Source organism: Sphingomonas sp. (assembly GCF_035910975.1).
GTDB lineage: Bacteria > Pseudomonadota > Alphaproteobacteria > Sphingomonadales > Sphingomonadaceae > Sphingomonas.
Genome location: NZ_JAMHWM010000029.1, coordinates 1,072,789 through 1,129,926 on the forward strand (window position 1 = coordinate 1,072,789; position 57,138 = coordinate 1,129,926).

At 67.7% G+C, this 57,138-nt stretch carries 46 protein-coding genes, 4 pseudogenes and 1 CRISPR repeat array (1 of these 51 only partly in view); of the genes and pseudogenes, 27 read left to right on the forward strand and 23 right to left on the reverse strand.

Annotated elements, in window-relative coordinates; translation table 11 throughout:
• The first annotated feature begins 366 nt into the window (after positions 1 to 366).
• The 4 genes and pseudogenes from cas9 to VYI76_RS11625 form a co-directional block, all read left to right on the forward strand.
• Positions 367 to 3,534, forward strand: a complete 3,168-nt coding sequence (gene cas9 / locus VYI76_RS11610; RefSeq protein WP_326524896.1) for a type II CRISPR RNA-guided endonuclease Cas9 — start codon at positions 367 to 369, stop codon at positions 3,532 to 3,534.
• A 44-nt stretch (positions 3,535 to 3,578) separates the two neighbouring features.
• The gene (gene cas1 / locus VYI76_RS11615) at positions 3,579 to 4,517 is read left to right on the forward strand and encodes a type II CRISPR-associated endonuclease Cas1 (protein ID WP_326524897.1); all 939 of its coding nucleotides are present in this window, start codon (positions 3,579 to 3,581) and stop codon (positions 4,515 to 4,517) included.
• A complete protein-coding gene (gene cas2 / locus VYI76_RS11620) occupies positions 4,514 to 4,855 on the forward strand; it encodes a CRISPR-associated endonuclease Cas2 (protein ID WP_326524898.1) in 342 nt (113 codons plus the stop codon). Before cas1 ends, cas2 begins: the two co-directional genes overlap by 4 nt.
• A gap of 72 nt (positions 4,856 to 4,927) precedes the next feature.
• A CRISPR array of direct repeats spans positions 4,928 to 6,085; the repeat unit is 36 nt; unit sequence GGCCTAGCACTTCAGAAATCGCGGGCCAACAGCAAC.
• Positions 6,086 to 6,227: 142 nt separating this feature from the next.
• Positions 6,228 to 6,503, forward strand: a pseudogene (locus VYI76_RS11625) (IS481 family transposase); the annotation flags it as partial.
• Positions 6,504 to 6,585: 82 nt separating this feature from the next.
• Here VYI76_RS11625 and VYI76_RS11630 read toward each other — a convergent pair.
• Positions 6,586 to 6,819 (reverse strand): hypothetical protein, encoded by a 234-nt coding sequence (locus tag VYI76_RS11630; protein ID WP_326524899.1) that lies wholly within the window; start codon positions 6,817 to 6,819, stop codon positions 6,586 to 6,588.
• Positions 6,820 to 7,100: 281 nt separating this feature from the next.
• Here VYI76_RS11630 and VYI76_RS11635 point away from each other — a divergent pair, with 281 nt between their 5' ends.
• The 5 genes and pseudogenes from VYI76_RS11635 to VYI76_RS11655 form a co-directional block, all read left to right on the forward strand.
• Positions 7,101 to 7,898, forward strand: coding sequence for a Coq4 family protein (locus VYI76_RS11635; RefSeq protein WP_326524900.1), 798 nt, complete (start codon positions 7,101 to 7,103; stop codon positions 7,896 to 7,898).
• A gap of 23 nt (positions 7,899 to 7,921) precedes the next feature.
• Positions 7,922 to 8,980, forward strand: a complete 1,059-nt coding sequence (gene recF / locus VYI76_RS11640; RefSeq protein WP_326524901.1) for a DNA replication/repair protein RecF — start codon at positions 7,922 to 7,924, stop codon at positions 8,978 to 8,980.
• 66 nt (positions 8,981 to 9,046) lie between these two features.
• Complete coding sequence (locus VYI76_RS11645; RefSeq protein ID WP_326524902.1) at positions 9,047 to 10,414, forward strand: methyl-accepting chemotaxis protein; 1,368 nt, start codon at positions 9,047 to 9,049, stop codon at positions 10,412 to 10,414.
• A gap of 55 nt (positions 10,415 to 10,469) precedes the next feature.
• A complete protein-coding gene (locus tag VYI76_RS11650; RefSeq protein ID WP_326524903.1) occupies positions 10,470 to 11,168 on the forward strand; it encodes an SDR family NAD(P)-dependent oxidoreductase in 699 nt (232 codons plus the stop codon).
• Between the two features lie 52 nt (positions 11,169 to 11,220).
• Positions 11,221 to 12,111: pseudogene (locus VYI76_RS11655) on the forward strand (integrase core domain-containing protein); the annotation flags it as partial.
• Positions 12,112 to 12,311: 200 nt separating this feature from the next.
• Here VYI76_RS11655 and dnaN read toward each other — a convergent pair.
• A complete protein-coding gene (gene dnaN, locus VYI76_RS11660) occupies positions 12,312 to 13,427 on the reverse strand; it encodes a DNA polymerase III subunit beta (protein WP_326524904.1) in 1,116 nt (371 codons plus the stop codon).
• A gap of 230 nt (positions 13,428 to 13,657) precedes the next feature.
• Entirely contained in the window at positions 13,658 to 14,308 is a 651-nt protein-coding gene (locus VYI76_RS11665) for an outer membrane beta-barrel protein (RefSeq protein WP_326524905.1), read from the reverse strand.
• A gap of 134 nt (positions 14,309 to 14,442) precedes the next feature.
• Here VYI76_RS11665 and VYI76_RS11670 point away from each other — a divergent pair, with 134 nt between their 5' ends.
• The 3 genes from VYI76_RS11670 to rlmN are packed head-to-tail and all read left to right on the forward strand — an operon-like array spanning position 14,443 to position 16,816.
• Positions 14,443 to 15,096 carry a histidine phosphatase family protein gene (locus VYI76_RS11670; protein ID WP_326524906.1) on the forward strand — a complete coding sequence of 218 codons (654 nt, stop codon included), beginning with the start codon at positions 14,443 to 14,445 and terminating at the stop codon, positions 15,094 to 15,096.
• Positions 15,093 to 15,560 (forward strand): invasion associated locus B family protein, encoded by a 468-nt coding sequence (locus VYI76_RS11675; protein WP_326524907.1) that lies wholly within the window; start codon positions 15,093 to 15,095, stop codon positions 15,558 to 15,560. The genes VYI76_RS11670 and VYI76_RS11675 overlap by 4 nt, the downstream gene beginning before the upstream one ends.
• A 47-nt stretch (positions 15,561 to 15,607) precedes the next feature.
• Positions 15,608 to 16,816: a 23S rRNA (adenine(2503)-C(2))-methyltransferase RlmN gene (rlmN, locus tag VYI76_RS11680; RefSeq protein ID WP_326524908.1), complete on the forward strand. Its 1,209-nt coding sequence runs from the start codon at positions 15,608 to 15,610 to the stop codon at positions 16,814 to 16,816.
• Positions 16,817 to 17,082: 266 nt separating this feature from the next.
• Here rlmN and VYI76_RS11685 read toward each other — a convergent pair.
• Positions 17,083 to 17,826 (reverse strand): annotated as a pseudogene (locus VYI76_RS11685) (Abi family protein); the annotation flags it as partial.
• Between the two features lie 81 nt (positions 17,827 to 17,907).
• Between VYI76_RS11685 and VYI76_RS11690 the strand changes: the two are divergent.
• From VYI76_RS11690 to VYI76_RS11705, 4 genes are read left to right on the forward strand one after another with little or no spacing between them, the layout of a single operon-like run.
• Complete coding sequence (locus VYI76_RS11690; RefSeq protein ID WP_326524909.1) at positions 17,908 to 18,669, forward strand: sulfite exporter TauE/SafE family protein; 762 nt, start codon at positions 17,908 to 17,910, stop codon at positions 18,667 to 18,669.
• A 19-nt stretch (positions 18,670 to 18,688) separates the two neighbouring features.
• Entirely contained in the window at positions 18,689 to 19,402 is a 714-nt protein-coding gene (locus VYI76_RS11695; protein WP_326524910.1) for a cytochrome b/b6 domain-containing protein, read from the forward strand.
• Positions 19,399 to 20,145, forward strand: a complete 747-nt coding sequence (locus tag VYI76_RS11700) for a molybdopterin-dependent oxidoreductase (protein ID WP_326524911.1) — start codon at positions 19,399 to 19,401, stop codon at positions 20,143 to 20,145. Before VYI76_RS11695 ends, VYI76_RS11700 begins: the two co-directional genes overlap by 4 nt.
• Positions 20,146 to 20,157: 12 nt before the next feature.
• Positions 20,158 to 21,003: an HpcH/HpaI aldolase/citrate lyase family protein gene (locus VYI76_RS11705; protein WP_326525107.1), complete on the forward strand. Its 846-nt coding sequence runs from the start codon at positions 20,158 to 20,160 to the stop codon at positions 21,001 to 21,003.
• A 21-nt stretch (positions 21,004 to 21,024) separates the two neighbouring features.
• Here VYI76_RS11705 and VYI76_RS11710 read toward each other — a convergent pair whose 3' ends face one another.
• A complete protein-coding gene (locus VYI76_RS11710; protein ID WP_326524912.1) occupies positions 21,025 to 21,450 on the reverse strand; it encodes a DUF1801 domain-containing protein in 426 nt (141 codons plus the stop codon).
• Positions 21,451 to 21,462: 12 nt separating this feature from the next.
• Positions 21,463 to 21,837, reverse strand: coding sequence for a hypothetical protein (locus VYI76_RS11715; protein WP_326524913.1), 375 nt, complete (start codon positions 21,835 to 21,837; stop codon positions 21,463 to 21,465).
• A 90-nt stretch (positions 21,838 to 21,927) separates the two neighbouring features.
• Between VYI76_RS11715 and VYI76_RS11720 the strand changes: the two genes are divergently transcribed.
• Genes VYI76_RS11720 through VYI76_RS11735 form a run of 4 tightly spaced genes read left to right on the forward strand, consistent with a single transcriptional unit; the run spans position 21,928 to position 27,981 of the window.
• Complete coding sequence (locus VYI76_RS11720) at positions 21,928 to 23,148, forward strand: argininosuccinate synthase (protein ID WP_326524914.1); 1,221 nt, start codon at positions 21,928 to 21,930, stop codon at positions 23,146 to 23,148.
• Between the two features lie 31 nt (positions 23,149 to 23,179).
• Positions 23,180 to 24,622 (forward strand): hypothetical protein, encoded by a 1,443-nt coding sequence (locus VYI76_RS11725; protein WP_326524915.1) that lies wholly within the window; start codon positions 23,180 to 23,182, stop codon positions 24,620 to 24,622.
• Between the two features lie 35 nt (positions 24,623 to 24,657).
• Positions 24,658 to 26,322, forward strand: a complete 1,665-nt coding sequence (locus VYI76_RS11730) for a hypothetical protein (RefSeq protein WP_326524916.1) — start codon at positions 24,658 to 24,660, stop codon at positions 26,320 to 26,322.
• Between the two features lie 9 nt (positions 26,323 to 26,331).
• The gene (locus tag VYI76_RS11735; protein ID WP_326524917.1) at positions 26,332 to 27,981 is read left to right on the forward strand and encodes a hypothetical protein; all 1,650 of its coding nucleotides are present in this window, start codon (positions 26,332 to 26,334) and stop codon (positions 27,979 to 27,981) included.
• Here the strand turns inward: VYI76_RS11735 and VYI76_RS11740 are convergent.
• The 5 genes from VYI76_RS11740 to VYI76_RS11760 all read right to left on the reverse strand — a co-directional run bounded on the left by VYI76_RS11740 (position 27,941) and on the right by VYI76_RS11760 (position 34,637).
• Positions 27,941 to 29,104: a GNAT family N-acetyltransferase gene (locus VYI76_RS11740; protein WP_326524918.1), complete on the reverse strand. Its 1,164-nt coding sequence runs from the start codon at positions 29,102 to 29,104 to the stop codon at positions 27,941 to 27,943. The genes VYI76_RS11735 and VYI76_RS11740 overlap by 41 nt on opposite strands.
• A 760-nt stretch (positions 29,105 to 29,864) precedes the next feature.
• Positions 29,865 to 31,145 carry a mechanosensitive ion channel family protein gene (locus VYI76_RS11745; RefSeq protein ID WP_326524919.1) on the reverse strand — a complete coding sequence of 427 codons (1,281 nt, stop codon included), beginning with the start codon at positions 31,143 to 31,145 and terminating at the stop codon, positions 29,865 to 29,867.
• Positions 31,142 to 32,326 (reverse strand): cystathionine beta-lyase, encoded by a 1,185-nt coding sequence (metC, locus tag VYI76_RS11750; protein WP_326524920.1) that lies wholly within the window; start codon positions 32,324 to 32,326, stop codon positions 31,142 to 31,144. Before metC ends, VYI76_RS11745 begins: the two co-directional genes overlap by 4 nt.
• Positions 32,323 to 33,138, reverse strand: a complete 816-nt coding sequence (locus tag VYI76_RS11755) for a sulfurtransferase (protein ID WP_326524921.1) — start codon at positions 33,136 to 33,138, stop codon at positions 32,323 to 32,325. Before VYI76_RS11755 ends, metC begins: the two co-directional genes overlap by 4 nt.
• On the reverse strand, positions 33,138 to 34,637 hold the full coding sequence (locus tag VYI76_RS11760) for a S10 family peptidase (protein WP_326524922.1): 1,500 nt from the start codon (positions 34,635 to 34,637) through the stop codon (positions 33,138 to 33,140). The genes VYI76_RS11755 and VYI76_RS11760 overlap by 1 nt, the downstream gene beginning before the upstream one ends.
• Positions 34,638 to 34,814: 177 nt before the next feature.
• Here VYI76_RS11760 and queF point away from each other — a divergent pair, with 177 nt between their 5' ends.
• The 3 genes and pseudogenes from queF to VYI76_RS11775 form a co-directional block, all read left to right on the forward strand.
• Complete coding sequence (queF, locus tag VYI76_RS11765; protein WP_326524923.1) at positions 34,815 to 35,261, forward strand: preQ(1) synthase; 447 nt, start codon at positions 34,815 to 34,817, stop codon at positions 35,259 to 35,261.
• A gap of 118 nt (positions 35,262 to 35,379) precedes the next feature.
• Positions 35,380 to 37,644 carry a glycosyltransferase family 4 protein gene (locus VYI76_RS11770; RefSeq protein WP_326524924.1) on the forward strand — a complete coding sequence of 755 codons (2,265 nt, stop codon included), beginning with the start codon at positions 35,380 to 35,382 and terminating at the stop codon, positions 37,642 to 37,644.
• A 41-nt stretch (positions 37,645 to 37,685) separates the two neighbouring features.
• A pseudogene (locus VYI76_RS11775) lies at positions 37,686 to 38,972 on the forward strand (glycoside hydrolase family 130 protein); the annotation flags it as partial.
• Between the two features lie 130 nt (positions 38,973 to 39,102).
• On the opposite strand, the gene VYI76_RS11780 reads toward VYI76_RS11775, so the two are convergent.
• The 5 genes from VYI76_RS11780 to hflK all read right to left on the reverse strand — a co-directional run bounded on the left by VYI76_RS11780 (position 39,103) and on the right by hflK (position 45,752).
• On the reverse strand, positions 39,103 to 40,326 hold the full coding sequence (locus VYI76_RS11780; protein WP_326524925.1) for a M20 metallopeptidase family protein: 1,224 nt from the start codon (positions 40,324 to 40,326) through the stop codon (positions 39,103 to 39,105).
• Between the two features lie 34 nt (positions 40,327 to 40,360).
• Positions 40,361 to 42,019 (reverse strand): helicase HerA-like domain-containing protein, encoded by a 1,659-nt coding sequence (locus VYI76_RS11785; protein ID WP_326524926.1) that lies wholly within the window; start codon positions 42,017 to 42,019, stop codon positions 40,361 to 40,363.
• A gap of 68 nt (positions 42,020 to 42,087) precedes the next feature.
• A complete protein-coding gene (locus tag VYI76_RS11790; RefSeq protein WP_326524927.1) occupies positions 42,088 to 43,623 on the reverse strand; it encodes a Do family serine endopeptidase in 1,536 nt (511 codons plus the stop codon).
• Between the two features lie 102 nt (positions 43,624 to 43,725).
• On the reverse strand, positions 43,726 to 44,586 hold the full coding sequence (gene hflC, locus VYI76_RS11795) for a protease modulator HflC (protein ID WP_326524928.1): 861 nt from the start codon (positions 44,584 to 44,586) through the stop codon (positions 43,726 to 43,728).
• On the reverse strand, positions 44,583 to 45,752 hold the full coding sequence (hflK, locus tag VYI76_RS11800) for a protease modulator HflK (RefSeq protein WP_326524929.1): 1,170 nt from the start codon (positions 45,750 to 45,752) through the stop codon (positions 44,583 to 44,585). The genes hflC and hflK overlap by 4 nt, the downstream gene beginning before the upstream one ends.
• A 244-nt stretch (positions 45,753 to 45,996) precedes the next feature.
• Between hflK and VYI76_RS11805 the strand changes: the two genes are divergently transcribed.
• Together VYI76_RS11805 and VYI76_RS11810 are read left to right on the forward strand one after the other, a co-directional pair.
• Positions 45,997 to 46,785: an Mrp/NBP35 family ATP-binding protein gene (locus VYI76_RS11805; RefSeq protein ID WP_326525108.1), complete on the forward strand. Its 789-nt coding sequence runs from the start codon at positions 45,997 to 45,999 to the stop codon at positions 46,783 to 46,785.
• 1 nt (position 46,786) lies between these two features.
• Positions 46,787 to 47,227 (forward strand): CoA-binding protein, encoded by a 441-nt coding sequence (locus VYI76_RS11810; protein ID WP_326524930.1) that lies wholly within the window; start codon positions 46,787 to 46,789, stop codon positions 47,225 to 47,227.
• On the opposite strand, the gene VYI76_RS11815 is transcribed toward VYI76_RS11810, so the two are convergent.
• From VYI76_RS11815 to VYI76_RS11830, 4 genes are all read right to left on the reverse strand, one after another.
• Positions 47,218 to 47,508 (reverse strand): DUF1294 domain-containing protein, encoded by a 291-nt coding sequence (locus tag VYI76_RS11815; protein WP_326524931.1) that lies wholly within the window; start codon positions 47,506 to 47,508, stop codon positions 47,218 to 47,220. The genes VYI76_RS11810 and VYI76_RS11815 overlap by 10 nt on opposite strands.
• Before the next feature lie 76 nt (positions 47,509 to 47,584).
• Positions 47,585 to 49,465 carry a S9 family peptidase gene (locus tag VYI76_RS11820; protein WP_326524932.1) on the reverse strand — a complete coding sequence of 627 codons (1,881 nt, stop codon included), beginning with the start codon at positions 49,463 to 49,465 and terminating at the stop codon, positions 47,585 to 47,587.
• A 326-nt stretch (positions 49,466 to 49,791) separates the two neighbouring features.
• A complete protein-coding gene (gene dapD / locus VYI76_RS11825; protein WP_326524933.1) occupies positions 49,792 to 50,601 on the reverse strand; it encodes a 2,3,4,5-tetrahydropyridine-2,6-dicarboxylate N-succinyltransferase in 810 nt (269 codons plus the stop codon).
• Complete coding sequence (locus VYI76_RS11830; protein WP_326524934.1) at positions 50,598 to 51,269, reverse strand: pyrimidine 5'-nucleotidase; 672 nt, start codon at positions 51,267 to 51,269, stop codon at positions 50,598 to 50,600. The genes dapD and VYI76_RS11830 overlap by 4 nt, the downstream gene beginning before the upstream one ends.
• Before the next feature lie 241 nt (positions 51,270 to 51,510).
• On the opposite strand from VYI76_RS11830, the gene VYI76_RS11835 reads away from it, so the two are divergent.
• Entirely contained in the window at positions 51,511 to 52,500 is a 990-nt protein-coding gene (locus VYI76_RS11835; protein WP_326524935.1) for an LLM class flavin-dependent oxidoreductase, read from the forward strand.
• Positions 52,501 to 52,523: 23 nt separating this feature from the next.
• On the opposite strand, the gene VYI76_RS11840 is transcribed toward VYI76_RS11835, so the two are convergent.
• The 3 genes from VYI76_RS11840 to VYI76_RS11850 all read right to left on the reverse strand — a co-directional run bounded on the left by VYI76_RS11840 (position 52,524) and on the right by VYI76_RS11850 (position 55,072).
• The gene (locus tag VYI76_RS11840; protein WP_326524936.1) at positions 52,524 to 53,831 is read right to left on the reverse strand and encodes a sensor histidine kinase; all 1,308 of its coding nucleotides are present in this window, start codon (positions 53,829 to 53,831) and stop codon (positions 52,524 to 52,526) included.
• 196 nt (positions 53,832 to 54,027) lie between these two features.
• The gene (locus VYI76_RS11845) at positions 54,028 to 54,708 is read right to left on the reverse strand and encodes a response regulator transcription factor (RefSeq protein ID WP_326524937.1); all 681 of its coding nucleotides are present in this window, start codon (positions 54,706 to 54,708) and stop codon (positions 54,028 to 54,030) included.
• Positions 54,709 to 54,760: 52 nt separating this feature from the next.
• Positions 54,761 to 55,072 (reverse strand): hypothetical protein, encoded by a 312-nt coding sequence (locus VYI76_RS11850; RefSeq protein WP_326525109.1) that lies wholly within the window; start codon positions 55,070 to 55,072, stop codon positions 54,761 to 54,763.
• 305 nt (positions 55,073 to 55,377) lie between these two features.
• Between VYI76_RS11850 and VYI76_RS11855 the strand changes: the two genes are divergently transcribed.
• Positions 55,378 to 57,138, forward strand: the 5' portion of a protein-coding gene (locus VYI76_RS11855) for an ABC-F family ATP-binding cassette domain-containing protein (RefSeq protein ID WP_326524938.1). Its footprint extends 18 nt past the window's final position; only the first 1,761 of its 1,779 coding nucleotides appear in the window; it begins with the start codon at positions 55,378 to 55,380; the stop codon falls past the right edge of the window.

Consider the following 57,138-nt stretch of genomic DNA (forward strand, 5'->3'; position numbering starts at 1 on the left):
ATCGCGGCCGGCTGTTAACAAGCAGTTTGACTGCACCAAATAAGGGCGAGGCTACGGCCTCGCCTTTTTTGTTTGGGAGGGGCGGGCGTAAGACGCATCCCCTCCCTAGCAGCTCAGAAATCGCAAGCCGGCCGCAACACTCTTCCATTGAGGTGGGCGGAGTAGATGTGCAGCCGGTATGTGGAAGGAACTGCGGATGCAATGCCTGATCTCCGGAATGTAAAATTGCGGAAGAGTGGGGATTGATTTGCCCTTTGAGCTGTATATGCTGAACTGGCCGAACGAGACGAATATCGTCTGCGAGGCTGGTTGCGGGGCGACGGGGAGCGGAGCAATTCGCTCCCCAATTCCAGGGGGAGCGGGACGATGCGCAGGCTGGGATTGGATATCGGCACCAATTCGATCGGCTGGTGCCTGATCGAGGACGACCAACGCATCGTCGATATCGGCGCCCGCATCTTCGCAGACGGTCGCGATCCCAAGTCCGGCGCATCGCTGGCGGTCGATCGGCGCGCGGCACGAAGCGCGCGGCGGCGGCGGGATCGTTATATCGGGCGGCGCTCGGCGTTCCTCGACGCGCTGGTCGCGCACGGTCTGATGCCCGCGGATATCGACGAGGCGAAGCTGGTCGCCGCGCTCGATCCCTATGAGCTGCGGTCGCGTGCGCTCGACGAGAAGCTCGCCCCGCACGAGATCGGTCGCGCGCTGTTCCACCTCAACCAGCGCCGCGGCTTCAAGTCGAACCGCAAGGTCGAACGCAAGGCGACCGACAATGAGGACGGCAAGATCGCGCAGGCCGCCTATGCGCTCGACCGCGCGATGCTGGAGGAGAGCGCGGAGACGCTCGGCCGCTTCCTGTACGGTCGCGAGGCCAAGCGGGTGCGGATGGGCGCCGACAACCAGGAGTATGATTTCTACCCCCAGCGCCGCCATGTCGAATATGAGTTCGATCGGATCTGGCAGGAACAGGCGCGTCATCACCCCGCGCTGCTGACGGAGGCGGCGAAGGAGGCGCTCTGGCGCATCCTGTTCTTCCAGCGCCCGCTGAAGGAGCAGCCGATCGGGCTTTGCACCTTCGTCCATGACGAGCGGCGGCTGGCGAAGGCGCATCCGCTGTTTCAGCAGCGCCGGTTGTATGAGGAGGTCAACCAGCTGGAGGTGACCACGCCGGGCGAGGCGAACCGCAAGCTGACGCTCGACGAACGCGACCGGCTGGTCCGTGAACTGTCGCACAAGCGCGCGATCGCCTTCACCTCGCTGGCGAACAAGCTCAAGCTCGACCCCGGCCAGAGCTTCAACAAGGCGAGCGAGACGCGCACCCAGCTGGCCGGCGACGAAGTGCGCGCGGTGCTGGGTGACAAGAAGCGCTTCGGCGCCGCGTGGGAGCATTTCGATCGGGATCGCCAGTGGGAAATCGTCACCCGCCTGATCGACGAGGAGGACCCGGACGCGCTCCACGCCTGGCTGACGCAGGACCTGGGGCTCGACGAGGAGCATGCGGTGGCGGTGGCCCGCGCACCGCTGCCAGAAGGCCATGGCCGGCTGGGGCCGACCGCGACCGCCCGTATCCTGGAACAGCTCAAGGCCGAGGTCGTCACCTATGACGAAGCGGTCAGAAGATGCGGCTGGCACCATTCGGATCACCGCACCGGTGAATTCCTGTCGGAGCTGCCCTATTACGGCGAACTGCTGACGCGCGACATTCCGCCCGGCACCCAGGACCCCGCCGACCCGGAGGAGAAGCGCTGGGGACGGATCACCAATCCCACCGTCCACATCGGGCTGCGCCAGCTAGAAAAGCTGGTGAACGCGATCATCGCCGTCCACGGCCGCCCCGACGAGATCGTCGTCGAACTGGCGCGCGAACTGAAGCTCAACGAAAAGGACAAGGAGGAGCATAACCGCCGCATCCGGCGCGACACCGCGGCGGCGGTGAAGCGCGGCGAGAAGCTGCAGGCGGAAGGCGTGCCGGATACCGGCGCCAACCGCATGCTGCTGCGTCTGTGGGAGGATCTGAACCCCGCCAATCCGCTCGACCGGCGCTGCCCCTATTGCGGTGATCCGATCGGCATGCGGATGCTGTTCGATCGTGAGGGCGGGGCGGACATCGATCACATCATCCCCTACTCCCGCTCGCTGGACGACAGCGCAGGCAACAAGGTGATCGCGCACCGCGCGTGCAACCGCGCGAAGGGCAACCGCACCCCGCACGAGAAATGGGGCGGCGATCCCGATCGCTGGGACGTCATCTCCGCCCAGGCGGCGCGGCTGCACAAGTCGAAGCAATGGCGGTTCGGCCCCGATGCGATCGCGTGGGTCGAGAAGGACGGCGGCTTCCTCGCGCGCCAATTGACCGATACGCAATATCTGTCGCGGCTGGCGGGCAAGTATCTCGGCAGCCTCTATGCCGACAAGGACGAGGGCAGCGTGTACGTCATCCCCGGCCGCATGACGGCGATGCTGCGGCGGCTGTGGGGGCTGAACGACATCCTGCAAGATCACAACATCGTCGACAACAAGCACAGCAACGCGCCCAAGAACCGGCTCGACCACCGCCACCACGCGATCGACGCTGCCGTGGTCGCGGTGACCACGCGCAGCCTGATGCAGCGGATCGCCCGTACGGCGGGCCGAGCCGAAGACAAGCACCTCGACCGGCTGTTCGAAGGGCTCGACCACCCATGGGAGGGTTTCCGCGACCAGTTGCGCGATCGGCTGTTCAGCGTGACGGTCAGCCACAAGCCCGATCACGGCCGCAAGGGTCGTCCCGCGCCGGACCGCGATACGACCTCCGGCAAATTGCACGACGACACCGCCTATGGGCTGACTGGCGAAATGGGACCAGATGGCAAGACACCGGTAGTGGTGAAGCGTATCATGCTGACCAGCCTTGCCCCCAAGGATGTCGTCGATCCCGAGAGAATACGTGATGGCGCCTTGCGGCGCGCGCTTCAGGATTGGACCGCGGGACTGGCCGGAAAGGATTTTGAATCGGCGATCGCCCGGTTCACGGATCAGCATCCCGTTTTTGCAGGTATAAAGCGGGTCCGCGTGCTGGGCGAAAGAGCGGGAACAGTCACGCTGGACGTTATCCCCATTCGTGATGCCGCAGGTCGGGCGTACAAGGCCTACAAAGGCAACACCAATGCCCGGTTCCAAGTCTGGCGGATGCCGGACGGATCGTGGAAACACACCACGATCTCTACATTTCTGGCACATCAGGCAGGCAATCGCGATCTTCGCCCGCATCCGGCTGCCAAGAAGATACTGGATCTTCGGCAGAACGATACCGTGGCGATCGAGCGGGTTCCCGGAGCCATCGAGATCATGCGCGTGGTCAAGTTTTCGGCGAGCGGGCAGGTGACGCTGGCCGCGCCGCAGGAGGGCGGCAATCTGAAGGCGCGTGACACGATGTCGAACGACCTGGATCCGTTCAAATACATCGCGCCAACCTCCGGCGGTTTGAAGAAAATCAAGGCCCGTCAAGTCCGGATCGATCCATTGGGGCGCATTTTCGATCCCGGCCCCCGCTGACTTGCCAACCGCCCCCCGTTAGCCTCGGGCAAGGGGGAAGGCGGATGGAACGGATCGTCGATATCGCCACCGAAGGGTTGCACCTGTCGTCGCACCGCGGCTTTCTGGTAGTGGCGAAGGAGCGCGACGAAGTCGGCCGCATCGCGCTCGACGACGTCCACGCGGTCATCCTCCACGCGCACGGCTGCACCTGGACCGGCAGCCTCGCCGCCGCACTCGCCGAACGCGGCAGTCCGATCGTGTTCTGCAACGCGCACCACAGCCCGGTCGCGGTCACCCTGCCGATCGCCGGCTTCCATGCCCAGGGTGCCCGGATGCGCGCGCAATGGGATGCCGGCCGGCCGCTCGCCAAACAGCTGTGGCAACGGATCATCCGCGCCAAAATCACGATGCAGGGCGCGCTGCTCGCCTTCCAAGGCGCGGCCGAGGCATCGGCCTTCGACCTTATCGCGCGCCGCGTGCGATCGGGCGATCCCGACAATCTGGAAGCACAGGCCGCGCGTCGTTACTGGCCCGCGCTGATGGGCCCGGACTTCCGCCGCGATCGTGAGGCCGGTGGGGCGAACGCGCTGCTCAACTACGGCTATGCCGTGATGCGCGCCACGATCGCACGGGCGGTGATCGCAGCCGGGCTGCATCCGACGATCGGCATCTTCCACGCCAATCGCGGCAATGCCTTCGCGCTCGCCGACGACCTGGTCGAGCCGTTCCGTCCACTGGTCGATGCGCTGGTGGTCGCGCTGATCGGCCAGGGAGTCGAGGTGCTCGATCCCGCCGTCAAGCGCCGCTTCGCGCGGCTCATCGCCTTCGACGTGCGAATCGGCGACGAGATGTCGCCGGTATCCGTCGCCGCCCAGCGGCTGGCCCAGTCGCTCGGCCGCAGCTTTGAAAGAAACGCATCCGATCTGGCGCTGTTCGTTCCGCCGACCCATGCGGGATGGACCATGCTCACCCGACCACTCGACCCGTTCGAGGACGCGTGAGCGATGGAGCGCATCTCAGCGGCTATCGGCTGATGTGGATATTCGTCATGTTCGACCTGCCCGTCGGAACCAGGCAGCAATCGCGCGAAGCCACGAAATTTCGTGAGTTCCTGCTCGACCAGGGATTCGAAATGAGCCAGTTTTCGGTCTATGCTCGCTTTTGCAACGGGCGCGACAGCTACGATTCGCACCTGAAACGAATCGAGCGTAATCTGCCCGAAAAGGGCGACATCCACGTCCTGACGTTCACGGACAAGCAATATGAAAATATCGTCCGCTTCTCGAGCCAGCGCCGCAAGCGACCGCGCAAAAACCCTGATCAACTCGCGCTGTTCTGAGTCGTCAGCCGTTTTTAACCAGACCGGATGTGGCACTTTTTCGTTGTCCGACAACGATTTGACGCCGCATCCGGCCTAGCACTTCAGAAATCGCGGGCCAACAGCAACGAATATCAGAAGGGTTTGGTTGCATCCGTCGGCCTAGCACTTCAGAAATCGCGGGCCAACAGCAACTGACGGCATCGACCAGTTCGGGATTGTCGCGGCCTAGCACTTCAGAAATCGCGGGCCAACAGCAACAGGCCGCGATCATGCGCGTCAAGGCGGGCTGGCCTAGCACTTCAGAAATCGCGGGCCAACAGCAACGGCGATGCGGCGCGAAACGACGGCGGGGTCGGCCTAGCACTTCAGAAATCGCGGGCCAACAGCAACAGGGCGAGCCGAGTCGCGGTCAGGATCAACGGCCTAGCACTTCAGAAATCGCGGGCCAACAGCAACAGCGCCGCCGCCCACGTCGGATCAATCGGGGGCCTAGCACTTCAGAAATCGCGGGCCAACAGCAACGCGTCGACCAGCCGGTCCACCGCCGCCGTCGGCCTAGCACTTCAGAAATCGCGGGCCAACAGCAACGATCGGCGCTTTAACCTGCGCCCGCACAAGGGCCTAGCACTTCAGAAATCGCGGGCCAACAGCAACGCGGACAACCATTATTGGTGGTTCTCATTCGGCCTAGCACTTCAGAAATCGCGGGCCAACAGCAACCGGCCGGTTGTGTCGATTGGACGACGATGTGGCCTAGCACTTCAGAAATCGCGGGCCAACAGCAACGCCACAGACGCGGAAGTGGCTAACTCGATGGGCCTAGCACTTCAGAAATCGCGGGCCAACAGCAACACGAATGAGATCGCGGCGATTATGGACCTTGGCCTAGCACTTCAGAAATCGCGGGCCAACAGCAACACCCTGCTCCACGTAGCCGCGGGGCCTCGCGGCCTAGCACTTCAGAAATCGCGGGCCAACAGCAACAATGATCGCACCGACGATCAACTGGGTCGAGGCCTAGCACTTCAGAAATCGCGGGCCAACAGCAACTGATTGTCGATACGAATCCGATCCCCGAAGGGCCTAGCACTTCAGAAATCGCGGGCCAACAGCAACGCCCTATAGACCCGCATGTGTTGCCGGATAGGCCTAGCACTTCAGAAATCGCGGGCCAACAGCAACGGCGCCGCCGCCGCGTCGGCCGCCGATTTCGGCCTAGCACTTCAGAAATCGCGGGCCAACAGCAACCATCGATACCGAACAGCGACGGCTATGCGCGGCCTAGCACTTCAGAAATCGTGGCGCTCGGGGGCGGCGCGATCCCGCCACCTAGCTGTTTGATTCCATGGTTTGATGGTGCGATCCATTCGTTGGAATGGAAGGAAACCATATGGGGCAAGTACGTCACGGGAGCACCACGACCACGCACGCCGTCCGAGCGGCAATACAGCGATCGCAAGCTTCGCTCGCGACGCTGAGCCGGGAGCTCGGGATCAACCCCAAGACAGTGGCGAAGTGGCGTAAACGGGCAACGGTTGGGGATTTGAAGACCGGGCCGAAGGCCCCTCATTCAACCACCTTGTCCGAAGCCGAGGAGGCGATGGTTGTGGCATTCCGGCGGCACACCCTGCTGCCGCTGGATGACTGCCTCTATGCCTTGCACCCTATGAATACATCGCCAAAATCTGGACCTCAGAGCCAGACCGCTTCATCGCCAATCCGATCCACCAAATGCCAGGACTGAACAACTAGCCCCGTGACGCTGAACTCGTCGCCGGCCGCGGCGTCTCGCGCTCGCTGTCCGGTACAGGAGCGGTTGGCTCGGGCCTGAACGCTTCCGGCTCGCGGGCGTTGCCGCGGGATGTGCGCCGCATCAGCGCCCGCGCCAGATAGGCGCTGCCCGCTATCGCCGCCGCGCCCAGCGTCAGTAGGCCGAGCGTGTGTGCGCTGGGGATCGGCAGGTCGGCGGGCTGGCGGGCCATGGTCAATTCCTTCGTCGGGACCGGGCGATAACGGCGGCAGGACAGGCAACGTTCCCGCAGCCTGGGAACGATCGACATTCAGGCCGTTTCGGCTGCGCAAATGGCGGTTTCGCGTATTTTCCGGTGCTCACGTATCGGAAACTACGCTGCGCTCCGGGTCACGCAAAGCCACTATTTTCGGCTGCGTCTGACCTGAATGTCGATCGGTCCTGGCACAACCCCCCTTGATTCCGGGCATTGGATCAACGATACTGACATCGCTGTAAATAAGGATTCGCGTCATGGCCAGCCAGGCGATCGACATCGGCGTCGATCAGGAAGACCGCGTGACGGGCGCGTCGTTCAATCCCGGCGCGCCGCTGAAGCGCGACTGGGGCACTGCATGGCGCGCGCTGCGCAAGCTGATGGCGAACGGCGACGACACGGTGCAGGTCTTTCGCATCATGCGCGCGCTCAACGCCGATGCCAGCCAGAAGGGCTTTCGCAAGCTGATCGCGACGCGCGAGGGTGGGCGGCTGGCCTATCAGCGTGTCGAACTGGCCGAGCGCTTCAGCGACCGCACGTGGCTCGACGGGCTGCCCGAGGGCACGGTCGGCGCGGCGTATCGCGCCTTCCTCGACCGCACCGGCTTCTCGGCCGCGGGACTGGCCGACATCAGCATGAACGATTCCGATCCCGACGCGGTCGTCCACGACCATCCCTATAGCTGGTTCGGGCGGCGCGAGCGCGACATGCACGACATCTGGCACACACTGACCGGCTATACCGCCGAGGAACATCTGGGCGAGCTGTGCCTCGTCGCCTTTTCCTATGCGCAGACAGGCGGGCTGGGCTGGGCGGCGATCGGGGCGATGGGCGCGATGAAGAGCCTGTCGGTGACGAAGGATACCGCGGTGCTGAAGGCGGTGCTGGAGGGCTATCGCCACGGCAAGCGGGCCAAGTGGCTGTCGGGCGAGGATTATGAGGCGTTGCTGGCCGAGCCGCTCGACGCCGCGCGCCGCCGGTTGAACATCGCCGAGCCGGTGCTGTATCGCAAGGCGCAGGCCGTGCTGGCCGCGAAGGGCGTGCAGGCGATCTGAGGATCGCGTAAGGGCGTGCCGACATGCTCGCCCGCCTGGTCCTCACCGATGTCCGCAACCATGCCGCCGCGACGATCGACGCGGGGCCGGGCTTCGTCGTGCTCGCCGGCGACAATGGCGCGGGCAAGACCAACGTGCTGGAGGCCGTGTCTCTGCTCGCGCCGGGCCGTGGCCTGCGCCGGGCTGCATTGTCCGACGTCGCGCGGCAGGGTGGAGCGGGCGGCTTCGGCATCGCCGCGACGCTGGCCGACGGCGACACGGTCGGCACGGGCACGGTAGCGAGCGCGCCCGAACGGCGGATCGTGCGGATCAACGGTGCCACCGCGCCCGCCACCGCGCTCGCCGAGCGGCTGAGCATCCTATGGCTGACCCCGGCGATGGACCGGCTGTTCGTCGAACCGGCGTCGGAGCGGCGACGCTTCCTCGACCGGTTGACGCTGGCGCTCCACCCCGGCCATGCGCGCCAGACTGCGCGCTACGAGGCCGCGATGCGCGCGCGCAACCGCCTGCTGTCTGAAGACGGGGTGCCCGATGCCGAATGGCTGGCCGCGCTGGAGACGGCGATGGCGGAGCATGGCGAAGCGATCGTCGCCGCGCGCCGCGCGACCCTCGGCGCGCTGGGCGAACGGCTGGCCGAGGCGCCCGGCGGCTTCGCGCGCGCCGGTTTGGCGATCGAGGGGGGAGAGGAGGGGGATCTCGCCCGCCTGCTGGCGCAGGCGCGCGGGCGCGACGCCGCGGCCGGCAGGACGCTCGCCGGGCCGCATCGCAGCGACCTGATCGTCACCCACGTCGACAAGCGGCAGGCGGCCGCGCAATCCTCCACCGGCGAACAGAAGGCCCTGTTGTTCGGCATCGTGCTCGCCCATGCCGCGCTGGTCGCCGATCGCACCGGGCGGCCGCCGGTGCTGTTGCTCGACGAGGTCGCCGCGCACCTTGACCCCACGCGCCGCGCCGCGCTGTTCGCCGCGCTCGCCGGGGTGGGTCAGGTGTGGCTGACCGGGACCGAGCCGGGGCTGTTCGCCGACCTGCCCGAACCGGCGACGCGGCTGATCGTCGCGGACGCCAAAATCCGTCAAGGCTAACCGGCGTTTAACCTTCAGGCGCTACTCGAAACGGCGGATCGTGCGGGGGATTACCGGCCCCGCGCCATGGAGACCGCCTTGACCCATTCCACGCCGCCCGTCGGTTCGCTCGCCGCCCAGATCGATCTTGCCACGCGTCTTCGCGTGTTCGGCTTCGACGCTGCATTGTTCGACGCCGCGCGCGCGGTGTGGGAGGTGATCGAGCCCGAGGTGCAGTCGGTCGCCGCCGCCTATTGGGAGCAATGGCTGGCCGGATTCGCCGACGAGCGCGACTGGGCGCCACACGAGACGCGCAAGATGGTCGATCTGGGCGTCGAATTCCTGCGCAAGCGCTTCCTGGAAACACGCGAGATCGGCTGGGTCGAATCGATCGAACGCTCGGTGGGCGCGGCCTATGCGGCGGGCGTGCGCCAGATGGCGCTGCGATCGATGATCTGCGCCAGCGACCGCGTCGCGCTCGACGTGCTGTTGCGGCGCGTACCGCACGGCGACCCGAGACTGCCGTCGATGATCGACGTGCTGATGCGGCTGACCAGCCTGGAAAGCGACATCACCGGATCAATCTACTTGCTCTATCGCAAGCACGACGAGCGCGCGAGCCGCGAGCGGCTGGCCGTCGATTTTCGCCAGTCGATCGCGGGAACGATCGAGCAGGCGTCGCAGCAGGGTGTCGCGCTGCGCGACCAGGCGGGGGTGACGTCGCTGGCGGCGCGAGGGATGCTGGGCAAGACGAGCGAGGTTGCGGCGGCGGCGGAACAGTCGGCGGTGGCGATGCGCGAGGCGGCGCAGACGGCGGCCGGGCTGATCCGCGCGATCGAGGATGCACGCGCCGAGGTGGAGGCGGCGGCCGAGATCGCGACGCGGGCGTCCGGGCAGGCGAGCGAGGCGGTGGGAATGAGCGAGACGCTGTCCGACCATGCCAAGTCGATCGAATCGATCCTGGGGCTGATCCGCGACATCGCGGGGCAGACCAACCTGCTGGCGCTCAATGCGACGATCGAGGCGGCGCGCGCCGGGGATGCGGGACGCGGCTTCGCGGTGGTGGCGCAGGAAGTGAAGAGCCTGGCGAACCAGACGGCGCGGGCAACCGACGATATCGCGGCGAAGATCGCGGCGATCCAGTCGGCGACGCGCGTGACCGTCGATACCAACGCCAGCATCAAGACGACGGTCGCGGAAGTGCAGACGTCCGCCGACCGCATCCGCAGCGCGATGGAGGCGCAGGCGACCACGGTGACCGCGATCACCGCATCGGTCGATGAGACCGCGCTCGCCGCCGATTCCATGTCCGCCACCATCGCCGCCATCCGCGAGGATACGGAGAATGTGGCGACGGACATCGAGGCGCTGGGATATGAATTCCGCCGGATCGACGAGACGCTGGCGAGCCTGCGCCAGTCGGCGGAAGGCTTCGTCCAGTCCGACGCGGCGTAGGCGTCATCCGTCTTTACCGGTTTCGTCCAGGGCGGGCGGAGTGGTAGGCGGGCGCATGATAAACATCCTCGTCACCGGAGCGTCGCGCGGGATCGGCGCCGCCGTCGTCCAGTCCCTCGAAGCGAGCAGCGCGCGCGTCGCGTGGCAGGCGACCGCCAGCGGGCTTCCCGCCGACTTCGCCGATCCCGCGGCGCCGCGCGACCTGTGGGCACGCGCGCTCGATGCGCTCGACGGCCGCATCGACGTGCTCGTCAACAATGCCGGCGTGTTCGAGGCGAATCCGATAGACCTCGACGACGATGCCTGGGCCGCGGGCTGGGACCGGACGATGCGCATCAACCTGACCGCGTCGGCCGAGCTGTGCCGGCTTGCGGTGCGCCACTGGCAGGATCGCGGGGGCGGCGGGCGGATCGTCAACGTCGCCAGCCGCGCTGCCTATCGCGGCGATTCGCCCGCGCACTGGCATTATGCGGCGTCGAAGGCCGGGATGGTCGCGATGACGAAATCGATCGCGCGGGGCAATGCCGCCGCCGGCATATTGGCGTTCGCGATCTGCCCCGGCTTCACGATGACGGGGATGGCGGACGATTATCTGGCGAGCCGCGGCGGCGACAAATTGCTCGCCGACATCCCGCTCGGCCGCGTCGCGATGCCCGACGAGGTGGCGGAAATGGCGCGCTGGCTGGCGCTCGATGCGCCGGCGTCGATGACCGGCGCGGTGCTCGACGTGAACGGCGCGTCCTATGTGCGGTGACCCTGGGTGTTTGGTCCCGGCATGTGATGGTGTAGTTTTGGCGGAGGGAGCTATGGGCGAGGTACGTCAAGGGAGCGCCAAGACCACACACGCCATTTGAGGCGAGCTACAGCGATCGCAAACTTCGGTCGCGAGCCTCGCGAAGCGGTACGGGATCAACGAGGAGATCGTCCTGAAGTGGCGGCATCGGCAGTCGGTAGAAGAGACTTGCCGATGGACCCGAAGGAACGCCGCAGCGCAGTGCTCTCGCCGATGGAGGAGGCAGCCATTGTTGCGCTGTGCGTGCAAGCTCGGCCCCCCTGGATGACGTCTTCGTCGCACTGAGGGACGTGATCCCGCAGCTGACGCGCTCGTCCTTGCACCGCTGCCTGCAACGGCATGGCATCATGCCGCCTGCCCAAGGCCGACCGCGACAAGCCCAAGAAATTCAAAGCTTACGAGAGAGATCTGCTACTTCCACATCGACATCGCCAGGTTACGCTACGAGGGTGGCAAAGGCTTCCTGTCCGTCACCGTAGACCGGACCTCGAAGCTGGTCTGCGCCCGCATCTATCGCAGAGCGACCAGGCTGGCGGCAGCCGCGTTCCTCATGATGCTGATCAAGGCCGTGCCCTACCCGATCCACACCATCCTGACCGACAATGGCGTGCAGCGGGTCGATCGTTGCCAGGGCGTCTCGCATACCTGGATCGGCCGCATCTTCGGCCGCCGCTGCCAAGGCAACGGCATCGAGCATCACCTCACGAAACCCTACCACCCCTGGATCAACGGCCAGGCCGAACGAATGGTCAGGACGATCAAGGGCGCAACGACCAAGTCCTTGCATTGTGCTTCGATCCAGGAACTGCGACGGCACGTCGCTGACTGGCTGATAGCCTACAACTTCGCCAGGCAGTTCAGGGCCTTGAAGTCCATATCCCCATATGAGGCCATCGACGCGCTCTGAAAATAAAAACCAGACGCATTCATCGTCAAACCCAGCCATCACATGCCGGGACCAAACACCGAACGGTCGGGACTTCAGGAAATGCCCGACTCGGGTGACGCCAGAATCGTCGGTCGCCGCTGGCGTGGCGCCGGCCGGGCTTTCGCATGCGCTTGCGCGCACCGACCGGTATGCCCGCTTGCCGTTCTCGCCCGACCTCAGACCCGCATCGGCATCAGCACGTACAGGGCCGGCGCCTTGTCGTTCTCGCGGATCAGCGTCGGCGCGGCGGCGTCGGCCAGGTGGACCTCCACCGTGTCGCCCTCGATCTGGCCAAGGATATCGAGCAGATAGCGGCTGTTGAAGCCGATCTCGAGGCCCGGCGCGGCATATTCGCCAGGCACTTCCTCCACCGCGGCGCCGTTTTCCGGGCTGGTCACCGACAGGGTGATCTTGTCGCGATCGACCGCCATCTTGACCGCGCGGGTCTTTTCGCTGGCGATCGTCGAGACGCGGTCCACGCCTTCCTCGAAGGCGCGCGGATCGAGCTTGAGCAGCTTGTCGTTGCCCGTCGGGATGACGCGCGAATAATCGGGGAAGGTGCCGTCGATCAGCTTCGACGTCAGGATCGCCTGGCCCAGGTCGAACCGGATCTTGCTGCCCGACAGCGACACGCCGACCGACCCGTCCACCTCGTCGAGTAGCTTGCGCAGTTCGCCCACGCACTTCCGGGGCACGATCACGTCGGGCATCGCCTCCGCCCCGTCCGGGCGCGGCACGGTGACGCGGGCGAGGCGATGGCCATCGGTCGCCGCCGCCTTCAGCACGGGCTGTCCGCCGTCATCGGCGGTGTGCAGGAAAATGCCGTTCAGATAATAGCGCGTCTCCTCAGTGGAGATCGCGAAACGGGTCTTGTCGATGATCTGCTTCAGCGTTTCGGCCGGCAGTTCGAACGTGGTCGGCAACTCGCCTTCCGCGATCACCGGGAAATCGTCGCGCGGCAGCGTCGGCAGGGACGAATTATACCGTCCCGCGCGGATCGACAGCCGCCCCTCGGCCGCGGCCAGCTCGACCTGCGATCCTTCGGGCAGCTTGCGCGCGATATCGAACAGCGTGTGCGCGCTGACGGTCGTCGTCCCCGGCTGGTCGACCGCAGCCGCCACCGTCTCGTCGACCTGCAGGTCGAGGTCGGTCGCCATCAGGCGGATGCTGCCCTCTCCCGACGCCTCGATCAGCACGTTCGACAGGATGGGAATCGTGTTGCGCCGCTCGACCACGGACTGGACGTGGCTCAGCCCCTTGAGCAGGGTCGCGCGTTCGATCGTCGCCTTCATGCCTTCAAACCCCCGGACGCCCCAGCTGCAGACTCGCGACCGGTGGCAATTGTGCCGATTCTCACCCTAGCGGACGGAAAAGGGCCGGAGCAAGCGGCTCCGGCCCTTCGATCCACAGCAATTTTCGATGCCGCGAGGGGCGCCACGCCGTTCAGACAGGGCGGCTGCGCCGCCCTGCCGCCCGACGTGGCGTCTCCTGCGATTGCTCGCGCAATCGCAGGGCGCCCGCGTCAGAATCGTATGCCGTAGCTCGCCACCAGCTGATGACGGTCGGTATCGATGTCGAACCGGCCGCTGGTCGCGCCGCTGGGGTAGGTGATCCGCGCGTCGTTGTAGTTCGAATAGCGGTATTCGAGCTTGGCGAAGCTGTTGCCGCCCACCGCACGCTCGACACCCGCGCCCGCACGCCAGCCGTCCAGCTTGAAGCCGGTGTCGGTGGTGGTCGTCGTGTTACCCGCCAGCACGTTCAGCTTGGCGTTGGTGTAGCCGCCCTTCACATAGATCATCGTGTTCGGCGAGGCGAGGATGCCGGCGCGCGCGCCGGCATAGAGGTCGCGGCCGGCGGACACCCGGCCGAAGCCGAAGTCGGTCGTATACGGCTGGCGATCGCTCTTCGCGGTCGATCCGGTGATCTCGCCCTCGACGCCCAGCACGACGCCGCCCGCCGCGAAATCATAGCCGATGCCGCCGCCGTACAGTAGGCCGTCGATCTTCTGGTCGTCGCGGCCGTTGTTGTTGCTCACGCTGCTGCCGGCGCCGACATGGTCATAGCCCAGCGTCGCCTCGATACGCGGGCCGGTGAACGTCGGGTTCACGTCCTGCGCCAGCGCGGGGGTGGCCGCGGTTCCGGCGATCAGGGCGACGGCGATGAACTTACGCATAGAAAACTCCATTCAAACAACCCGGAAACTGCCGGGGTTGGCGCAACTAGGGAGTGGCCGCCGGGGTTGCATGAACCTCAGATAAACGCGGAAATCCGTTGCTTTTGCGCCACAGGGGGTTGAAACGGGGCGCGATGGAACCAGGGCGATCGAGGTTGGGGCGCGACTTCGTCGCCCGGCATGGCGAGACCGTCTACAACGTCGCCGGACGGATGCAGGGCGATCATCCGCACACCACCCTCACCCGCGCTGGCTTCGCCCAGGCCGACGCGATGGGCGCAACCCTGCGCGACCTGCTCGGACCGCGCCCGAAGCTGACAATGTGGGCATCGACCGCCGGCCGTGCGCTCCAGACGCTGGCGGTGATCGCCGAGCATCTCGAGCTCGACTGGCACGCCGCGCGCACCGATCCCCGCCTGGTCGAGATCGGCATGGGCGCGTGGAGCGGTCGCTATTACCGCGACGTCATCGCAGAGGCCGGCGACTTCGTCGATCGCGCCCACGGCCTCTACACCCGCGCGCCGCAGGACGGCGAATGGTATGACGCGATCGCCGCGCGGGTCGCGCTATGGCTCGCCGATACCGACGACGATCCCGGCGACCGGCTGGTCATCATGCACGGCATGTCCAGCCGCGTGCTGCGCGGGGTGATGACCGGCCAGGACGTACTCCCCGGCTTCGACGCCCCCGTCGCCGCGAACCTGCCGCAGGGATCGATCGCGATGATCGAGCACGGCCGGGAGACGATCGTCCATCGTGGCACCGGCGCGGGCGAGACGCCGACATGAGCCTGCTGCTCGCGCTCGCCCTTCAGGCGGCGGCGGAAGGTCGCCGCTCGCTCGGCACGTTCGAGGCGTGGGGCGCGTTCCGTGACGCGGCGCCGCAGCGCTGCTTCGCAATCGCCGAGCCGCTCGGGCGTACCCGCCCCACCCGCCCCTTCGCTAGCGTCGCGACCTGGCCCGGCACGGCGGCGCGCAACCAGTTCCACGCCCGCCTCAGCCGCCCGCGCGCGTCGGCGGCCAAGGTCACGCTGTCGATCGGCGAGCGCCGCTTCGAACTTCTCGCCGGCCCGGTCGATGCCTGGTCCCCCGATCCCGCCACCGACCGCGCGATCGTCACGGCGATGCGCGGCGGCCGCAGCATGAGCGTCGAAAGCGTCTCCGCCGCCGGCCAGCCCTTCGCCGACACCTATGCGCTGAAAGGCGCCGCCACCGCGATCGACGCCGCCGCGGTGGGGTGTGCCCGCGTCTGATGCGCGGCCGGTAGAAAAACCGCGCCCGATCGGCTATATCGGCGTCCATGCAGACAGGATCGGCCGCCCCCATGCCCATTCCCGGGCACATCGACCCCGTGCCCGTGCCGCGCGCGCTGCCGATGCGCAGCGACGGGCGGATCGACCTGCTCGGCCTGTCGAAGGGCGATCTGCGCATGGCGCTGGAGACGGCGCAGCTCGAACCGAAGCAGGCGAAGCTGCGCGCCAAGCAGCTGTGGCACTGGATGTACAATCGCGGCGTCACCGATTTCGCGCTGATGACCGACATCTCGAAGCAGCTGCGCCCGTGGCTGGAGCAGCGCTTCGTCATCTCGCGCCCCGAAGTCGTCACCGCGCAGGTCAGCAGCGACGGCACCCGCAAGTGGCTGCTGCGTTCCGACGACGGCCAGGATTACGAGGCGGTGTTCATCCCCGACGCCGATCGCGGCACCTTGTGTGTATCCAGCCAAGTCGGCTGCACGCTCAACTGCCGCTTCTGCCACACCGGCACGATGCGGCTGGTGCGCAACCTGACGCAGGCGGAAATCGTCGGCCAGGTGATGCTCGCGCGCGACGCGCTTGGTGAATGGCCCAGCCAGCCCGAGGGGCGGATGCTCACCAACATCGTGATGATGGGGATGGGCGAGCCGCTCTACAATTTCGACAATGTCCGCGACGCGCTCAGGATCGTGATGGACGGCGACGGCCTCGCGCTCAGCAAGCGCCGCATCACCCTCTCCACCTCGGGCGTGGTGCCGATGATGGCGCGCGCGGGCGAGGAGATCGGCGTGAACCTCGCCGTCTCGCTCCACGCGGTGACGAAGGAAATCCGCGACGAGATCGTGCCCTTGAACCGCAAATACGGCATCGAGCAGCTGTTGCAGGCGTGTGCCGACTATCCCGGCGCCAACAACGCGCGGCGCATCACCTTCGAATATGTCATGCTGAAGGACAAGAACGACAGCGACGCCGACGCGCGCGAACTCGTCCGCCTCATCAAGCAATACAAGCTGCCGGCGAAGGTCAACCTGATCCCGTTCAACCCCTGGCCCGGCGCGCCCTATGACACCTCGACGCCCGAGCGGGTGAAGGCGTTCAGCAACATCGTGTTCGAAGCCGGCATCTCCGCCCCCGTCCGCACGCCCCGTGGGCGCGACATCGACGCGGCGTGCGGCCAGCTCAAGACGAGCGCGGAACGCAAGTCGCGCGCGGACCTCGACCGGCTGGCGGAGGAGAAGCAGGCGGCGCTGGGGTAAACTGATGTCCAGAGGGGGCGATTGTCCCAGTCGGTCGGAAATCCCATCGCGGCAACATCGCCGGAGGGGTGTCCGCGGATCAGCGCGGCAATGTCCGACGCCCAACTTGAATCGGGTGCCACTGTCTCGATCACATGGGCAATCGTCGTCAACGTGTTGTACAAACGCGCCGGTGCCTGCGTAGCAGTTAAATCGAGTGACGCATTCAGCCGCACCGGTTTCTGGGCAAGTTTCGGCGGCTTGAGAAAGCCCCTGTTCCATAGCCTACCGTGATGGGCGCAGATATTCCTTACATCTGTCAGATGGCGCACCAGCGGGACCAGAACGACTTCCGGCAGGCCAAGCGCGAACGCTATGCGATTTCGCAGCGCCCGATCGGAAAGGTTCGTGTACCAGCGCGAAAGTTGTCCAAACGACATCATCTCCGCCACCATCCAGACCGGCGGCAGCGCGGGGCTGTCGTAAGTTGATCGATAATGTTTGATGTATGTTTCATTGGACGTGCCGACGTCGCCAGCTAGCTTGGCTAGGCACCGATGAAATTCGGCGCGATTTTCGTAGAGAGAAGCGTCGAGATATGAATGTCCGTCCTGAACTTGCGCCAATTGATAGGCCCAACTGCCGCGCAGCGCGACCTCGACATGCTCAGCGCCGCGCATCACGCAACGACGCAGGTTACGATCGAAGTCGTAAAGCGCCGTTACATCGGAGAAACGGGTGCCGGGTCGGAAGCGCGGGCCAGACCCCGCTTTTGATCGCTCGTAATACAACCAATAGGCGCTCAGACGATAGTAGCTGACGTGCTTGAGCCAATATTCGGCAATTGCTACGTCATCGATCTCCATGCCATTGGCTTGGAGATGCTTGATCTGCTGGGCGTAGGTGAGCGAGGCTTTATCAAACGGATGGGTCATCAGCCCGCCAGCGTAGAGCACAACGCACGACAAAAAAAAGACCCGCCCAGTGTGCATATCCCAGTGGGACATAGGCCGGGCGGGTGCGATTGCCATGGAGATAATGGGGAATTTCCAACAAATCAATAACGCCAGCAGACTGCTCGACAATCTCCGACCTACCCCTAAAGCACACGCGTGGCCGACCTCACCCCGCTCCTCGCCCTCGCCTTCGCTGCCGGCATCGTTGGCGGGGCGATGAACGCGCTGGCGGGCGGCGGCACCTTCGCGACGCTGCCCGCGCTGATCGCGCTCGGCCTGCCCGCCAACATCGCCAACGCGACCTCCAATGTCGCGCTGCTGCCGGGCGCCGGGGCGAGCGCGCTGGCCTATCGCGACGAACTCGGGTCCCTGGGCGGCGTCGGCTGGCGGACGCTCGCGGCGATCACCTTCGTCGGCGGCCTCGCCGGCAGCGTGCTGCTGGTGCTGACGCCCAGCCGTGCGTTCGATCTCATCATCCCGTGGCTGCTGTTGTTCGCCTTCCTCGTGATGCTGGCCGGCAAGCGCGCCGCGGCCTGGCTCCACGCCCGCGTGACGATCGGCGCCCGCACGCTGATCGTGTCGCAAGTCTTCCTCGGCATCTACGGCGGCTATTTCGGCGGCGGCGTCGGGCTCATCACCACCGCGGTCTACGGCCTGCTCGCCCACGTCACGCCGCGGGCGATGTTCGCGCCGCGCACGCTGATGCTGGCGGTCGCCAATTTCGCCGCCGCCTTCGTGTTCATCGGCTTCGGCATGGTGGCGTGGTGGGCGTGCCTGCCGATGCTGGCGGGCGGCATCCTCGGCGGTTGGCTGGGCGCGGCGGTGGGCAAGCGGCTTTCGCCGGTCGCGGTGCGGCTGTGGACGCTCGCTGTGACCGGCGCGACGACCGCGGTGTTCTTCTGGCGCGCCTACGGCTGAACGGCTAGGCTCGCCGCCGATGGACCGGCCGCGCATCCTCCACCGCCATGCCCTCGCGACGCGGCTGTGGCACTGGGTGACGGCGGTGAGCGTCATCATCCTGCTGGGCAGCGGGCTGATGATCCTCAACGCCCATCCGCAGCTCTACTGGGGTCAGTATGGCGCGAACTTCGATACGCCGTGGTTCCGCGTGGCCTGGGTGTTCGACGGCGGGCGAGTGCCCGGCTGGCTGACCATCCCGTCGACCTACAACCTGGCGCTCGCCCGGCGCTGGCACCTGCTCTTCGCACTGGTCCTCGCCTTCGCGCTGGCGGCATACATGGTCGCCAGCCTGCTCAACCGCCATTTCCAGCGCGACCTGCGCGTCCGGGCACGCGACCTGGCCCCCGCGACGCTGGCGCATGATCTGGCCGAACATGCCGCCCTGCACTTCCACGACCCGGCAAGCCCCGGCGCCTACAACGTCCTCCAGAAGCTCGCCTATGTCGCGGTGATCTTCGTCGCCCTGCCGCTGCTGATCTTCACCGGCCTCGCCATGTCGCCGGGGATGAACGCGGCGTGGCCCTGGCTGGTCGACCTGTTCGGTGGGCGTCAGTCGGCGCGGTCGATCCACTTCATCGTGGCGATCGCGCTGGCGGCGTTCCTGGTGGTCCACCTCGCGCTCGTCATCCTGGCGGGGCCGTGGAACGAGGTGCGGTCGATGCTGACCGGCAAGTGGCGGGTGCCCGAATGATCCTGACGCGGCGCAGCGCGCTGGTGGTCGGCGCGGGCGGGCTGCTCGCCGGCTGCGACGCAGTGGGCAACAGCGCGATCGGCCGCCGCGTGCTGCGCGCCGGGGAGGACGCGCACTTCGCACTCCAGCGCGGGCTGACCGATCGCACCGCACTGGCCCGCGAATTCCGCCCCGACCAGATGTCGCCGGTGTTCCGCTCGAACGGCACGCGCAACCCGGACACGGTCGGCTACAACGCCCACGCCGCCCGCGACTTCGCCGACTGGCGGATCAGGGTCGATGGCCTCGTCGCCCGGCCGCTCGCGCTGTCGATTACCGATCTCCGGGCGATGCCGGCGCGCACCCAGATCACCCGGCACGACTGCGTCGAGGGATGGAGCGCGATCGGCCAGTGGACCGGCCCGCGGCTGCAGCCGATCCTCGGGTTCGCCGGGCTGCTTCCTGCCGCGCGCTACATCGTCTTCCACTGCGCCGACCGGCTTGGCGGGCGGCCCTATTACGAGAGCATCGACCTGGTCGATGCCTTCCACCCCCAGACGATCCTCGCCTGGATGCTCAATGGCCAGCCGATCGGCGTGCCGCACGGCGCCCCCGTCCGCCTGCGTGTCGAACGGCAACTGGGCTACAAGCACGCCAAATATGTCGAGCGGATCGAGGCCGTCGCCTCACTCGACGCTGTCTTCGGCGGCAAGGGCGGCTATTGGGAGGATGTCGCCGATTATGAATGGTATGCGGGAATCTGAATGACCGACCCCTTGCGCCTCCGCTCGCTGCTCTTCGTTCCCGGCGACCGGCCCGACCGGATGGCAAAGGCGCTTTCCTCCGGCGCCGACGCGCTGATCCTCGATCTCGAGGACGCCGTCGCTCCCGATGCCAAGCCCGCCGCCCGGGGGATGATCGCCGAGTTCCTCGCCGCCCACGGCCGCGACGTCGCGCTGTTCGTGCGGGTCAATCCGCTCGACAGCGGCCTGGCCGACGCCGATCTCGACGCCGTCGCGCCGGCGCGACCCAGCGGCTGGGTGCTGCCCAAGGCCGAAGGCAGCGCATCGGTGCTCGATCTCGACGCGCGGCTTGCCGAACGCGGCGACCGCACCGCCCCGATCCTGCCGATCGCCAGTGAAACCGCCCGCGCCGTGTTCCAGCTCGGCAGCTATGCCGACGCCCCCGCCCGCCTCGCCGGCCTGACCTGGGGCGCGGAGGATCTGCCCGCGGCGATCGGCGCCGAGGCGAGCCGCGAGGACGATGGCCGCTATACCGCGCCCTACCAGATGGTCCGCGCGCTCACGCTGTTCGGCGCGGCGGCGGCGGGCGTCGCGCCGATCGAGACGGTCTATCCCGCGTTCCGCGACCTCGACGGCCTCGCCGCCTATGCCCGCGCCGGCGCCCGCGACGGCTTCACCGGCATGATGGCGATCCACCCCGCGCAGGTGAGCGTCATCAACGCCGCCTTCACCCCCTCGGACGAAGCCCTGGCTCATGCCCGCGCCATCGTCGCCGCTTTCGACGCCAATCCCGGCGCCGGCGCGCTCAGCCTGGACGGGCGTATGATCGACCGGCCGCACCTGGTGCAGGCACAGCGGCTGATCGCCCGCGCCGGATAGCGATCGCCCGCGCGGGAAACCTCAACACACCGCGCAGTGATCCACATCCCGCGCCGCCTCCCACGACCGGCGCACGATCTCCTCGAGAACGCCTAGGTCCACATCGGCAAGCTTGGTGATGTACAGGCACGCCTTCGACGTCTTGTGCTTGCCGAGCCGCGCGAGCAGCGCGTCATATTCGGGGAACCCGCCGACGTAGAGCACCTGATGCGCCGATCGCGGTGAGAAGCCGATTCGGCACATGTCGCCTTCGTGCCCGCTGGCGTAGCGATAATGGTAGCGGCCGAAGCCGATGATCGACGGCCCCCACATCACCGGCGGCTCGCCAGTCAACCGCTCCATCATCGCGCAGACCGCCGCACCGTCGGCGCGCCGTACCTGATGGGGTACGGCGGCGATGAAATCCGCCGGCGAGATCGCGGCCGCCCGGGTCTTGATTTCCGCCATGCGGCCCGCTCCCTACTTCGGTTCGCTCGCGCGTTCGTCGGCGGTGACCTTGCCGTCCTTGTTGGCATCCATCTTGTCGAAACGCGGCATCTCGAACGCGACCGCTTCGACCACCGTCACCGTGCCATCGCCGTTGGCGTCGCGGCGCGCGAGCCATTTCTGCGTCGCCTCCAGCGTCCAGGCCGAACCGTCGGCGCGGTTCGGGCGGGTCTTCATCAATTCGTCGGCGGTGACGGTGCCATCGCCGTTCGCATCATAGCGCTTGTACTTGCTGGTCTGCTGTTTCTCGAAATCGGCCTTCGTCATCGGCTTGCCCGACTGGGCGAGCGCCGGTGCGGCGAAAATGGCGATGGCTGAGGTGAGGGCGAGGAACGCGACCGGTTTCATACATGCTCTCCTGTCTTGTGGCCCGACAATAGCGCAGCGGGCGCCAGCGTAAAGTTGCTCGCCGCGCGCCCGCCGCCTAAAGGCCCGCGCATGACCGATTCCAGCATCAAGCGTGTCGTCCTCGCCTATTCCGGCGGCCTCGACACCTCCGTCATCCTCAAGTGGTTGCAGCAGACCTATAATTGCGAGGTCGTAACCTTCACCGCCGACCTGGGCCAGGGCGAGGAGCTGGAGCCCGCGCGCCGCAAGGCGGAGATGGCCGGCGTCAAGCCCGAGCACATCTTCATCGACGATCTGCGCGAGGAATTCGTCAAGGATTACGTCTTCCCGATGATGCGGGCGAACGCGCTGTATGAGGGGCTGTACCTGCTCGGCACGTCGATCGCGCGACCGCTGATCGCCAAGCGCCAGATCGAGATCGCCAAGCTCGTCAATGCCGACGCCGTCAGCCACGGCGCGACCGGCAAGGGCAACGATCAGGTCCGCTTCGAACTCGGCTATTACGCGCTCAACCCCGACATCAAGGTGATCGCGCCGTGGCGCGAATGGGACCTGACCAGCCGTACCAGGCTGATCGAATTCGCCGAGGCGCACCAGATTCCCGTCGCCAAGGACAAGCGCGGTGAGGCCCCCTTCTCGACCGACGCCAACCTGCTGCACACCTCCAGCGAGGGCAAGGTTCTGGAGGATCCGTGGGACGAGGTGCCCGATTACGTCTATTCGCGCACCGTCAACCCGGAAGATGCCCCCGATCAGCCGGAGACGATCACGATCGATTTCGAACGCGGCGACGGCATCGCGCTGAACGGCCAGGCGATGAGCCCGGCTACCCTGCTGGCGGCGCTCAACGACCTTGGCCGCAAGCACGGCATCGGGCGTCTCGATCTCGTGGAAAACCGCTTCGTCGGCATGAAATCGCGCGGCATGTACGAGACGCCGGGCGGTACGATCTACCATTTGGCGCACCGGGGCATCGAGCAGATCACGCTCGATCGCGGCGCCGCACACCTGAAGGACGAACTCGCGCCGCGCTATGCCGAACTGGTCTACAACGGTTTCTGGTTCTCGCCCGAGCGCGAGATGCTTCAGGCCGCCGTCGACCACAGCCAGGAAAAGGTCGCAGGCACCGTTCGCCTGAAGCTGTACAAGGGCAATGTCATCATCACCGGCCGCAAGTCGCCCAACACGCTCTACAGCGAGAAGGTGGTGACGTTCGAGGACGATCAGGGCGCCTATGACCAGCGCGACGCGGCCGGCTTCATCAAGCTCAACGCGCTGCGCCTGCGCCTGCTCGGCCGGCGCGATCGATAGGCGTTAACCATTTTGCGCTAGTCCGCTCGCCATGCGCGGGCAGGCTGGCGAATGGTGGCAGACGCGGTGGTTCGCCACCGTCGCGACACTCATCGCCTGCGCGCCGCTCGCCTGGCCGGACTTTCCACCACTGACCGATCTGCTCGGCCACGCCGGGCGGTATCGCGTGATGCTGGACGGCGGCGCCGGGCCGCTCGGGCAATGGTATGGCTTCCAGTGGCGACCGGTCGGGAATCTCGGCGCGGACATGCTGGTCGCGCTGCTTGGGCCCGCGATCGGTCTGGAAGCGGCGGTCAGGATTGCCGTTGCGCTGGCGGTCGCTCTCACAACTATCGGCCTGCTCACCCTGTCGCGCGCCGCGCATGGCCAGGTCAGCCCCTATGCGCTGGTCGCGCTGCCGCTGGTGTGGAACCACGCGCTGCACACCGGCTTCCTGAACTTCGCGCTGGCGATGGGGCTGGCGCTCAACGCGCTCGCATTGTGGCTGTTCATGGCTGGCAACCGCTGGCGCCCGGCCGTGTTCGTGCCGATCGCCCTGATCGTGTGGAGCGCGCATGCGTTCGGCTGGGCTGTGCTCGCGCTCGCTGGCTTCGCGGCCGATTGGGCGCGGACCCGCCGGCCGTTCGCGGCTGCACTCGCCTGCCTGCCGCTCGCTGCCCCCTTGCCGCTGATGCTGCTGTGGCGATCGGCAAGCGGGGGCGAGACCTTCGGCTTTCTCGATATCGAGGCCAAGCTGCTGGCTGTGCTGATGATCTTGCGTGATCGCTGGGCCGCGCTCGACATCGCCAGCCTGATCGTGACGCTCGCTGTCCTGGTCTATGGCATCCGCAAGGGGCGGCTGTCGGGGCCGATCGGCTGGGCGGCGGCGGCACTGTTCGCGGCCTTCCTCGCGCTGCCGACCTGGCTGATGGGATCTGCTTTCGCCGATATGCGCGCCGCGCCCTTCGTCCTCGCGCTCGCACTCGTCGCGCTGGCCCCGGCCGATCCCCGGCAGGCGCGCACCGTGGCGATGCTGGGCCTCGCCCTCCTGGTCAGCCGCACCGGCGCGACCGCCGCCAGCCTCGTACTGGCCGGCGAGCGGCAGGACCGCGAACTCGCCGCGCTGGCGCATGTGCCAGAAGGTGCGCGGATCGCGCTGTTCGTTTCGCCCGAATGTGCCGAGCCCTGGCGGATGGCGCGGCTGGATCACATCGGCGGCCTCGCTACCGCGCGCAGGCGGGCCTTCGTCAACGATCAATGGCCCGATATCGGCGCCTCGTTGCTGACCGTCCGTTACCCTGCCGCGCACCCGTTCGAGGCGGACCCGTCGCAGCTTCTGCCATGCGATGGCGGCGCGGCGCTGACGCGGCGCCTGGCAATGCTGCCGCGCGACGCGTTCGATTATCTGTGGCTCGTCAACCTGCCCGATCGCCCCGCCCCGCGTCCCGGCCAGGTCTGGGGGGCGGGGAACAGCGCGCTGTATCGGCTGGACTGACGGGGCATTAACCATCGCCCGCTAAGCCGGGTGCGATGACCGCCCGTTTCTTCCGTTCGCCGCACCTGTGGGCCGCGCTGCTCGCCTGCCTGCTGGGTGCGGCATGGACGGTCAGCGACTGGACGAACCTCAGCCGCCTGCGGCTGCCCGACACCGACGACGCGATGCGCCTGCAACAGGTGCGAGACTGGATCACGGGACAGGGTTTCGCCGATGTGTCGCAGCACCGGCTGGCCGGTGGCCTGGCGATGCACTGGTCGCGGATCGGCGACCTCGTGCCGGCCGCGCTGATCCTGATGCTGCGCCCGTTCACGGGACAGGCGGGGGCGGAGATCGCCGCCGTCGTCGCCTGGCCGATCGTCCAGTTCGCCGCGCTGCTGGCGCTGACGCACGGCATCACCCGCCGGATCGCACCCGCCGCCGCCGGGACGGCACTGGTGCTCGCCGCTCTCGCCTATCCCGCCTCCAGCCTGTTCCTTCCGGGGCGGATCGACCATCACGGCCTGCAATTGCTGCTGGTGCTGGTCCAGGTCCGCGCGCTGCTTTCGCCGCCGAGCCTCCGTTCCGGTGCGATTGCCGGTGTCGCCGTGGCGGCTGGCGCGGCGATCGGGCTGGAGACGCTGCCGTTCGCCGTCGTGACGGGGGCCATCGTCGTCATCGGCTGGCTGCGCGGCGAACGGGATCGCCAGACGGGCTTCGGCCTGGCGGTCGCTTTCGGCCTGCTCGCATTGCTGCCGCTCGCCGGGCACGGCGGCGCCTGCGACACCATCGCGCCGCTGGCTCCAGTAGCTATCGCGGGCGCGCTTGCGTTCGCCGCGCTTGGGCGGGTCGAGCGTCGCCGGTTTGCGCTTCTGGCGGCAACCGGCGGAGCGCTCGCGGTTTTGGCCTGGCCCGCCGCGCGACCTTGCCTGTCGGGCCCCTATGGCGACGTCGATCCGCTGCTCGTGCGGCTGTGGCTGGCGCAGGTGAGCGAGGCGCAGCCGCTGTTCGCCGCTCCGGCCGCACAGGCGATCGCCTATGCCGGGCTGCTGATCGCCGGGCTGGCCGCCAGCGGATGGCTGGCGTGGCGGCGCGGCGGCGACTGGTGGATGTTGCTCCCCTATCAGGCGACGGCGATGGCGATCACGCTGGCGCAGTTGCGCGGCGTGTATGTCGGCGCGGCGCTGGCGGTCGTGCCGCTGGCGATTCTGCTCGCCGAACAACGCGCGCGGGCACGGCTGCCCGCGGTGCTGGCGCTGTGGATCGCCGGCACCGGACTCAGCTATCCGCTGATCGCGGGGCAAATCGCGCCGAAATCGGCCGCTGCCACCGCAAGCGCCTGCGACCTTTCGGCCGTCATCGACCGCCTTGCCACGCTGCCCCCCGGTCAGGTCATGGCCGGCGTCGATATCGGTGCCTGGACGATCGCCGGGACGAAGCATCGGGCGATCGCGGCGCCGTACCACCGCAACAACGCCGGCAACGCGGCGATGTACCGCTTTTTTCTGGGGCCGCCCGATCAGGCCGCGCGGATCGCGGCGACGTGGCGGGTCGACTATGTCGTGGTCTGCCCCGGCATGCTGGGCAGCGTGCGCGCGCCGGCGGGATCGATCGCGGCCGGCGCAGTTCCGGCATGGCTGCATCGCCTTGACCCGCCGGGCGCGGTTCCCGCCGTCTTCACCACAGATCGCCGCTTGTCCGAAACCCCACCGGCGCGATAGACGCAGGCGATGGACGGGGGCCTTTCAACGCCGCGCTGGTGGCAGACGCGGATGTTCGTGATCGCGGTGGCGATCGTCACCGCCATCCCGCTGCTGATCCCCGACATCGCGCCGCTGGTCGACCTGCCGGGGCATATGGCGCGATACCGGGTCCAGCTGTCGCACGGATCGGTGCCATGGCTGAACGACTGGTATAATTTCGACTGGCAGCTGATCGGCAACCTTGGGCTCGATCTGCTGATCGTGCCGCTGGAACCGATCTTCGGCCTGGAACTCGCGGTCAAGCTGATCGTCCTGACGATCCCGTCGCTTACCGCGATCGGCTTCTTGTGGATCGCACGGGAGGTCCATGGGCGCATCCCGGCCACCGCGCTGTTCGCGCTGCCGCTCGCCTACAGCTACCCCTTCCACTTCGGCTTCGTGAACTTCGCGCTGGCGATGGCGCTGGCGCTCAACGCCTTTGCACTGTGGCTGCGGCTGGCGCGGACCGGGCATCTGCGGCTGCGCGCCGTCCTGTTCGTGCCGATCGGCCTGATATTGTGGCTGACCCACACCTTCGGCTGGGGCGTGCTGGGCGTGCTGGCCTTTTCCGCCGAGCTGATCCGCCAGCACGATCTGCGCCGGGAGGAACGGGGCTTCGTCGCCGGCTGGGTGGTGCCGTGGTTCTGGGCAGGCATCCACTGCGTGCCGCTCGCCCCGCCCGCCGCGCTGATGCTGGCCTGGCGCACCGGCGGCCATGTGACCGGGCAGACCGGCGACTGGTTCAACTGGCAGGCGAAGGTCAACTGGCTGACGATGGTGATCCGCGACCGCTGGATGCCGTTCGACATCGCTTCGGTCGCGGTGCTCTACCTGATCCTGTTCAAGGGCGTGCGCGACCCGAATATCCAATATTCCCGCAACCTGGGTCTGTCGGCGCTGTTCCTGCTCGCGGTGTTCATCCTGCTGCCCCGCATCGTGTTCGGATCGGCCTATGCCGACATGCGGCTGGCGCCGTTCATGATGGCGATCGCGATCCTGTCGCTGCGACCGCGCACCGGCATGTCGATGCGCGGCACCGCGACGCTGGCGCTGGCCGGGCTTGCCTTCTTCCTTGTCCGCACGGCGGGCACGACGATCAGTTTCTGGCTGTACGACCGCAGCTACGACCGCGAGCTGAAGGCGCTGGAGCATCTGCCCAAGGGCGCCCGCCTCGTCAGCTTCGTCGGCGAAACCTGCTACAACCAGTGGACGATGACCCGGTTGCAGCACATCCCCGGCATGGCGATGGTGCGGCGGCTGGCCTATACCAACGACCAGTGGTCGATGCCCGGCGCCCAGTTGCTGACCGTCCGCTACGCCGCCGCCAAACGCTATGCCCATGATCCGTCGCAGATCGTCACCTCCACCCAATGCCCGACCGAATGGTGGCGGCCGGTGTCGATCAGCCTGGTCCGCTTCCCGCGCGAGGCGTTCGATTATGTCTGGCTGATCAGCCCGCCCAACTACGACAAGAGGCTGGAGCAGGGGCTGATCCCCGTGTGGCGCGACGGGAACAGCGCGCTGTTCCGCATCGACCATTCGCTCGACCCCGGAACGCTCTCGATCGACGACTGGGGGCCATACCGCGAGATCATGCTCAAGCGCCGCGCCCGGCTGATGGGGCATCCGAAGCCCTGAACGGCGTCATCTCGCCGAGGAATTCGCGCTCGTGCGCTACGGCCAGCCGCTCACGTTCGAGGAAATCGGCGATGGCGCGGCGAAAGTTCGCATCGAGGATATAGTGCGCGGAAAAGGTCGGCACCGGCACATAGCCGCGCGCCAGCTTGTGCTCGCCCTGCGCCCCCGCCTCCACCGTCGTCAGTCCGCGCGCGATAGCGGCGGCGATGGCCTGGTAATAGCAGAGCTCGAAATGGAGGAAGGGCACGTCCTCGCTGCACCCCCAATAGCGGCCGTAGAGCGTGTCGGCGCCGATCAGGTTGAGCGCGCCCGCGATCGGGACCCCGCCACGTTCGGCGAGGATCAGCAGGCAGGCGTCGCCCATCGCCCACCCCAGCAGCGAGAAGAATTCGCGGGTGAGGTAGGGGCGCCCCCATTTCCGGCTGCCGGTATCCTGATAGAAGGTCCAGAAGGCGTCCCAATGGCCTTCGGTGATCTCGGTGCCTGCGAGATGGCGGATCGTCAGCCCCTCGACCGCCGCCGCCCGCTCGCGGCGGATCGCCTTGCGCTTGCGGCTCGCCAGCGCGGCCAGGAAATCGTCGAAGCTGGAGTAGCCCTGGTTCTTCCAGTGGAATTGCACGCCCTCGCGGACCAGCCAGCCCGCCGCCTCGAACAGCGGCAGTTGATCCGGCGCGATGAAGGTGGCGTGGGCGGAGGACAGCCGGTGCCGGTCGGTCACCGCCTCGATCGCCGCGACCAGCGCGGGGGCGGCGGCGGGATCGCGCAGCAGCAGGCGCGGCCCGGGCACCGGCGAAAAGGGCACCGCAATCTGGAGCTTGGGGTAATAGCGCCCGCCGGCCCGCTCCCACGCATCGGCCCAGCCATGATCGAACACATATTCGCCTTGGCTGTGGCTCTTGGCATAGGCCGGGGCGATCGCGGCGGGCGCGCCGTCGGCGCCGTCGAAGACGATCGGTACCGGCTGCCACCCGGCCTCCGCCGTCGCCGAGCCCGAGGCTTCGAGCGCGGACAGGAAGGCGTGGGAGACGAACGGGTTGCCGCTGCCGGCGCACGCATCCCACTGGTCGGCGGGGATGGCGGACACGCCGTCGGCGATGCGGGCGGTGACGGGGGGCAAGCTCACGCCCGCATATCTAGGGTCGCGGGATGCCAAGGGAAATGGGCGGTCCCGATCGGGCAAAGGTGACGCAAACACGATCAATTCGTCCACCTTTGTCACTTTTGCCGCGCGGGGGGGTGTTTGAGCTGTCAGGCGAGGTGGTGAACGATGGCCGCGACATGGCCTGACGCAAGCAAATCAATTCCAACATTTCAACGGGCTGGTGCGACGCCCGCAGGCCTTCTCCGGAGGGAGAAGGATACCGTAGCCTGCTCCGGCGCAGGCCGGAGTTAGCGAAGGTTGGATGAGGGGACTGGCGCCATCGAGAGGGTGACACCCTCACCCAGCTACGACTAGGCAGCAAGCTGCCAAGTCTGCGCAACCCTCTCCCACAGGGAGAGGGAAGGGGGTCGCCGCGGCGACGTCACAGCAACCTGTGGACAGAGCAGCCAGCTACAAGTCGAAAAACGGTCTCAAGCTGATCAAGGGTTGGTTTGAACCCAAACTGTTGAAACACCGTATTTCGACGCCCAACGCTTCGCGGCTGCCAAAGCGTTAGCGAGCGAGCCGTCATCATCCGGTAGCGAACAATATCCTAGCCATTCGCCACCAGTCGGCGTCCACGCTGAACCTGTTCCGAAAAAGCGCCCATCGTCAGACGCCTCCACAATCATCTACGGTTCTTCTTCACCACAGTCTGGCGCTTGCGCGCCTGGAGGAAGATAGATCACATCGACCATAGGCCGACATGGCAACGGGAGTGCCAACGTCCGCAAGTCGGGCGCTACCCGCCCTCCCCCACTCCCGCTTCCGCCAGCCGCACATCCCTTTGCGGCACCGGCACCTTCACCCCATTCTCCGCGAACAGCGTCCAGATGCGCTTCAGCACATCGGCCTTCACATTGCCGACGCCGCCTTCGGGATCGCTGATCCACACGCGGACCTCATATTCCAGCGCATAATCGCCGAAGCCGGTCATCCATACCGCCGCCGCCGGGGTGTCGAGCACGCGGGCGCTTTCCTTCGCGGCGCGCATCATCAGGCTTTCGGCGAGGTCAACGTCGCTGTCATAGGCGATCTTGACGGGGATGGGCACGCGGACGTTGCGGTCGGAGAAGGACCAGTTCTCCACCTCCTGCGTCATCAGGATCTCGTTGGGGATCAGGTGCTCCTTGCCCTCACGCGTGATGACGCTGACGGCGCGGACGCCGATCTTGTTCACCCAGCCGAAGCTCTGGCCCACCGCGATGACGTCGCCCGGCTTGATCGAGCGATCCATCAACAGGATGATGCCGGCGATCAGGTTGCCGACCGTCTTCTGCAACCCGAAGCCGATCGCCAGGCCGAACGCGCCGGAGAAGACGGCGAAGGTGGTGAGATCGATGCCCAGCGCGTCGATGCCGAAGAAGAAGGCGACGATCAGCAGCGCGATACCGGCGAGCTTTTGCCCCAGCAGCCGCTGGGTCGCATCGAGGCCGCGCGTCTGAGCGAGGGCGTGGCCGACCGCGCGGTTGGCGACGCGCACCACCGCGAGCAGTACGACGATGGTCAGCAGCAATGTGACCAGCGACAGCAGCGACACCCGACGGCGCCCGATATCGATGCCGATCGCGTCGAGCGTGTCGGTGATCGGCGCGAGGCCGCCGACCGACTGGCTGAGGATCGCGAGGAAGACCAGCGCGGCGACCGTCCAGCTCATCCAGCGCGCGAGGTGGACGCCGCGCAGCAGGTTGAGCACCAGCATCCCGGTCGCCACGCCGAGCGCGGTGCCGACAATCAGCGCCGCGAGCGGCGGCCAGGACCAGGCGCGCGCGACGATCGCCAGCAGCAGCGCGGCGAGCGCGTGGCGCACGATCGCGCCCAGCCGATCACCGACCCCCTCGGCATGATCGCCGACCCGTGCCTTCCACAGCTCGCCCAGCGCAGGACCACCGCGCCGCCCGGCGACCCAGCCGGCGACCAGCGCGAGGGCGACGAGGACGAGCGCGACGGCGGCTTCGACCAGATCCTCGCCGCCTGGCCGGATCAGTCCGATGCCTGTCAACCCGGCCTCGACCTGCCTCATCCCCGCGCGGCCCGCCACGCGGCGAAACCGCGATCGAGATCGGCGATCAGATCGTCGGGATGCTCGAGCCCGATGTTGAGCCGCACCAGCGGCCCGCGTGCCCAACGCGTCGCGGTACGATAGCGCGCGGGATCGACCGGCAGCGCCAGGCTTTCGAAGCCACCCCAGCTGTAGCCGATGCCGAACAGGTCCAGGCTGTCGATCAGCGCGGCGCGCTCCACCTCGCCGCCGTCGATCAGCTCGAAGGCGAACAGGCCGGCGGCGCCGCTGAAGTCACGGTGGAAATATTCGCTGCCGGGGCAATCGGCGAGTGCGGGGTGGAGCACCGCCGCCACTTCCGGCCGGCCCTTCAACCACTTCGCGATCGTCAATGCGCTGTCCGCATGGCGATCCATCCTGATCGCCATCGTGCGCAGGCCCCGGCTGCCGAGCCAGGCGTCGTCGGCCGACACCGTCTGGCCGAGCTGGAAGCTGGTGTCGCGCAGGCGCCCCCAATATTCGGCCGTGCTGGTCACCGATCCCAGCATCACGTCCGAATGGCCGGAGATGTACTTGGTGCAGGCAAGAATCGACAGGTCGATTCCGAGCGCGATCGCCGGCAGGCGCAGCGGCGTCGCCCAGGTGTTGTCGAGCAGGGTGACGAGGCCGCGTTCCCGGGCGACGGCAGTGATGGCGGGAATATCCTGCACCTCGAACGTCAGGCTGCCGGGGCTTTCGAGGAAGATCGCCTTCGTCTTGGGCCCGATCAGTTCGGCGATGCCCGCGCCGATCATCGGATCGTAATAGCGGGTGGCGATCCCCATCCGCCTGAGCAGCCCGTTCGCGAGATTCCGCGTGGGATCATAGGCGCTGTCGGTGAGCAGAAGTTCATCGCCGGGCGACAGGACGCTGAGCAGCGCGGCGGCGATCGCGGCGACGCCGGAGGGGTAGAGGAACGTCGCCTCCGCCCCTGGCTCGAGTTCGGTCAGCGCGTCGGCGAGGCTCCACTGGGTCGGGGTGCCGCGACGGCCGTAGAACAGCCGGTGGTGGGTATCGCGACCCGCTGCGGCGCGGAGTTCGGCGACCGAGCCGTAGAGGATCGTCGAGGCGCGCCACACCGGCGGGCTGACGATGCCCTGCGTCCACTCGCTCCGGCGGCCGGCGCGGACGATGCCGGTTTCGGGGCGGTACGGGTCGCTCATCGGCCGGTCTCCTTGGGCGCCTCGGGATCGGCGCCCCATTCGGCCCAGCTGCCGTCGTAGAGCGCGACGTTCCGCGCCCCGAGCAGGGTCGCGGCGAAGGCGAGCGCGGCGGCGGTCACGCCCGATCCGCAGGTGGTGACGATCGGCTGGTCGAGTTCGATATCGGCGGCGTCGAATTCGGCGGCGAGCGCGGCGCGCGGCTTCCAGCGGCCATCGGGCTCGAACAGGCGCGCATAGTGAAGGTTGATCGCGCCGGGGATGTGGCCGGGCTCGATGCCCTCTCGCGGTTCGGGCTCCTCGCCGGCGAAGCGCGCGGGGCTGCGCGCGTCGACGATCTGGTCACGGTGCGCGACCGCCGCCTTCATGGCCGCCATGTCGAGCGCGCGGGTGGCGTCGCCTAGCACCGAGAAGCGCGCGGGCGCAGGCTCGACCACGCCGGCCTCGACCGGCAGGCCCGCCGCCTGCCATGCCGCCAGCCCGCCATCGAGGATCGCGACGTCGCGCGCGCCCATCGTTTTAAGCGCCCACCACGCCCGCGCGGCGCTGTGCAGCGGAGAATTGTCGTAGACCACGATGCGATCGCGATCCGACACGCCGAGCGCGCCCATCCGCGCGGCGAAGGCTGGGCCGTCGGCGAGGTTGCCGTCGGCGCCGTTGAGGCTGGGCAGGTCGACGAATATCGCGCCGGGGATATGCGCGCTTTCGAACTCGGCGCGGGCATCGCGGCCGTGCTCGGGCAGGAACCAGCTCGCGTCGAGGATGCGGATGTCGTCCTGCGCGGAAAGCCATTCGGGCGTGACCAGCGGTTCCATCAGCGGCCCCGGATGAACGCGCGGACGTCGCGGGTCAGCTTCGCGCGATCCTCGTCGCGGACGTACATCATGTGGCCTGAGTCGTAATATTCGAAATGGATGCGGCTCTTGTCGTATCCGGTGCGCGACAGCGAATATTCGGCGGCGAAGAAGGGGGTTGCGAAATCATACCAGCCTTGCCCCACGAAGATGCGCAGGCCCGAATTCTCGCGCAGCGCCTTCCCGATGTAGGGGGCTACGTTCATGTAGACATTGTTGTCGCGTCCGCCGCCCAGCCGCCAGTCCCACTGCGCACCAAGACTGCCGATCGTCACATAGCTGCGATCGGTCCGGTAGTTCAGATCACCGCGCGTGAAGGCGTTGATCGCGGCGGTATAGCCGGCGTCGATCCCGTAGAAGCTGGGATCGTTGTCGGGCGTCTCACCGGCATTGTCGAAATCGCGCCCGGTATAGCGGCTGTCGAGCCGACCCACCGTCAGCCCGCGATCGCGCAGCAACTCCTTGTAGAAGCGCCCCGGCTCGACGCGCAGATCGGCCTGGTCGAGATAGCGTTCGGAGAGTCCGGTGAAGCGTGCCAGATCGCGGCGGACGCTCGCACGCTCCTCCTGCGACAGCGCGTTGCCCTTGAGCAGCGCGGCGGCATAGGGGCCGGTCGCCCAGCGCCGCGCTTCGTCCGCGAACGCCGCCGCTCCCGTGGCCTGCGCCTTGCCGTGATACAGCGCGGTCACGGCCATCGACGGCAGGTTGAGGATGTGCGTCATCTCGTTGCCGGGCGTGTCCGCACCCGCGCCGAAATCGAGCACGGTCGAGATCAGCAGCACGCCGTTGAACGCGACGTCGTTGTAGCTGCCCTCCAGCTGGTTGAGCACCGCAGCGGAGCGGGTGGTGCCGTAGCTTTCGCCGCCGAGGTACTTGGGCGCGTTCCAGCGGCCGTGCTCGTTCAGCCACAGACGGATGAAATCGGCGATCGACCTCGCATCCTGGGTGACGCCGTAATATTCCTTCGGATCGGTCTTGCCGAGTGCGTGGCTGTAGCCCGTGCCGACCGGATCGATGAACACGATGTCGGTCACGTCGAGCAGCGAATCAGGATTGTCGAGGATTGGATAGGGCGGCGCGCCGTCGTCGCGCGCGTCGCTGGGGATCGCGACGCGCTTCGGCCCGAAGGCGCCCATGTGCAGCCACACCGACCCCGAACCGGGGCCGCCGTTGAACAGGAAGGTGACCGGCCGCCTGGGATCGACGCCGTCCTTGATGTAGCTGACCGAGAAGATCGCCGCCTTCGGCGTGCCGTCGTCAGCCTTCAGATAGGTTTCGCCGGCGATCGCGGTGTAGGCGACCGCCTGTCCGCCGAACACGCCGCGATGGCGGGTGACCGAGCGGTTGGGCGGCGGAACGTCCTCGGCCTTGCTCGCGGCCGGCCTAAGCGGCGGCGCGTCCTGCGCGGCGAGCGGTACGGAGATCAGGGCGGCGGCGGCGAAGACGAGGATATGGCGCATGGCGGCGCACCGTAGCCCGTCATTCCTCCCCTGCAAGGGGAGGTCGCATCGCACAGCGATGACGGAGGGGTGTCTCCGTATCGATGGCGCGACACCACCTCGGCGCACGTCCCGCGCGCTACCTCCCCTTGCCGGGGAGGATTGGACTTCGCTGGCGGTGGCCCTACATCCCGGCCCATGACACCGATCCATCTCGGCCAGGCCAGCAGCCTGCCCGCGTCGCCGGACGCCGCGACGCTCGACTATGTGCCCAACCCGCGCGCCGGCACGACCTATCTGGTGCGGTTCGCGGTGCCGGAGTTCACGTCGCTGTGCCCCGTCACTGGCCAGCCCGATTTCGCGCATCTGGTGATCGACTATGCGCCGGACGCGACCATTGTCGAATCCAAGTCGCTGAAACTGTTCCTGGGCGCCTTTCGCAACCACGCCGCCTTTCACGAGGATTGCACCGTCGGCATCGGCCAGCGGCTGTTCGACGAGATGGCGCCGCAGTGGCTACGGATCGGCGGATACTGGTATCCGCGCGGCGGCATCCCGATCGATGTGTTCTGGCAGTCCGGCCCGCCGCCCGCCGGCCTGTGGCTGCCCGATCAGGGCGTCCCACCCTATCGCGGGCGCGGCTGACCGCAGATTCATGTTGCGACGCACAATCGTCGCAACCATAGTCTTGCCCTAGCGTTGTGAGTCGATCGGCCGTCCTCCGGCTTGATCCATGTTGCATTCGCGAAGGAGCGTATCGGAGATGTCGCAGGCCAGCCCGTCGATCGCCCGTATCGCCCTGGTCGGCAATTACCTGCCGCGCAGATGCGGCATCGCGACGTACACCACCGACATTTTCGCCGCGTTGCGCGACCGTTTCCCGGACCTGACCGTCGATGTCTGGGCGATGGACGACCACCCCGGCCGCTACGCCTACCCGCCCGAGGTGACCGGCACGATCGCCGAACGGGACCGCGCCGACTATCTGGCCGCCGCCCGCGCGATCGAGGCGTCGGGCGCGCAGGCGCTGTGGCTCCAGCACGAATATGGCATCTTCGGCGGTACGGCCGGCGACCATATCCTGGCACTGCTCGACCGGGTGACGATCCCGGTCATCGTCACGTTGCACACCGTGCTCGAAAGGCCCGATGCCGACCAGCGCCGGGTGCTGGAGGCGATCCTGCGCCGGGCCGGCTGCGTCATCGTGATGGCGGAGCGCGGCCGCGACCTGCTCGAACGCGTCTACGGCGCCGATCCGCGCATGATCGCGACGATCCCGCACGGCGTGCCCGACCGGCCGCTGATCGACCCCGTGAGGCTGAAGGGCGCGTTCGGCTGGACGGGGCGCGACGTCGTCCTGACCTTCGGCCTGCTCGCGCCGAACAAGGGGATCGAGACGATGATCGCGGCGATGCCGGCGGTCGTCGCGGAGCATCCGTCCGCACTCTACGTGGTGCTGGGCGCGACCCACCCCAACCTGGTCGCGCACGAGGGCGAGGCGTATCGCGAGCGGCTGATGGCGCAGGCCGAGGCGCTGGGCGTCGGCGACGCGGTGCGTTTCATCGACGGCTTCGTCGAGCATGACGAACTGCTCGACCACCTCCAGGCGGCCGACATCTACGCGACCCCCTATTCGAACCCCGACCAGATCACGAGCGGGACGCTGAGCTACGCGGTCGGCATGGGCAAGCCGGTGGTATCGACGCCCTATATCCACGCGACCGAAATCCTTGCCGATGGCCACGGCGTGCTGGTCGATTTCGGCGACAGCGCCGCCTTCGCGCGCGAGATCACGGCGCTTATCGGCAACCAGGGAAATCGCGACCGGCTGTCGGCGCGAGCCTATGCGCGGGGCCGGTCGATGCTGTGGCCGCGCCTGGCAGAGGCCGCGATCGACCGCATCGGGCGGATCGTCGCCGCGCGCCCGCGGCGGCTGTCCAAAAGCGCCACCGGCGTCGCCATCCTGCCCCCCGATCTCGCCGCGGTCGAGCGCATGAGCGATTCGACGGGGATGCTCCAGCATTCGATCCTGTCGGTGCCCGATCGCCGCCATGGATATTGCATCGACGACAATGCCCGCGCGCTGATCCTGGTGACGCAGATGCAAGGTGTCGACCCGGTCGCGCGCGATCGCTGGACCAGCGTCTACGCCGCCTTCGTCCAATATGCCTGGAACCCCGACGCACGGCGTTTCCGCAATTTCATGAACTATGATCGCACATGGTGCGAAGAAACCGGCTCTGAAGATTCGAACGGCCGCGCGATCTGGGCGCTGGGCGTCACAGCGCGCGATTCGGACATGCCCAAACACCGCGACTGGGCGGCGCGCCTGTTCGACGAGACCGCCAGCCTGTCGCTCGACCTGGGCAGCCCGCGCGCGCATGCTTTCGCGATGCTGGGCGCGGCGGCGATGCTGGAGGCGCATCGCGGCCACGCGCTGTCGCGCCGCATCCTGGCGCGATTCGCCGACGAGCTGATGGCGCTGCTCGATCACGCGCGCCGGCCCGAATGGAGCTGGTTCGAGATTGTGCTGGCCTATGACAACGCCCGCCTGCCGGAGGCGATGATCCGCGCCGGGCTGGCGCTCGACCGGACGGACCTGATCGCGACCGGGATCGAGACGCTGGAATGGATCGTCGAGCGCCAGACATCGCCCGACGGCCGGTTCCGCGCGATCGGCACCGAAAGCTTCGGGCGGGCCTATGCCGATCCGCTGCCGTTCGACCAGCAGCCGCTGGAGGCGCAGGCGACGATCGACGCCTGCGCCGCCGCGTTCGATGCCACGGGCGACCGCCGCTGGCTGGACGAGGCACGCCGCGCCTATGGCTGGTATCTCGGCCGCAACGATCTGGACCTGCCGCTCGCCAGCGTCGGCGATGGCGGCTGTTTCGACGGGCTGCATCCCGGCGGGGTCAACCGTAACCAGGGCGCCGAATCGATCCTGGCGCTGCAACTCGCCGGCTGCACGCTATCGGCCCTTTCACAACGGGCCGGTTCCGTGGCAGGGCAGATGCCCGCGGCGGCCTGACCCGTCGTCATCTTCACATGATCACGCCCCGGGGGGGACGGATGCTCGACCTCTATACGCACCCGCTTCGCCTCCACGCCGATCCGTCGCGCGTGGTGGTGCGGCCGTTCCATATCGGCTGGGCCAACGCGTCGGCCGCGAACGGCGCGGAAAGCCGGACCGAGCGGCTGGTCCGCGAAGTGCTGGAGATGAACCCCCGCGAGGCGCACGAGCAGCTGGAAGCGGTGCTCAAGGACTTCGAGGCACGCCACTGGCAGACGCGCCGGGTGTTCATGACCCGGTATGACGAGATCGAGCAGCAGCTTGGGCTCGACGGGAGCGCGATCGGCGACGAGAAGCGCCAGTTGATCGGCGCCTATTTCTGCCATGAATACAGCTATGCCGCCGCCGCGCTGATGAACCCCAGCGTCGTGCCGCATTTCGACCAGTCGGGCATGCCACGCGGATCGCTGCGCATCCTGATGTCGATGCGCGCGGTGGGCGAAGGACACATAAGTTCGGTGGCGTTCCGCGAGGGGATCATCACCGCGGAGAACCAGCTGAAGCTGGCGCCCGAGCCGCCGTTCGCCACGGCGGCCGACGCGGTCGGCGACGAAATGGAAATGCCTGAAGGGCCGGTGACCGTGTACCGCCACCGCGATTCGACGCTGTCGGGCACCGTCATCTTCCCGATCACCGGCCAGCAATCCAAGGGGCTGGAGGACCTTCGCCTCGTCCACTTCACCCATGACGACGGCGAGGCGGAGTGGATCGGCACCTACACCGCCTACAATGGCAGCTCGATCCAGTCGGAGCTGATGCGGACGAAGGATTTCCGCGCGTTCGACCTGATCCCGATGTCGGGCAGCGCCAGCCGCAACAAGGGCATGGCGCTGTTCCCGCGCAAGATCGACGGGCGCTACATGATGATCGGGCGACAGGACGGCGAGAACGTCTTCATCATCTCCAGCGACCGGATCGACCATTGGGACGAGGGCGAGCTGCTGCTCAAGCCCAAATACCCCTGGGAACTCGTCCAGATGGGCAATTGCGGCCCGCCGATCGAAACCGACGCGGGCTGGATCCTGCTGACCCACGGCGTTGGCGCGATGCGCAAATATTCGATCGGCGCCGCGCTGCTCGACAAGGATGATCCGTCGAAGGTGATCGGGCGAACGCGCGAGCCGATCCTGGCGGCGGCCGACCAGGACCGCGAAGGCTATGTGCCCAACGTCGTCTACACCTGCGGCGCGGTGCGGCACGGGGACAGCCTGTTCATCCCCTATGGCATCGCCGATTCGTCGATCGGCTTCGGCTTCGTCGAGATCGAGAAGCTGCTGGCGCTGATGTACCGCGGGCGGCGCACGATGTGCTTACGCAAATCGCCGACTCGCCACGTCGGGCAGCGGCGCGGCGCAGCCGCTCCGCTGCCCGACGTGGCGCCTGGCCCGAAATTCGCCATGCCGGAACGACGACAGGCTATTGCGGCAAGCCACCCTCCAGCACCGCCTCCGCGAACGCGCAGTGCAGGGCGATGCCCTTGGCCATCACCGCCTCGTCGATCGTCATCTTCGTATTGTGCAGCGGCGGATTGGTGTCGGGATCGCTACCCTCCGCCGCGACGCCGATGAACGCCATGCAGCCAGGCACCTCGCGCAGGACATAGCTGAAATCCTCGCCGCCCATCATCGGCGCGGGCATCGTGCGCCAGCCGTTCTCGGCGTCGATCTCCTCGGCGATGCCGCGCACCAGGTCGATCGCGCGCGCATCGTTCATCGTCACGGGATAGCCCTCGTCGATCCGCACCTCCGCCGTGCAGCCGTGCGCCAGCGCGACATGTTCGGCGACGCGGATCAGGCCGGCGCGCGCCTTCTCGCGCGTCTGCGGCGACAGGGTGCGCAGCGTGCCGAGCATCGTCACCTCGCCGGGGACGATATTGTAGGCCGAACCGCCGGTGATCTTCGTGATCGACAGCACGGCGGGATCGGTGACCGGGATCTGGCGCGCCACGAAGCTGTTGAGCGCGGTGACGATCTCGCACGCGACCGGCAGCGGATCGACGCAGTCGTGCGGCATCGCGGCATGCCCGCCCCTGCCCTTCACCGTGAAGTTGAGCGAATCGGTCGAGGCGAGCAGCGGCCCGGCGCGGCTGACGACCATGCCCGACGGCATGTTGGGGGAGATGTGCAGCGCGAAGGCGGCGTCGGGCCGGGCGATGTCGATCAGCCCGTCCTCGATCATGAAGCGCGCGCCGTGATACCCCTCTTCGCCCGGCTGGAACATGAAGACGACGGTGCCGGGCAGTTCGTCGCGGCGGGCGCACAAGGCGCGGGCGGCGCCGACCAGCATCGCCGAATGGCTGTCATGCCCACAGGCGTGCATCGCGTTCGGGATGGTCGAGGCGAAATCGAGCCCGGTTTCCTCCTGCATCGGCAGCGCGTCCATGTCGCCGCGCAGCAGGACGGTACGGCCGTTGTCGCCCTTCGCCCCCGATCCGCCGCGCAGGATCGCGACGAAGCCGGTGGTCGAGGTCGATTCGTGGATTTCCAGCGGCAGCCCGTCGAGCGCCGCGCGCAGCTTGGCGGTAGTCTTCGGGCAATGCAGCCCGACCTCGGGCTCGGCATGGATCGCGCGGCGCAGCGCGACCACATCGGCGAGTTCGGCGGCGCCGGCGGCGGTCCAGCGGGTGACGGGGGCGTTCATGGGAAATCCTTTCGCCGGTATCCTAGACCCAGGGTCAGCCCCGGAACAACCCGCCCAGCACGCCGCGCACCAGCCCGCCCAGGATGCCGCCCGCCGCGCCGCCCCTCTTGCCGCCGAACACCGCCTTGGTCACCTCGTTCGCCACCACGCGGCCGGCGGCGGTGCTGGCGGAACGGGTGGCGGAGGTGACGGCGCGGTTCCACGGGTTGTTCGCCTCCTCGCGCTCGGCCTTGCGTTGCGCCTGCGCGTCGAGCCGCGCCTGGCGATCGGCGTCCTTCTGCGCCTGGACGCGGGCGCGTTCGGCTTCCTTGGCGGCCTGAGCGTCAGCCTTCGCCTGGAGTGCGGCGGCTTTTTCCGCCTCGTTCTCGGCCTTGGCCGCGGCGGCGGCGGCGGCAGCCTCCCCGGCCTTGGCGGCCAGCAGTTCCTCGGCGCTCTCGCGGTCGATGACGGTGTCGTATTTGTCACCGACCCCGTCGAGCTTGATGAGCACGCCGCGCTCGACCGGCGTCACCGGGCCGACGCGGGCGGAGGGCGGGCGGATCAGCGTGCGCTCGACCGGCGAGGGCGCGCCATCGGGCTGGAGCAGCGAGACCAGCGCCTCGCCGACCTTGAGTTCGGTGATCGCGGTGGCGACATCGACGCCCGGATTGGCGCGGAACGTCGTCGCGGCCGATCGTACCGCCGCCTGATCGCGCGGGGTGAAGGCGTTCAACTTGTGCTGGACGCGGTTGTTGAGCTGGGCTGCGACCGTATCGGGGATGTCGATCGGGTTCTGGGTGATGAAATAGACGCCGACCCCCTTTGATCGGATGAGGCGGACGACCTGTTCGACCTTTTCCAGCAATGCCTTGGGCGTGTCGTTGAACAGCAGGTGCGCCTCGTCGAAGAAGAAGACGAGCTTCGGCTTGTCGGGATCGCCGATTTCGGGAAGCGTCTCGAACAGCTCGCTGAGCAGCCACAGCAGAAAGGTGGAATAGAGCTTCGGCGACGCCATCAGCTTGTCGGCGGCGAGGATGTTGACGATGCCGCGCCCTTTATCGTCGCAGGCGATCAGATCGTTGATGTCGAGCGCGGGTTCGCCGAAGAAATTCTCCGCGCCCTGGCTTCGCAGCTGGAGCAGCGAGCGCTGGATCGCGCCGACCGACTGCTTGCTGACATTGCCGTAGGTAACGGTGAGTTCATCGGCACGGTTGGCGCATTCGGCGAGCATCGCCTGGAGATCGTCGAGGTCGAGGAGCAGCAACCCTTCCTTGTCGGCGACGTGAAAGGCGATCGTCAGCACGCCCTCCTGCACCTCGTTCAGGTCCATCAGCCGGGCGAGAAGGACCGGCCCCATTTCGCTGATCGTGGTGCGGACGGGATGGCCCTGCTGCCCGAACAAATCCCAGAACTGCACCGGATTGTCGGCATAGGCCCAGTCGGTCAGGCCGATCTCCGCGGCGCGGGCGGCGAAGATCTCGTGCGTCTTCGATTGCGGCGATCCGGCCATGGCGAGGCCGGATAGGTCGCCCTTCACATCGGCGACGAAGCTGGGCACGCCGGCGGCGGAGAATCCCTCGACCAGACCCTGCAATGTCACCGTCTTGCCGGTGCCCGTCGCCCCGGCGATCAGGCCATGACGGTTGGCGCGCTTCAGGACCAGTTCCTGCCGCGCGCCGTCCTTGCTGGCACCGATGAAGATCGAGTCGGCCATTTCCGCTATCCCTAAGCTGTTCGCCGCAGGGATAGCGGATGCGGCCGATGGCTCAAGCCGTGCCGGCCCTAACGCAGCCGAATGGCGACGTAGCGCGTGCCCCGACGCGGGGTCGAAACTTCCACCAGGACCGTTTCGCGACCAGCCGACCGCGCGGCAGCCACCGCGGCAGCGAGTTCGGCGGCGGTCGTGACCGGCCGTCCGGCGACGTTACCGATGATGTCACCGCGCGAGATACCCTTCGCCGCGGCATCGCTTGACGGGTCAGCGCCCACCACCGCGACGCCGCGAACTGTCGTGTCCAGCCCGAGCGTTCGTGCAATCTGCGGCGTCACCGGCACGACATTGAGCCCCAGCGTATTGCCGGACGGGACACCCGGCTGGTCTTGCGGTGTCGTACCATCTTCGGGCAAGCCGCCGTCGGCCGCGTTGAGCTGATCTTCCGCGGGGCGCGTTCCGACGGTTGCGGTCAGCGTCATCCGGCGCCCTTCGCGGATCAGCTCGATGGGGATGCGCGCGCCCGGCGCCTGATTGCCGACGATGAAGCTCAACGTCTGGTCCGGCGTCACATCCTGGCCAGCGATTTTCACGACCACGTCGCGAGGCCGCAGGCCCGCGCGCTCCGCCGGCCCGCCCGGCCGAACCTCGCCGATCAGCTCGCCGATATTCCGTTGCACGCCGAGCGCGGATGCCATGTCCGCATCAATCTGCTGAACCCCGACGCCCAGATAACCACGCTCTACGGCACGCCCCTTCATCAACGTGTCGATCACCGGCTTCGCGGTTTCCGCCGGGATGGCGAAGCCGATGCCGACATTGCCGCCGGTCGGCGAAAAGATCTGCGAATTGATACCGATGACGTTGCCGTTCAGGTCGAACATCGGCCCGCCCGAATTGCCCTGGTTGATCGAGGCGTCGGTCTGGATGAAGCGGCCCGCGTTGCTGACCCCGCCCGGAGTATTGCGGTGCACGGCCGAGACGATGCCGGCGGTCACCGTGCCGCCGAGGCCGAACGGATTGCCGATCGCGACGACCCAGTCGCCGACGCGCGTCGCCGCCGAATCGCCGAAGCGGACGAACGGCAGCCCGGTCGCGTCGATCTTGAGCAGCGCGAGATCCGAGGTCGGATCGCGCCCGATCAGCCGCGCCTTGTATTCCTTTCGGTCGGTCAGCGTCACGGTGATCGATTCGACCACCGCGTTGGTGCCCGCCGAGATCACGTGGTTGTTGGTCACGACATAACCGTCGGCCGAGATGATGAAGCCCGAACCCAGCGACTGCGCCGGCCGGGTGATCGGCGGGCCACCCTGGCCCTGGCCCTGCCCGCGCTGGCCGAAGCCGAACAGGTCGCCGAACGGCGTGCCTTCGAACGGGTTCTGCTGGCGGTTGACGGTCACGCGCTGGGTCGTCGAAATGTTGACGACCGCGGGCTGGAGCCGCGCGACCATGTCGGCGAAACTCATCGGCGCACCGGAGCGCGGCGCGGCGGCGGAGATCGCGCCGGGTTCGTTCTGCGCGGTCTGCGCCAGCGACGGCGACAGGGTGAGGGTGGCGGCGGTGCCGCCCAGCAGCAGGGCGGCGGTCAGGGCGTAGGCGTAACGCACGTGGCTGGTATTCCTCTCAACGAAATCTGGATGATCCCTCTGGCGACAGTGTCGCCTCGGGATGCTGAACGCTGACTGAAGCCGATCGGTTCGCCGATTGCCCTATCGTCCCCGGAATTCCCGCAGATAATCATTCTGCGGGCTGAGGATGATCGACGTGCCGGCCCGGCCGTTATCCGGATTGCCATCGGCGCCGAAGGTGTAACGGTAAGACTGCATCGCGCGGTAGAAATCATAGAATTGCGCGTCCTTGCCGAAACTGTCGGCATAGATTTTCGAAGCCTGGGCGTCGGCGTCCGCGCGGACGATCTGGGCGTTCCGCTGGCCCTGCGCGCGGATCGTCAGCGCCTGTTGCTGGCGCGCGGTGCGCATGCGGTTGAGCGCCGAATCGAGCGGGCTGCCGCCGGGCAGTTCGGCCTGCTTGATGCGGACATCGACGATCTGGACGCCGTATTGCGTCGCCAGGCGCTGGAGGCGGCTCTGGATATTGTCCATCACCACGGTGCGTTCCGGGGACAGCAGCACCGCGAAATCGACCTTGCCGAGTTCGGCGCGCAGCGACGAGGAGAACAGCGGGCGCAGCGCGTTGACCACGCCTTCCTCGCTGCGCGCCGTCACCACCATGCGCAGCGGATCGACCACGCGGAAGCGCGCGAAGGCGTCGACCTGCAGGCGCAGCTGATCGGTCGACAGCACCGGCTGGTTGTCGAGATCGACGTCGAGCACGCGCTTGTCGACCCACACGATGCGATCGACGAACGGGATACGTGCGATCACGCCCGCGCCGGTGTTGCCGAAATCGAGGTTCGGCTGCCACGCGTTGACGGTGCGCTTGGGCACCTCGAAGCGCAGGATCACCGCCTGGCGCGTTTCCGGCACGATGGTGAAGGTGCTGAAGACGAGGATGATCGCGGCGAGCACCAGCACGCCCAGCGTCATCGGGTTGCGCAGGAAACGGCTCATCGGGCGCCTCCCTGCTGGGCGGCGGGCGGGGCCGCCGGCTCCGCCTGGGGCTGGGGCTGGGGCTGGCCGCGGCGCAGTTCGGGCAGCGGCAGGTACGGCGTCACGCCGGGCGCCTCGATGACCGTCTTGTTCGACTTCGCCAGCACGGCCTCCATCGTCTCGTAATAGAGGCGCCGCCGCGTCACTTCGGGGGCCTGGCGATATTGTTCGTAGATGCGGTCGAACTGCGCCGCCTCACCCTGCGCGCGGGCGATCACCTGCTGCGCATAGGCACGGGCCTGGTTCAGGTCGGTCTGCGCCTGCTGCTGCGACGCCGACACCGCCTTGAAATCGTCGTTCACCGCGGCCGGTGGATCGGCCTTGCTGATCGCGACGCCCTGGATACGGATGCCCGAATTATAGTCGTCGAGGATCTGCTGGATACGTTCCTGCACGCGCGCTTCGATCACGGTACGGCCGGCGCCCAGCGCCTGATCGAGCAGCACCGACGACACCACCTCGCGCATCGCGCTTTCCGCCGTCGCGCGGACGGTGTCCTGCGGGCGGGCGATCTGGAAGGCATAGTCCTGCGGATTGGCGATATCCCAGCGCACCGAATAGCCGAGATCGACGATATTCTGATCGCCGGTCAGCATCAGGTTCTCGCTGCCCTGCGATTCGGGGAAATTCTCCGTGCGGATGTTCTGGACGTCGATCTTGGTCACGCTGTTGATCGGCGCGGGCAGGGTCACGTGGATGCCCGGTTCCAGGATGCGCGAATATTTGCCGAAAAAGGTGACGACGCCGCGTTCCTGCGGGCTGATCGACTGGAAGCTGGTGAACACCAGCCACACCGCGACCAGGATGCCGATGCCGATCGTCCACAGCCGGCCGCCGCCGATCCCGCCGGGCAGGCCACCGCCAAAGCCGCCCCCCCCGCCGCCACCGCCCGGTCCGCCGCGCTTGGCGCGCTTCAGCAGTTCGTCGAGCGCGCTGGGGCCGGCGGGGCGCCCACGCTTGCCCTCTGGCGGGAACGACCAGGGATTGCGCGGACCACCGCCGTCGCCCTTCCCCGAATCGCCGTTACCGTCGCCATCACCATCGCCGGCCTTGCCGCCCCACGGGCTCTTCGGCGGTTGGTTGGTCATTATGCCGCCGATCCCGCGCAGCCCCGAAAAGATGTTCATGCTGGCCTTTATAGGCACGCGCCTCCAGAAAAACAGTGGCGAGCCGCGAACGGCCCCCTAAATCGCCCAAAACACCCGAAGGCGACCGATGACCGAACCGACCATCCCCGACCTGCCCCCCGGTGCCACGGCGCGCGTGCGCGACGGGCGCGCCGACATCATCCTGGACGTGACCGGGCTCGACGCGGCGGCGGCGCAGGCGCTGGAGGTCACGGCGATCGCGGCAGCGGCGGCGGCGGGCGTCATGGACACCCGCGTGCTGCATACCAGCAGCCGCGCGCAACGCCGGCTGATCGCGGTGGCCAGCGGCAAGGGCGGGGTCGGCAAGTCGACCGTATCGGCCAACCTGGCGGTGGCGCTGGCGCGGGGCGGGCGCAAGGTCGGGCTGGTCGACGCCGACATCTCCGGCCCGTCGCAGCCGCGCCTGTTCGGCGTCGAGGACCGGAAGCCCGGCGCGCGCGACAACAAGATGATCCCGGTGGAGACCCCGGCGGGCGTGCCGATCGCCTCGGTCGGCGTGCTGGTGCCGGCGGGCCAGGCGATCGCGTGGCGCGGGCCGATGCTGGCGAACGCGCTGAACCAGTTGATCGACGCCCATTGGGGCAATGCCGATCCGCTGATCCTCGATCTGCCGCCCGGCACCGGCGACGTCCAGCTGACGATGGTGCAGAAGCACCGCCCGAGCGGCGCGGTGATCGTGTCGACCCCGCAGGATCTGGCGCTGATCGACGCGCGCCGCGCGATCGACCTGTTCGCCAAGGCCGGCGTGCCGATCATCGGCCTGATCGAGAACATGGCCGGCTATGCCTGTCCGCATTGCGGCGAGACGAGCGACCCGTTCGGATCGGGCGGGGCGGAGGCCGATGCGGCGCGGCTAGGCATCCCCTTCCTCGGCCGCATCCCGCTCAGCCGCGAGTTGCGCGCCGCGTCCGATGCCGGCACTCCGCCTGCGGCCGGGAACGGCCCGGACGCGGCGGCGTTCGAGGAGATTGCGGGCCGGGTCGATGTCTGGCTGACCGCCAACGGAGGATAGGATGCCGCTGACCCGCGACGAGGACATCAAGGCGCTGCTCGAAGGCGCGCGGACGATCGCGCTGGTCGGCGCGTCGGATCGCCCGGACCGCCCGAGCTACGGCGTGATGAAGCGGTTGCAGGACCATGGATACCGCGTGATCCCGGTCAACCCGCAAATCACCGGCGAGCATATCCACGGCGAATTCGTGTTCCGCGAACTGGCACAGCTGGGCGACCCGATCGATATCGTCGACATCTTCCGCCGGCCTCAGGCGGCGGGAGAGGCGGTGGACGAGGCGATCGCGATCGGTGCGAAGGCGGTGTGGATGCAGCTGGGCGTCGTCAACGAGGAAGCCGCCGCCCGCGCCGAGGCAGCCGGCCTGAAGGTGGTGATGGACCGCTGCCCGGCGATCGAGATCCCGCGGCTGGGCGTGGCGCGGGTTACGCCCGATCAGGCCTGAAGCGCACGCTCCGCGAGCGACCAGCCGATGCCCGTTACCGCCCCGCCCTGGATGATCGCGATCAGCGCGAGCCAGGTGGAAAAGGGTTGCTTGCGCGTCTTGTGCCGGAAATGCCGCCTGGCGAGGAACGCCGCCGGCGAGCCGCCGATCAGGGCGAGACCGAGCAGGTCCGATTCGCGAACGCGCCGCAATCCGTTGATCGCTCGCGCCTTGTCGTCGCCGAACGTCATGAAGGTCACGACATTGATTCCGAGCAGGACGAAGGCGGCGATCAGGATCATCGCCCCGCACCCTGGCCGCGCAGCGTTAACGACGCGTTGACGCCATCGCCGAGCGACGACGGCGCGGGCGCTTCGCCTACCGCCCCGGCTTCAGATGCTCGACGAAGAAGCCGACGATCTCGGTCGTCGATCGCACGCGGTTAGGCGTCTTGCGCCAGCCGTGCCCTTCGTCCGGGAACAGGGTGTATTTCACCGGCACGCCGCGCGCCTTCAGCGAGGCGACGATCTGTTCGGCCTCGACCACGGGCACGTTGGTGTCGTTGGCGCCGTGGAGCACGAACAGCGGGGTGGTGATGCGGTCGAGTTTGTGGATCGGCGACAGCGCCCGGAGCATCGCGGCCTCGGTCTTCGGATCGCCATATTCGGTGGTGGAGATCGCCGCCATCCACGGCTCGGTCTCGCGGAAGAAGCTCTCGAAGTTGACGATGCCGAACAGGTTCACGCCGGCGGCGAACATGTCGGGATATTCGGTGACGCCGGCCATCACCATGTAGCCGCCGTAGCTGCCGCCGACGATCCCCAGACGCTTCGGGTCAGCGATGCCCATCTTCACCAGCGCGTCGGTCGACGCCTTGATGTCGGCGACCGATCCCACGCGTTTGGCGCCGTCGTCCATCGCCATGAACGCCTTGCCGAAACCCGACGAGCCGCGCACGTTCGGCACGAACACCGCGATGCCGCTGGCGACCAGCGCCTGCGCGTCGGGGCTCATCACCGGCCGCGCCTGCCCTTCCGGTCCGCCATGATAGCTGAAGACCAGCGGCAGCGGCCCCGTCACGCCCCGTGGCCGGTAGAGCCAGCCCGACAGCTTCACGCCGTCCGGCGCGGCGTAGTGGATCAGTTCCGGCCGGACGAGGCTCGCGAGATCGACCCCGTCGTGCCGGCTCTGCGTCAGGCGCGTCACCGCATTGGTCGCGGTGTCGATGCTGTAGATGTCGGTGGTGCGGTCCGCGCCCGATCCGGTGACGAGCAGCGACCGGCCGTCGGCGCTGAATTCGCCAAGCGACACGATATCGACCGGCAGCTTCGGCCCGCCGCGCACCTTGCGCGTCGCGGTGTCGAGCCAGGCGATCTCGCTGCGCCCGCCGGCGTTCCACAACAGCGCGGCGAGCCGGCCGTTGTCGCTCAGCCGCCCGTCGTCGGCCACCGCATCCTCGCGGGTCGAAACCCAGCGGATCGGCCCCGCCTTGCCGTCCGCGCCGATCGCGACCGTGCCAAACGCCTGCCTGTCGCGCCCGACGTTGCTGGCGAGGTAGAGCATGCGGCCGTCGGGGGACAGCTCGCCCCAGTAACTTTCCGCCTTGCCGGTATGCGGCGTCGCCAGCGTTTCCTTGCCGGTCAGCAGATCGGTCACATAAACGTTGCTGTCGCCACGCCCGACGAGCCGCTCCATCGCCGCGCGCGGGCCCCGTACGGCGGTCAGCTGGTTGAGGCCCTGACCGGCGGTAATCATCTGCCACCGCCCGGTCGCGACCTCGATCAGCGCTGCGTCGATCGCGGCCGGATTGTCCTTGTTCGTGCCGACCATCAGCCGCGCGCCGTCGGGCGTCCAGCCGATCAGCTGGTTGTTGTCCTTGCCGCCCGGCGTCAGTTGCTTCGCGCCGGTGCCGTTCGGCTTCACCACCCAGATCTGGGTGTTGAGCCCACCACCCGGCGCGACCGAATAGGCGATCCAGTCACCCTTGGGCGACCAATAGGGGCTACCGACCGGGTCGGGCAGCCTGGTCAGCTGCATCGGGGCGCGGCGATCGCGCAGGGATCGCACCCACAGCTGGGGGCTGCCGCTCTCGTTGCTCAGATAGGCGACGCGCGTCCCGTCGGGCGAGAAGCTGGGCGCGGTCGCACTGTTGATCCGTCCCAGCGCGGCAACCCGCGCCGCCACGGCATCGCCCTTCGGGGCCTGCGCCTGCGCCGGTAGCGCGACCAAAGCCGCCGCCGCGAGAATCAGTGCCCGCATGATATGTCCCCTGTCCTGTCGCGGATCAGGCTACACGGCAGGCGTCCAGTTTCAACTAGGGTCAGGACCCATTATTCGTGGCGGTCGTGATTGCCCGAACGTGTTCGTCCGGCAAGGAGCGGGGCGCAGCAGGTAGCGGCGCTACCTGCAAGACTCGCGACGCAGCCGGCGGGCGCGTCCGGGCAACCGCACAAGCGGCGGGCGGATTTCGGCCCAGGGCGTCGTCGCTCCTCGGTCACGATGCACAAGCATCGCTCCGCTCCTCGCTTCTAGCCCTGAACCTAAATCCGCTCCGTCACGTCCATCGCAATTAATGGGTCCTGACCCTAGTCGCGCAGCAACTCGTTGATTCCGGTCTTGGATCGTGTCTGCGCATCGACCGTCTTGACGATCACGGCGCAGTAGAGGGCCGGACCGTTCGGGTTGCTCGCCGAGGGTGCGGAGCCCGATACGACGACCGAATAGGGTGGCACTTCGCCGCGATATTCCTTGCCGGTCGCGCGATCGATGATGCGGGTCGACGCGCCCAGATAGACACCCATCGACAGCACCGCGCCCTCGCCGACGCGCACGCCTTCCGCAACTTCCGCACGCGCGCCGATGAAGGCACCGTCGCCGATGATGACCGGATCGGCCTGCAAAGGTTCAAGCACGCCGCCGATGCCGGCGCCGCCCGAGAGGTGGACGTTGCGCCCGATCTGCGCGCAACTGCCCACAGTCGCCCAGGTATCGACCATCGTCCCCTCGCCCACATAGGCGCCGATGTTGACGAAGCTGGGCATCAGCACGCAACCCTTGCCGACGAAGGCGCCGCGCCGCACGACGCTGCCCGGCACGGCGCGGAAGCCCGCCTCGCGGAACTGGTCCGCGCCCCAATCGGCGAACTTCAGCGGCACCTTGTCGAACCAGCCGTCCATGGTCACGTTGTCGTTCAGGCGGAACGACAGCAGCACCGCCTTCTTGAGCCACTGGTTGACGCGCCAGCCTTCGCCGTCCGGCTCCGCCACGCGCGCCGTGCCGGCATCGAGCATCGCCATCGCCTGTTCCACCGCATCGCGCACCGCGCCGGTGGTCGCCGGAGACAGGCTCGCGCGATCTTCCCAGGCGGCATCGATCGTCGTCGGCAGGTCGGTCACAATGTTTCTCCCAAAAGCTCGGCAAGCCAGCCGGTCAGGTCGGCGGTCGCATAGTCGATATAGTCGGCGCCGTGCGCATGCGGCTGATGCTCGGACCCGTTGTCGATCCACAGAGTCGCCATGCCGATCGCCTTGGCGGGCGCCAGATTGCGCGCCATGTCGTCCGCGAAAAAGCTGCGCGCCGGATCGATCGCATAGGTCGCGCACAGGCCGTCATAGGCCGATGCCGCAGGCTTGGGGCTCAGCGCCATCGCGTGGATGTCGTGCACCGCCTCGAAGCTGGCGCCAAGCCCGAGCTTGTCCAGCACCCTCTCCGCGTACGGCAGGTCGCCGTTGGTGAAGACCAGCTTGCGACCCGGCAGTTTGGCGATCAGCGCCGCGAGCGGGGCGTTCTCCTCCAACACGTCCATCTCGACGTCGTGGACATAGGCCATGAACTCGTGCGGATCGACGCCGTGATCGGCCATCAGCCCGGCAAGCGTCGTGCCGTGGCTGAGGAACCACCCGCGCCGGAGCGCCGACGCCTGGTCAAACGGCAGGTCGAGCAAGCGCGCGATATAATCGGTCATCCGTGCCTCGACCGGCGCGAACAGGTTCGCCGACGCGGGATAGAGCGTGTTGTCCATGTCGAAGACCCAGGCGTCGATATGGGCAAGCTCGGAGCGCATGGGCGGGGCGCTTAGGGGATGTGGCGGGGAAGAAGAAGGAAGAAATTGTTCGCGCGGAGGCGCAGAGGCGCGGAGAAGCGTGCGGCAACGCCCGCCGCGCCAGCAGCCTTGAAATTCGCCGCACCCGATGGTGAGAAGTTTCGCCGACGCGAGACAATGCCACGGGCGAAACACCTCCGCGCCTCCGCGCGAACAGATTTTCTTTTCTGGCAGCCGCCGCGCCACTTCCTACATCCGACAGATGACCCCCTATTCCCTGCTCGATCTCGTCCCCATCATCGAAGGCGGCTCGGCGGGCCGGGCGCTGGCCAATGCCGCCGACCTTGCCCGCCATGCCGAGGCGCTGGGCTTCACCCGATACTGGGTGGCCGAGCATCATGGCATGCCCGGCATCGCCAGCGCCGCGACATCGGTGGTGATCGGCCATCTCGCCGCCGCGACCACGACGATCCGCGTCGGCGCGGGCGGGATCATGCTGCCCAACCACGCGCCGATGGTGATCGCCGAACAGTTCGGGACGCTGGACGCGCTGTTCCCCGGCCGCATCGACCTGGGGCTGGGGCGCGCGCCGGGCAGCGACGGCCGTGTCGCCCATGCACTGCGCCGCGCGCTCGAGACCGATCCCAACGCCTTCCCGCAGGATGTGGTCGAGTTGCAGAGTCTGTTCGCCGACGATGGCCGCACCGGCATCCATGCGGTGCCGGGCGGCGGCGCCGACGTGGCGTTGTGGATCCTCGGGTCGAGCACCTTCGGCGCCCAGCTCGCCGCGATGCTCGGCCTGCCGTACAGCTTCGCCTCGCACTTCGCGCCCGGTGCACTCGATGCGGCGGCGGCGATCTACCGCCGCGATTTCCGTCCGTCGGAGACGCTGGCCAAGCCGCATTTCATGCCCGCCTTCAACGTCATCGCAGCCGATACCGATGCGGAGGCGCAACTGCTCGCCACCTCGCAGGCACAGGCGTTTGTCGCGATCCGCACGACGGGCACCGGCATCCGCCTGCCCCCGCCCGTCGCCGGTTACCGCGAGAGCCTGCCGCCCGCCGCCGCCGCGATGCTCGATCAGGTGCTGGAATGCACCGCGATCGGATCGCCCGAGACGATCGCGCGCGGGCTGGCGGCGTTCATCGCGCGGACCGGCGCGGACGAAGTGATGCTGACCAGCTCGATCTTCGACCACGACGCGCGGAAACGCAGCCTGAGGATCGCAGCGGAGGTGATGCGGACCCTGTAAGCCCTCCCGGCGCGGGAAGATTTTCAGGTCGCCGCGGGCAGGCGCAGCCGCACCAGCAGCCCGCCCAGGTCCTCGCTCTCCTCCAGGCTCGCGGTGCCTTCGTAGATTTCCGCCACGTCGCGCACGATCGCGAGGCCGAGGCCGGTCCCCGGCTTGCCCGAATCGAGCCGTACGCCGCGATCGAAGATACGGATGCGGTCGGCCTCCGGGATACCCATGCCGTCGTCCTCGACGAGGATTTCGACGAAGCCGGCATCCGCGCGCGCGGTTACGAACACGCTGCCGCCGCCATATTTCGCGGCGTTCTCGACGAGGTTGCCGAGGATTTCGTCCAGATCCTGCCGCTCGATATGCGCCTGCAGATCCTTCTGGCCGTCGATGTCGATGCGGACGTTGGGATAAAGCCGCGCGACCGCCCTCTCGACCGCCTCGACCGAGGGCCAGATATCGGCCCGGCTGTGCGCGGAGCCGCGCCGACCGACCGCGCGGGCGCGGGCAAGATGGTGATCGACCTGCCGCCGCATCGTCCGCGCCTCGCGGATCACCGTCTCGGCCAGGTCGCTCTGCCCGGCCGCGGCGGCGTTCATGATGACGGTCAGCGGCGTCTTGAGCGCGTGGGCGAGGTTGCCGGCGTGGCGCCGAGCCTCTTCCGCCTGGCGATCATTGTGGGCGACCAGGCCGTTCAGTTCCTCGACCAGCGGCGCGATCTCCATGGGCATGTCGCCCTCGATCCGCGTCGTCTCGCCGGCGCGCAGCTGCTGGATGCCGAGCCGCAGCCGCCGCAGCGGGAACAGCCCGTACAGGGTCTGCAACGCCACCATCACGATCAGGCCGATACCCAGCAGCACGAAGCTGCGCACCAGAACGCGGCGCAGCGCGGCAATCTGTTCGTCGAGCACCTCGCGATTCTGGGCGACCTGGAATTTCCAGCGGACGTCCGATCCCGGCAGCGTCAGATCGCGTTCGGTAATGCGCAGCACTTCGCCGGGAAACTGCCTGCTGTCGTAGATGTGGCTGGCGTTGTCGTTCCACGGCGCGCCGACGCGCAGCGCGCGGTCCCACAGGGATCGCGAGCGGAACGCCTCGAACCCCGTGCCGCTGACCTGCCAGTAGATGCCCGATCCGGGCTCGAAGAAGCGCTGGTCGGCGGGCTCGCGGATGAACCGCACCTCGCCGTCCGGGCCGATCTCCGCCGAAACCAGCATGGTGTTGAGCACGAATTCGAGCTGCTCGTCGAAATTCGCCCCGACCGCCGACACGATCACCCGGTCGAGCGCGAAGCCGCCGCCCGCGAGCAGCACCATGATCCACGCCGCCGCGATCGCGATCATCCGGCGGGAAAGCGACCCGGTGACGCGGACGTAAGGGCGCGGGGCGGGGTCGGAGATTCCTACCCCCGTTCGCCCTGGGCTTGTCGAAGGGCTGTCCTTGTCTTCGTGCCGCATCGCCTGTCGCCTGAAGAAAGGGCGGGGCTTCGACAAGCTCAGCCCGAACGGATTTGAGATGCGCCTTTCCCCTCCCCCGAGACTATTCGCTGGGCCGGCGCTCGTCCGGCTCGTCCAGGCTGTAGCCGAGACCCCGGATCGTCGTGATGACGTCCTGCCCCAGCTTCTTGCGGATGCGCGTCACGAACACCTCGATCGTGTTCGAATCGCGATCGAAATCCTGGTCGTAGATATGTTCGATCAGCTCGGTGCGGCTGACCACCTTGCCCTTGTGATGGAGCAGGTAGCTGAGGAGCTTATATTCCTGCGCGGTCAGCTTCACCGGCTCGCCGGCGCGGGTGACCTTGCCCGAACGCGTGTCGAGCCGGATGTCGCCGGCGGTCAGCTCTGCGGACGCGTTGCCCGACGCGCGGCGGATCAGCGCGCGCAGGCGGGCGATCAGTTCCTCGGTCTGGAACGGCTTGGCGACATAATCGTCGGCGCCCGCATCGAGCCCGGCCACCTTGTCGGACCAGCTGTCACGCGCGGTGAGCACCAGCACCGGCGTCACCTTGCCTTCCTTGCGCCAGCGATCGAGCACGGTCAGGCCGTCGACCTCCGGCAGGCCGAGGTCGAGGATGATCGCGTCATATTCCTCGGTCGAGCCCAGGAAATGCCCTTCCTCGCCATCGGTGGCGAGATCGACGGCATAGCCGGCCCCTTCCAGCGTGTTGCGCAATTGCTGGCCCAGATTGGGTTCGTCCTCGACGATCAGAACGCGCATGTCTTGCTCCCGTGGAGTGGCAGCGCCGGGACCGGCGCCGCTGTCAAAATCCCTAACGCCCGGTACGCCCGAGGATGTTCCCGGTCCGCCCGTCGACCATCACCCAGATCATCGATCCATCGCGCAGGAACTTCAGCGTGTAAACCGCCGTCGCCGGATCGAAGTCGAAGCCCAGATAGCGGGCGCCGGGCATCTGCGGGATCACGCGGCGCTCGATTTCCTGGAACGGCAGCACCCCGCGCCTGCGCGCGGCCAGCGCCTCGTCCTGGTCACCACGCGCCTGCGCGACCGGCACCAGCGGCGGCGACGCGGCGGCGGGAGGCGTGGGCACGAGCACGGTCAACAGGGGAATCAGCATGTTCATCACGGGCGATTGCATAGGCACGCCGGGTTGAACAGCCTGTGAATGCACCGAAGCGCGAGCCGCCGTACCGGCGGACTAGCGCAAGGCCGGCCGGCAGGTCGAAGACCTGTCCGACGACACGGGATTTACTCCCGTGTCGGCCCGCTCACAACAATCACCCCTGCCCCGCCGCCGCGAAGCATGTCCTGAGCGCCCGCCTTGCAGGCAGTCGACAAGCCGCTTCGTCGGTCCTCGCTGGCGCGAGGCCGGCCGGGCGCGCGTCGGGCCTCGATTTAGCTGCGCTAAACCGTTAGGCACGCGCGCCTATGGCTGCTCCCATCCTCGCCCTTGAAGGTCTCGGTCTCGTCCAGGGGTCCGGCTGGCTGTTCCGCGGACTCGACATCTTCATCGGCCAGCGCGACCGGCTGGCGCTGATCGGCCGCAACGGCGCGGGCAAGACGACGTTGATGAAGCTGATCGCGGGCACGATCGACATGGACGAGGGACGCCGCACGATCGTGCCGGGGACGAAGGTGATCCTGCTCGAACAGGATCCCAGGGTCGACGGTTTCGCCACCCTGCTCGATTTCGCGCTGGCGGGCGCGGATGCCCCCGCGCAGCATGAGGTGGAGGCGATCGCCGACCAGCTCGGCATCGACCTGTCGCGCGAGGCGGCGACCGCATCGGGCGGCGAGCGTCGCCGGGCCGCGATCGCCCGCGCGCTGGCGATGGACCCGGACGTGCTTCTGCTCGACGAACCGACCAACCACCTGGATATCGCCGCGATCGAATGGCTGGAGGACTGGCTGTCGCGGTTTCGCGGCGCCTTCGTCGTCATCAGCCACGACCGCACGTTCCTGACCCGCCTGACCCGTCAGACATTGTGGCTCGATCGCGGCGCGATCCGGCGGGCGGAGGTGGGCTTCGGCGGATTCGAGGCGTGGACCGACCAGGTCTATGCCGAGGAGGAGCGCAACGCCCAGCGGCTCGACGCCAAGCTGAAGATCGAGGAACACTGGCTGCAACGCGGCGTCACCGGCCGGCGCCGGCGCAACCAGGGCCGCCTGGCCAAGCTGAAGGAGATGCGCGCCGAACGCGCCGCGATGACCGGGCCGCAGGGCGGCGCGGCGCTGGCGATCGCCGCCGACGACAGCAAGACCAAGGTGGTGATCGATGTAAAGGGCGTCACCAAGCGGTTCGGTGACCGCGCGATCATCAAGGATCTGACCCTGCGCGTGACGCGCGGCGACCGCATCGGCATCGTCGGCGCGAACGGCGCGGGCAAGACGACGCTGCTGCGCCTGCTGACCGGCGAGCTTGCCCCGGACGAAGGGCATATCCGCCTGGCCAAGACGCTGGACGGCATCGTCATCGACCAGCAGCGCCGCCTGATGGCCCCCGACAAAACGGTGCGCGAAGTGTTGGCCGAGGGCGGCGAGTGGATCGACGTGCTGGGCACCAAGAAGCACATCGCCGGCTATCTGAAGGAGTTCCTGTTCGAACCCGGCCTGGTCGATGCGCGCGTCGGCACGCTTTCGGGCGGCGAGCGTTCGCGGCTGCTGCTGGCGCGCGAGTTCGCCCGGCCGTCCAACCTGCTGGTGCTCGACGAGCCGACCAACGACCTCGATCTGGAGACGCTCGACCTCCTGCAGGAAGTGATCGCCGATTATGCCGGCACCGTGCTGATCGTCAGCCACGACCGCGACTTCCTCGACCGCACGGTGACGGTGACGCTGGGGCTGGACGGATCGGGCAGCGTCGATGTGGTGCCCGGCGGCTATGCCGACTGGGAGGCGAAGCGAAAGCCCCGCGCCGCGGCCAAATCGGCCGCCGCGAAACCCGCCGCCGCGCCGCCGGCCGCGACCCCACGCGCGAAACTATCGTACAAGGACCAGCGCGACTATGACCTGCTGCCGGCGCGGATCGATGACCTCGACCGGGCGATCGCCCGCGACGAGGCCGCGCTGGCCGATCCCGATCTCTACACGCGCGATCCGAAGCGCTTCGATGCGCTTATGGCCGCCGCCGCCAAGGCCCGCGACGAGAAGGACGCGGCAGAGATGCGCTGGCTCGAACTGGCGGAAATG

What these genes read in the sequence shown, in the direction of transcription:
- cas9 (WP_326524896.1), top strand. Translation starts at nt 367, where the DNA reads ATGCGCAGGCTGGGATTGGATATCGGCACCAATTCGATCGGCTGGTGC.
- cas1 (WP_326524897.1), top strand. Translation starts at nt 3,579, where the DNA reads ATGGAACGGATCGTCGATATCGCCACCGAAGGGTTGCACCTGTCGTCG.
- VYI76_RS11630 (WP_326524899.1), bottom strand. Translation starts at nt 6,819, where the DNA reads ATGGCCCGCCAGCCCGCCGACCTGCCGATCCCCAGCGCACACACGCTC.
- VYI76_RS11635 (WP_326524900.1), top strand. Translation starts at nt 7,101, where the DNA reads ATGGCCAGCCAGGCGATCGACATCGGCGTCGATCAGGAAGACCGCGTG.
- recF (WP_326524901.1), top strand. Translation starts at nt 7,922, where the DNA reads ATGCTCGCCCGCCTGGTCCTCACCGATGTCCGCAACCATGCCGCCGCG.
- VYI76_RS11645 (WP_326524902.1), top strand. Translation starts at nt 9,047, where the DNA reads ATGGAGACCGCCTTGACCCATTCCACGCCGCCCGTCGGTTCGCTCGCC.
- VYI76_RS11650 (WP_326524903.1), top strand. Translation starts at nt 10,470, where the DNA reads ATGATAAACATCCTCGTCACCGGAGCGTCGCGCGGGATCGGCGCCGCC.
- dnaN (WP_326524904.1), bottom strand. Translation starts at nt 13,427, where the DNA reads ATGAAGGCGACGATCGAACGCGCGACCCTGCTCAAGGGGCTGAGCCAC.
- VYI76_RS11665 (WP_326524905.1), bottom strand. Translation starts at nt 14,308, where the DNA reads ATGCGTAAGTTCATCGCCGTCGCCCTGATCGCCGGAACCGCGGCCACC.
- VYI76_RS11670 (WP_326524906.1), top strand. Translation starts at nt 14,443, where the DNA reads ATGGAACCAGGGCGATCGAGGTTGGGGCGCGACTTCGTCGCCCGGCAT.
- VYI76_RS11675 (WP_326524907.1), top strand. Translation starts at nt 15,093, where the DNA reads ATGAGCCTGCTGCTCGCGCTCGCCCTTCAGGCGGCGGCGGAAGGTCGC.
- rlmN (WP_326524908.1), top strand. Translation starts at nt 15,608, where the DNA reads ATGCAGACAGGATCGGCCGCCCCCATGCCCATTCCCGGGCACATCGAC.
- VYI76_RS11695 (WP_326524910.1), top strand. Translation starts at nt 18,689, where the DNA reads ATGGACCGGCCGCGCATCCTCCACCGCCATGCCCTCGCGACGCGGCTG.
- VYI76_RS11700 (WP_326524911.1), top strand. Translation starts at nt 19,399, where the DNA reads ATGATCCTGACGCGGCGCAGCGCGCTGGTGGTCGGCGCGGGCGGGCTG.
- VYI76_RS11710 (WP_326524912.1), bottom strand. Translation starts at nt 21,450, where the DNA reads ATGGCGGAAATCAAGACCCGGGCGGCCGCGATCTCGCCGGCGGATTTC.
- VYI76_RS11715 (WP_326524913.1), bottom strand. Translation starts at nt 21,837, where the DNA reads ATGAAACCGGTCGCGTTCCTCGCCCTCACCTCAGCCATCGCCATTTTC.
- VYI76_RS11720 (WP_326524914.1), top strand. Translation starts at nt 21,928, where the DNA reads ATGACCGATTCCAGCATCAAGCGTGTCGTCCTCGCCTATTCCGGCGGC.
- VYI76_RS11725 (WP_326524915.1), top strand. Translation starts at nt 23,180, where the DNA reads ATGCGCGGGCAGGCTGGCGAATGGTGGCAGACGCGGTGGTTCGCCACC.
- VYI76_RS11730 (WP_326524916.1), top strand. Translation starts at nt 24,658, where the DNA reads ATGACCGCCCGTTTCTTCCGTTCGCCGCACCTGTGGGCCGCGCTGCTC.
- VYI76_RS11735 (WP_326524917.1), top strand. Translation starts at nt 26,332, where the DNA reads ATGGACGGGGGCCTTTCAACGCCGCGCTGGTGGCAGACGCGGATGTTC.
- VYI76_RS11745 (WP_326524919.1), bottom strand. Translation starts at nt 31,145, where the DNA reads ATGAGGCAGGTCGAGGCCGGGTTGACAGGCATCGGACTGATCCGGCCA.
- metC (WP_326524920.1), bottom strand. Translation starts at nt 32,326, where the DNA reads ATGAGCGACCCGTACCGCCCCGAAACCGGCATCGTCCGCGCCGGCCGC.
- VYI76_RS11755 (WP_326524921.1), bottom strand. Translation starts at nt 33,138, where the DNA reads ATGGAACCGCTGGTCACGCCCGAATGGCTTTCCGCGCAGGACGACATC.
- VYI76_RS11760 (WP_326524922.1), bottom strand. Translation starts at nt 34,637, where the DNA reads ATGCGCCATATCCTCGTCTTCGCCGCCGCCGCCCTGATCTCCGTACCG.
- queF (WP_326524923.1), top strand. Translation starts at nt 34,815, where the DNA reads ATGACACCGATCCATCTCGGCCAGGCCAGCAGCCTGCCCGCGTCGCCG.
- VYI76_RS11770 (WP_326524924.1), top strand. Translation starts at nt 35,380, where the DNA reads ATGTCGCAGGCCAGCCCGTCGATCGCCCGTATCGCCCTGGTCGGCAAT.
- VYI76_RS11780 (WP_326524925.1), bottom strand. Translation starts at nt 40,326, where the DNA reads ATGAACGCCCCCGTCACCCGCTGGACCGCCGCCGGCGCCGCCGAACTC.
- VYI76_RS11785 (WP_326524926.1), bottom strand. Translation starts at nt 42,019, where the DNA reads ATGGCCGACTCGATCTTCATCGGTGCCAGCAAGGACGGCGCGCGGCAG.
- hflC (WP_326524928.1), bottom strand. Translation starts at nt 44,586, where the DNA reads ATGAGCCGTTTCCTGCGCAACCCGATGACGCTGGGCGTGCTGGTGCTC.
- hflK (WP_326524929.1), bottom strand. Translation starts at nt 45,752, where the DNA reads ATGAACATCTTTTCGGGGCTGCGCGGGATCGGCGGCATAATGACCAAC.
- VYI76_RS11805 (WP_326525108.1), top strand. Translation starts at nt 45,997, where the DNA reads ATGGACACCCGCGTGCTGCATACCAGCAGCCGCGCGCAACGCCGGCTG.
- VYI76_RS11810 (WP_326524930.1), top strand. Translation starts at nt 46,787, where the DNA reads ATGCCGCTGACCCGCGACGAGGACATCAAGGCGCTGCTCGAAGGCGCG.
- VYI76_RS11815 (WP_326524931.1), bottom strand. Translation starts at nt 47,508, where the DNA reads ATGATCCTGATCGCCGCCTTCGTCCTGCTCGGAATCAATGTCGTGACC.
- VYI76_RS11820 (WP_326524932.1), bottom strand. Translation starts at nt 49,465, where the DNA reads ATGCGGGCACTGATTCTCGCGGCGGCGGCTTTGGTCGCGCTACCGGCG.
- VYI76_RS11830 (WP_326524934.1), bottom strand. Translation starts at nt 51,269, where the DNA reads ATGCGCTCCGAGCTTGCCCATATCGACGCCTGGGTCTTCGACATGGAC.
- VYI76_RS11835 (WP_326524935.1), top strand. Translation starts at nt 51,511, where the DNA reads ATGACCCCCTATTCCCTGCTCGATCTCGTCCCCATCATCGAAGGCGGC.
- VYI76_RS11840 (WP_326524936.1), bottom strand. Translation starts at nt 53,831, where the DNA reads ATGATCGCGATCGCGGCGGCGTGGATCATGGTGCTGCTCGCGGGCGGC.
- VYI76_RS11845 (WP_326524937.1), bottom strand. Translation starts at nt 54,708, where the DNA reads ATGCGCGTTCTGATCGTCGAGGACGAACCCAATCTGGGCCAGCAATTG.
- VYI76_RS11850 (WP_326525109.1), bottom strand. Translation starts at nt 55,072, where the DNA reads ATGAACATGCTGATTCCCCTGTTGACCGTGCTCGTGCCCACGCCTCCC.